55 protein-coding genes are annotated in these 55,487 nt (G+C 39.3%); 30 read left to right on the top strand and 25 right to left on the bottom strand.

Annotated features, from left to right (window positions below):
* Positions 1 to 300: 300 nt before the first annotated feature.
* Positions 301 to 882, bottom strand: a complete 582-nt coding sequence (locus BLQ05_RS13330; protein ID WP_023577544.1) for a MiaE family protein — start codon at positions 880 to 882, stop codon at positions 301 to 303.
* Between the two features lie 68 nt (positions 883 to 950).
* Here BLQ05_RS13330 and BLQ05_RS13325 point away from each other — a divergent pair, with 68 nt between their 5' ends.
* Positions 951 to 2,189 (top strand): glycosyltransferase family 4 protein, encoded by a 1,239-nt coding sequence (locus BLQ05_RS13325; RefSeq protein WP_035655027.1) that lies wholly within the window; start codon positions 951 to 953, stop codon positions 2,187 to 2,189.
* Between the two features lie 24 nt (positions 2,190 to 2,213).
* Here BLQ05_RS13325 and BLQ05_RS13320 read toward each other — a convergent pair whose 3' ends face one another.
* Entirely contained in the window at positions 2,214 to 2,657 is a 444-nt protein-coding gene (locus BLQ05_RS13320) for a DUF4268 domain-containing protein (RefSeq protein ID WP_023577546.1), read from the bottom strand.
* Between the two features lie 74 nt (positions 2,658 to 2,731).
* On the opposite strand from BLQ05_RS13320, the gene BLQ05_RS13315 reads away from it, so the two are divergent.
* Both BLQ05_RS13315 and BLQ05_RS13310 read left to right on the top strand, forming a co-directional pair.
* Positions 2,732 to 3,370, top strand: a complete 639-nt coding sequence (locus BLQ05_RS13315; RefSeq protein ID WP_023577547.1) for an NUDIX hydrolase — start codon at positions 2,732 to 2,734, stop codon at positions 3,368 to 3,370.
* Between the two features lie 57 nt (positions 3,371 to 3,427).
* Complete coding sequence (locus BLQ05_RS13310; RefSeq protein ID WP_023577548.1) at positions 3,428 to 4,243, top strand: lysophospholipid acyltransferase family protein; 816 nt, start codon at positions 3,428 to 3,430, stop codon at positions 4,241 to 4,243.
* Between the two features lie 59 nt (positions 4,244 to 4,302).
* Here BLQ05_RS13310 and BLQ05_RS13305 read toward each other — a convergent pair whose 3' ends face one another.
* The 7 genes from BLQ05_RS13305 to BLQ05_RS13275 form a co-directional block, all read right to left on the bottom strand.
* Positions 4,303 to 5,136 carry a GIN domain-containing protein gene (locus BLQ05_RS13305; RefSeq protein ID WP_023577549.1) on the bottom strand — a complete coding sequence of 278 codons (834 nt, stop codon included), beginning with the start codon at positions 5,134 to 5,136 and terminating at the stop codon, positions 4,303 to 4,305.
* A 71-nt stretch (positions 5,137 to 5,207) separates the two neighbouring features.
* Positions 5,208 to 5,948, bottom strand: a complete 741-nt coding sequence (locus BLQ05_RS13300) for a head GIN domain-containing protein (protein WP_023577550.1) — start codon at positions 5,946 to 5,948, stop codon at positions 5,208 to 5,210.
* A gap of 36 nt (positions 5,949 to 5,984) precedes the next feature.
* Positions 5,985 to 7,049, bottom strand: a complete 1,065-nt coding sequence (locus BLQ05_RS13295) for a M23 family metallopeptidase (protein WP_023577551.1) — start codon at positions 7,047 to 7,049, stop codon at positions 5,985 to 5,987.
* A 3-nt stretch (positions 7,050 to 7,052) separates the two neighbouring features.
* Positions 7,053 to 8,777, bottom strand: a complete 1,725-nt coding sequence (locus BLQ05_RS13290; protein WP_023577552.1) for a PspC domain-containing protein — start codon at positions 8,775 to 8,777, stop codon at positions 7,053 to 7,055.
* Between the two features lie 5 nt (positions 8,778 to 8,782).
* A complete protein-coding gene (locus BLQ05_RS13285) occupies positions 8,783 to 9,112 on the bottom strand; it encodes a PadR family transcriptional regulator (RefSeq protein WP_023577553.1) in 330 nt (109 codons plus the stop codon).
* Between the two features lie 70 nt (positions 9,113 to 9,182).
* The gene (locus BLQ05_RS13280) at positions 9,183 to 9,635 is read right to left on the bottom strand and encodes a DUF4870 domain-containing protein (protein ID WP_035655028.1); all 453 of its coding nucleotides are present in this window, start codon (positions 9,633 to 9,635) and stop codon (positions 9,183 to 9,185) included.
* Between the two features lie 228 nt (positions 9,636 to 9,863).
* Positions 9,864 to 10,322: a hypothetical protein gene (locus BLQ05_RS13275; protein WP_023577555.1), complete on the bottom strand. Its 459-nt coding sequence runs from the start codon at positions 10,320 to 10,322 to the stop codon at positions 9,864 to 9,866.
* 171 nt (positions 10,323 to 10,493) lie between these two features.
* On the opposite strand from BLQ05_RS13275, the gene BLQ05_RS13270 reads away from it, so the two are divergent.
* Together BLQ05_RS13270 and BLQ05_RS13265 are read left to right on the top strand one after the other, a co-directional pair.
* Positions 10,494 to 10,946 carry a DUF4442 domain-containing protein gene (locus BLQ05_RS13270; RefSeq protein WP_023577556.1) on the top strand — a complete coding sequence of 151 codons (453 nt, stop codon included), beginning with the start codon at positions 10,494 to 10,496 and terminating at the stop codon, positions 10,944 to 10,946.
* An 80-nt stretch (positions 10,947 to 11,026) separates the two neighbouring features.
* Complete coding sequence (locus tag BLQ05_RS13265; protein ID WP_074460145.1) at positions 11,027 to 11,932, top strand: TIGR01777 family oxidoreductase; 906 nt, start codon at positions 11,027 to 11,029, stop codon at positions 11,930 to 11,932.
* A 64-nt stretch (positions 11,933 to 11,996) separates the two neighbouring features.
* On the opposite strand, the gene BLQ05_RS13260 is transcribed toward BLQ05_RS13265, so the two are convergent.
* Positions 11,997 to 12,662 carry a YceI family protein gene (locus BLQ05_RS13260; protein ID WP_023577558.1) on the bottom strand — a complete coding sequence of 222 codons (666 nt, stop codon included), beginning with the start codon at positions 12,660 to 12,662 and terminating at the stop codon, positions 11,997 to 11,999.
* A gap of 207 nt (positions 12,663 to 12,869) precedes the next feature.
* Between BLQ05_RS13260 and BLQ05_RS13255 the strand changes: the two genes are divergently transcribed.
* From BLQ05_RS13255 to BLQ05_RS13230, 6 genes are all read left to right on the top strand, one after another.
* A complete protein-coding gene (locus tag BLQ05_RS13255) occupies positions 12,870 to 13,406 on the top strand; it encodes a nucleotide exchange factor GrpE (protein ID WP_394359137.1) in 537 nt (178 codons plus the stop codon).
* Positions 13,407 to 13,425: 19 nt separating this feature from the next.
* On the top strand, positions 13,426 to 14,553 hold the full coding sequence (dnaJ, locus tag BLQ05_RS13250; RefSeq protein WP_023577560.1) for a molecular chaperone DnaJ: 1,128 nt from the start codon (positions 13,426 to 13,428) through the stop codon (positions 14,551 to 14,553).
* Between the two features lie 129 nt (positions 14,554 to 14,682).
* Complete coding sequence (locus BLQ05_RS13245; protein WP_023577561.1) at positions 14,683 to 15,606, top strand: ABC transporter ATP-binding protein; 924 nt, start codon at positions 14,683 to 14,685, stop codon at positions 15,604 to 15,606.
* Positions 15,606 to 16,910, top strand: coding sequence for an ABC transporter permease (locus BLQ05_RS13240; RefSeq protein WP_035655029.1), 1,305 nt, complete (start codon positions 15,606 to 15,608; stop codon positions 16,908 to 16,910). The genes BLQ05_RS13245 and BLQ05_RS13240 overlap by 1 nt, the downstream gene beginning before the upstream one ends.
* Before the next feature lie 195 nt (positions 16,911 to 17,105).
* Positions 17,106 to 18,269, top strand: a complete 1,164-nt coding sequence (locus tag BLQ05_RS13235) for a sigma-54-dependent transcriptional regulator (RefSeq protein WP_023577563.1) — start codon at positions 17,106 to 17,108, stop codon at positions 18,267 to 18,269.
* 80 nt (positions 18,270 to 18,349) lie between these two features.
* Positions 18,350 to 18,982 carry a DEAD/DEAH box helicase gene (locus BLQ05_RS13230; RefSeq protein ID WP_023577564.1) on the top strand — a complete coding sequence of 211 codons (633 nt, stop codon included), beginning with the start codon at positions 18,350 to 18,352 and terminating at the stop codon, positions 18,980 to 18,982.
* A 55-nt stretch (positions 18,983 to 19,037) separates the two neighbouring features.
* Here BLQ05_RS13230 and BLQ05_RS13225 read toward each other — a convergent pair whose 3' ends face one another.
* The 3 genes from BLQ05_RS13225 to BLQ05_RS13810 all read right to left on the bottom strand — a co-directional run bounded on the left by BLQ05_RS13225 (position 19,038) and on the right by BLQ05_RS13810 (position 20,541).
* A complete protein-coding gene (locus tag BLQ05_RS13225) occupies positions 19,038 to 19,679 on the bottom strand; it encodes a hypothetical protein (protein ID WP_023577565.1) in 642 nt (213 codons plus the stop codon).
* Between the two features lie 13 nt (positions 19,680 to 19,692).
* The gene (locus BLQ05_RS13220; protein WP_023577566.1) at positions 19,693 to 20,187 is read right to left on the bottom strand and encodes an RNA polymerase sigma factor; all 495 of its coding nucleotides are present in this window, start codon (positions 20,185 to 20,187) and stop codon (positions 19,693 to 19,695) included.
* A 213-nt stretch (positions 20,188 to 20,400) separates the two neighbouring features.
* Entirely contained in the window at positions 20,401 to 20,541 is a 141-nt protein-coding gene (locus BLQ05_RS13810) for a hypothetical protein (RefSeq protein ID WP_023577567.1), read from the bottom strand.
* Positions 20,542 to 20,600: 59 nt separating this feature from the next.
* On the opposite strand from BLQ05_RS13810, the gene BLQ05_RS13215 reads away from it, so the two are divergent.
* Positions 20,601 to 21,905 carry an NAD(P)/FAD-dependent oxidoreductase gene (locus tag BLQ05_RS13215; protein ID WP_023577568.1) on the top strand — a complete coding sequence of 435 codons (1,305 nt, stop codon included), beginning with the start codon at positions 20,601 to 20,603 and terminating at the stop codon, positions 21,903 to 21,905.
* A gap of 125 nt (positions 21,906 to 22,030) precedes the next feature.
* On the opposite strand, the gene BLQ05_RS13210 is transcribed toward BLQ05_RS13215, so the two are convergent.
* Entirely contained in the window at positions 22,031 to 23,092 is a 1,062-nt protein-coding gene (locus BLQ05_RS13210; protein WP_023577569.1) for a DUF3810 domain-containing protein, read from the bottom strand.
* 199 nt (positions 23,093 to 23,291) lie between these two features.
* On the opposite strand from BLQ05_RS13210, the gene BLQ05_RS13205 reads away from it, so the two are divergent.
* Together BLQ05_RS13205 and BLQ05_RS13200 are read left to right on the top strand one after the other, a co-directional pair.
* Positions 23,292 to 23,576, top strand: coding sequence for a (2Fe-2S) ferredoxin domain-containing protein (locus BLQ05_RS13205; protein WP_035655030.1), 285 nt, complete (start codon positions 23,292 to 23,294; stop codon positions 23,574 to 23,576).
* 95 nt (positions 23,577 to 23,671) lie between these two features.
* Complete coding sequence (locus tag BLQ05_RS13200; protein WP_023577571.1) at positions 23,672 to 25,135, top strand: aminoacyl-histidine dipeptidase; 1,464 nt, start codon at positions 23,672 to 23,674, stop codon at positions 25,133 to 25,135.
* Positions 25,136 to 25,377: 242 nt separating this feature from the next.
* On the opposite strand, the gene BLQ05_RS13195 is transcribed toward BLQ05_RS13200, so the two are convergent.
* Complete coding sequence (locus tag BLQ05_RS13195; RefSeq protein ID WP_035655038.1) at positions 25,378 to 25,890, bottom strand: DUF6265 family protein; 513 nt, start codon at positions 25,888 to 25,890, stop codon at positions 25,378 to 25,380.
* Positions 25,891 to 26,024: 134 nt separating this feature from the next.
* Here BLQ05_RS13195 and prfA point away from each other — a divergent pair, with 134 nt between their 5' ends.
* Positions 26,025 to 27,098, top strand: coding sequence for a peptide chain release factor 1 (gene prfA / locus BLQ05_RS13190; protein ID WP_023577573.1), 1,074 nt, complete (start codon positions 26,025 to 26,027; stop codon positions 27,096 to 27,098).
* A 53-nt stretch (positions 27,099 to 27,151) separates the two neighbouring features.
* Here the strand turns inward: prfA and BLQ05_RS13185 are convergent, their stop codons facing one another.
* From BLQ05_RS13185 to BLQ05_RS13165, 6 genes are all read right to left on the bottom strand, one after another.
* Positions 27,152 to 27,811, bottom strand: a complete 660-nt coding sequence (locus BLQ05_RS13185; RefSeq protein ID WP_023577574.1) for a hypothetical protein — start codon at positions 27,809 to 27,811, stop codon at positions 27,152 to 27,154.
* Positions 27,812 to 27,829: 18 nt separating this feature from the next.
* Entirely contained in the window at positions 27,830 to 27,964 is a 135-nt protein-coding gene (locus BLQ05_RS13755) for a lmo0937 family membrane protein (RefSeq protein WP_023577575.1), read from the bottom strand.
* 320 nt (positions 27,965 to 28,284) lie between these two features.
* On the bottom strand, positions 28,285 to 30,066 hold the full coding sequence (locus BLQ05_RS13180; RefSeq protein WP_023577576.1) for a sensor histidine kinase: 1,782 nt from the start codon (positions 30,064 to 30,066) through the stop codon (positions 28,285 to 28,287).
* Positions 30,067 to 30,084: 18 nt separating this feature from the next.
* Positions 30,085 to 30,531 carry a response regulator gene (locus tag BLQ05_RS13175; RefSeq protein WP_023575100.1) on the bottom strand — a complete coding sequence of 149 codons (447 nt, stop codon included), beginning with the start codon at positions 30,529 to 30,531 and terminating at the stop codon, positions 30,085 to 30,087.
* A 15-nt stretch (positions 30,532 to 30,546) separates the two neighbouring features.
* Positions 30,547 to 31,104 (bottom strand): helix-turn-helix domain-containing protein, encoded by a 558-nt coding sequence (locus BLQ05_RS13170; protein WP_023577577.1) that lies wholly within the window; start codon positions 31,102 to 31,104, stop codon positions 30,547 to 30,549.
* A gap of 79 nt (positions 31,105 to 31,183) precedes the next feature.
* Positions 31,184 to 32,296 (bottom strand): AI-2E family transporter, encoded by a 1,113-nt coding sequence (locus tag BLQ05_RS13165; protein ID WP_023577578.1) that lies wholly within the window; start codon positions 32,294 to 32,296, stop codon positions 31,184 to 31,186.
* A 206-nt stretch (positions 32,297 to 32,502) separates the two neighbouring features.
* On the opposite strand from BLQ05_RS13165, the gene pyrF reads away from it, so the two are divergent.
* From pyrF to BLQ05_RS13150, 3 genes are read left to right on the top strand one after another with little or no spacing between them, the layout of a single operon-like run.
* Positions 32,503 to 33,315, top strand: a complete 813-nt coding sequence (gene pyrF / locus BLQ05_RS13160; protein ID WP_023577579.1) for an orotidine-5'-phosphate decarboxylase — start codon at positions 32,503 to 32,505, stop codon at positions 33,313 to 33,315.
* Between the two features lie 36 nt (positions 33,316 to 33,351).
* Positions 33,352 to 33,747: a DoxX family protein gene (locus BLQ05_RS13155; RefSeq protein WP_023577580.1), complete on the top strand. Its 396-nt coding sequence runs from the start codon at positions 33,352 to 33,354 to the stop codon at positions 33,745 to 33,747.
* 17 nt (positions 33,748 to 33,764) lie between these two features.
* Positions 33,765 to 34,580 (top strand): ABC transporter substrate-binding protein, encoded by an 816-nt coding sequence (locus BLQ05_RS13150; protein WP_023577581.1) that lies wholly within the window; start codon positions 33,765 to 33,767, stop codon positions 34,578 to 34,580.
* On the opposite strand, the gene BLQ05_RS13145 is transcribed toward BLQ05_RS13150, so the two are convergent.
* A complete protein-coding gene (locus tag BLQ05_RS13145; RefSeq protein ID WP_035655041.1) occupies positions 34,577 to 35,734 on the bottom strand; it encodes an MFS transporter in 1,158 nt (385 codons plus the stop codon). The genes BLQ05_RS13150 and BLQ05_RS13145 overlap by 4 nt on opposite strands.
* A gap of 316 nt (positions 35,735 to 36,050) precedes the next feature.
* The gene (locus BLQ05_RS13140; protein WP_023577583.1) at positions 36,051 to 36,761 is read right to left on the bottom strand and encodes a DUF4197 domain-containing protein; all 711 of its coding nucleotides are present in this window, start codon (positions 36,759 to 36,761) and stop codon (positions 36,051 to 36,053) included.
* 217 nt (positions 36,762 to 36,978) lie between these two features.
* Here BLQ05_RS13140 and katG point away from each other — a divergent pair, with 217 nt between their 5' ends.
* The 3 genes from katG to BLQ05_RS13125 all read left to right on the top strand — a co-directional run bounded on the left by katG (position 36,979) and on the right by BLQ05_RS13125 (position 41,103).
* Positions 36,979 to 39,189, top strand: a complete 2,211-nt coding sequence (gene katG, locus BLQ05_RS13135) for a catalase/peroxidase HPI (RefSeq protein ID WP_074460144.1) — start codon at positions 36,979 to 36,981, stop codon at positions 39,187 to 39,189.
* A 153-nt stretch (positions 39,190 to 39,342) separates the two neighbouring features.
* Entirely contained in the window at positions 39,343 to 39,999 is a 657-nt protein-coding gene (locus BLQ05_RS13130; RefSeq protein WP_023577586.1) for a VOC family protein, read from the top strand.
* Positions 40,000 to 40,044: 45 nt separating this feature from the next.
* Positions 40,045 to 41,103 carry an NAD(P)-dependent alcohol dehydrogenase gene (locus BLQ05_RS13125; protein ID WP_023577587.1) on the top strand — a complete coding sequence of 353 codons (1,059 nt, stop codon included), beginning with the start codon at positions 40,045 to 40,047 and terminating at the stop codon, positions 41,101 to 41,103.
* Between the two features lie 97 nt (positions 41,104 to 41,200).
* Here BLQ05_RS13125 and BLQ05_RS13120 read toward each other — a convergent pair whose 3' ends face one another.
* A complete protein-coding gene (locus BLQ05_RS13120) occupies positions 41,201 to 41,452 on the bottom strand; it encodes a 4a-hydroxytetrahydrobiopterin dehydratase (RefSeq protein WP_023577588.1) in 252 nt (83 codons plus the stop codon).
* A gap of 260 nt (positions 41,453 to 41,712) precedes the next feature.
* Between BLQ05_RS13120 and BLQ05_RS13115 the strand changes: the two genes are divergently transcribed.
* The 9 genes from BLQ05_RS13115 (at position 41,713) to BLQ05_RS13075 (ending at position 54,358) form a co-directional block, all read left to right on the top strand.
* On the top strand, positions 41,713 to 42,267 hold the full coding sequence (locus BLQ05_RS13115) for a DUF4494 domain-containing protein (RefSeq protein ID WP_023577589.1): 555 nt from the start codon (positions 41,713 to 41,715) through the stop codon (positions 42,265 to 42,267).
* Positions 42,268 to 42,383: 116 nt separating this feature from the next.
* A complete protein-coding gene (locus BLQ05_RS13110; protein WP_023577590.1) occupies positions 42,384 to 45,809 on the top strand; it encodes a methylmalonyl-CoA mutase family protein in 3,426 nt (1,141 codons plus the stop codon).
* Between the two features lie 61 nt (positions 45,810 to 45,870).
* Positions 45,871 to 46,464 (top strand): uracil-DNA glycosylase family protein, encoded by a 594-nt coding sequence (locus BLQ05_RS13105; protein ID WP_023577591.1) that lies wholly within the window; start codon positions 45,871 to 45,873, stop codon positions 46,462 to 46,464.
* Between the two features lie 123 nt (positions 46,465 to 46,587).
* Complete coding sequence (locus BLQ05_RS13100) at positions 46,588 to 47,103, top strand: hypothetical protein (RefSeq protein ID WP_035655044.1); 516 nt, start codon at positions 46,588 to 46,590, stop codon at positions 47,101 to 47,103.
* Between the two features lie 218 nt (positions 47,104 to 47,321).
* Positions 47,322 to 49,511 carry a glutamine synthetase III family protein gene (locus BLQ05_RS13095; RefSeq protein WP_023577593.1) on the top strand — a complete coding sequence of 730 codons (2,190 nt, stop codon included), beginning with the start codon at positions 47,322 to 47,324 and terminating at the stop codon, positions 49,509 to 49,511.
* 588 nt (positions 49,512 to 50,099) lie between these two features.
* Entirely contained in the window at positions 50,100 to 50,858 is a 759-nt protein-coding gene (locus BLQ05_RS13090) for an OmpA family protein (RefSeq protein WP_023577595.1), read from the top strand.
* 57 nt (positions 50,859 to 50,915) lie between these two features.
* On the top strand, positions 50,916 to 51,770 hold the full coding sequence (locus BLQ05_RS13085) for an OmpA family protein (RefSeq protein WP_023577596.1): 855 nt from the start codon (positions 50,916 to 50,918) through the stop codon (positions 51,768 to 51,770).
* A 140-nt stretch (positions 51,771 to 51,910) separates the two neighbouring features.
* Positions 51,911 to 53,089 carry an AIR synthase related protein gene (locus tag BLQ05_RS13080; protein ID WP_023577597.1) on the top strand — a complete coding sequence of 393 codons (1,179 nt, stop codon included), beginning with the start codon at positions 51,911 to 51,913 and terminating at the stop codon, positions 53,087 to 53,089.
* A gap of 309 nt (positions 53,090 to 53,398) precedes the next feature.
* On the top strand, positions 53,399 to 54,358 hold the full coding sequence (locus tag BLQ05_RS13075) for an IS110 family RNA-guided transposase (protein WP_023577598.1): 960 nt from the start codon (positions 53,399 to 53,401) through the stop codon (positions 54,356 to 54,358).
* A 520-nt stretch (positions 54,359 to 54,878) separates the two neighbouring features.
* Here BLQ05_RS13075 and BLQ05_RS13070 read toward each other — a convergent pair.
* A complete protein-coding gene (locus tag BLQ05_RS13070) occupies positions 54,879 to 55,436 on the bottom strand; it encodes a hypothetical protein (protein ID WP_023577599.1) in 558 nt (185 codons plus the stop codon).
* Between the last annotated feature and the right edge of the window lie 51 nt (positions 55,437 to 55,487).

Below are 55,487 nucleotides of genomic sequence, written 5' to 3'. Positions count from 1 at the left end.
TTGTATCGTTTTCATTTTGGAGAAAAGTAAAGTGAAGAACTTGCAACTTCTTAAAATAGAGCGTTTTGTAATCTTTAGTTTAAAACTCCAACCATTAATTTGAAAGGATTTTTGTTTTTTGGACTTTACAAATGCAAAATACAATTACAGTGCAGCCCTGATTGCAGTGGAAATCTCCCGACACTATTAAAAAGTGGCGGGAATTGTAACGTAAAGCAGGAAAACGGATGGCCAACATAAACCAAGCCAATCGCTCCAAATAAGAAAAAACCAATCCGTAATGAATTGGTTTTGTGTGTTTTATCCGTGAACGGTTTTCTGTTTTCCGTAATTGGTAATGATACGGCCTTCGTAGTCTAACCATTCTTTCCAACGCTTGTCTACATCGACTTTTTCGGAATATTTCTTCGCCAACTTTAAGAAAGTCGTGTAGTGCCCGGCCTCACTGACCATTAAATCATGATAGAATTTGGCTAATTCCTCATCCTTTATATTTTGGGAAAGTATCCGGAAACGCTCACAACTTCTGGCTTCAATCATCGCGGCGAAGAGCAAACGTTCAATTAATGAATCGTTTCGGCTGCCGTCTTTTTTCGAAAATTTAAAAAGTTCGCTCACGTAATTGTCCTTGCGCTCACGACCTAAAGTGAGTCCGCGTTGCTTAATAATATCGTGCACCATTTGAAAATGTTCCAATTCTTCACGGGCAATTTGAGTCATTTCGGTAACCAATTCTTCATTTTCGGGATTTTGTGCGATGATGTGAATCGCATTTGTTGCCGCTTTTTGTTCACACCAGGCGTGATCAGTGAGTATTTCTTCGATATTCGATTCTACGATATTCACCCAACGAGGATCGGTAGCTAATTTTAAACCTAACATTTCATATTATTTTACACAAAATTAAGTTCTTTTTTGGATTTGTAACCGGATGCGGAGTATTTTTGAGCATGCAGAATAAAAAACTCTTAATCATCAGTTCGGTTTGGGTCGAACCAAAGTCTTCCGCGGCAGGCAGTCGAATGTTGCAGCTTATCCTTTTCTTTCAGTCGCAAGGCTATGACATTACGTATGCAAGTACTTCTGTAAGTTCGGATTTTGCGGTTGATTTGGCTGGAATCGGTGTGGAGAGCCGCTTAGTAAAGATGAATAGTGTCAGTTTTGATGAATTTATCGTTGATTTACAGCCGGAAATAGTCCTTTTCGATCGTTTCATGGTGGAAGAACAATTCGGTTGGCGGGTGGCCAAATATTGTCCAAATGCGTTGCGAATTTTGGATACCGAAGATTTGCATTGTTTGCGGGATGCCAGACAATTGGCTTACAAAAAGCAATTGGAATTCAATACAACCCTGTTGTTTTCAGAGGTTGCAAAACGGGAAATCGCCAGTATTTTTCGTTGTGATTTGACATTGATGATTTCGGAATATGAGATGGAATTGCTGCAATCCATTTTTAAAGTTGATACAACGTTGTTGTTTTATCTTCCTATAGTTGTTGATGTTGCTGCAGTCAATGAGTTTGACAAGCTTTTGTCTTTTGATGACAGAAACGATTTTGTCTTTATCGGTAACTTTCTGCACGAGCCGAATTGGAATTGCGTGCAGGTTTTGAAAACCGAGATTTGGCCGTTTTTAAGTAAGCAACTTCCAAAGGCTAATCTTTTGATTTATGGCGCTTACCCGTCGCATAAGGTATTTCAGTTGGATAACCCCAAAGAGCGTTTCCATATCAAAGGACGTGCTGAAAATGCTGATGAAGTAATCGAAAAAGCAAAGGTGCTATTAGCGCCCCTACGTTTCGGAGCCGGTATCAAAGGGAAATTGTTGGAAGCGATGTTATACGGAACGCCTTCGGTGACAACGACTGTTGGTGCTGAAGCGATGCATGGTGATTTGCCTTGGAATGGTTTTATTGAAGACACCAATGAAGGTTTTATTGAAAAAGCAGTTGCCTTATATTCGGAGGAAGCGCTTTGGAATGCTGCGCAACAGTATGGATTTGAATTGGTTAGAAAACGTTTTTCAGGTAGCGAATTTTGGAAGGAATTGGTTTTTAAAATCAATTTTCTAACAGCAAATTTAGCGGAACACCGGCGCCATAATTTCATTGGAAGCATGTTGCAGCACCACACTTTGCAGAGTACGCATTATATGGCAAAATGGATAGAGGAAAAGAATAAAAAATAAACCGCTCTTTCGAACGGTTTTGTATTAGGTGTTGATTTCCAGATCACGGATATAATCTTCATATTCGTAGAAAAAGCGCTCAAAAGCATCCATTTTTTCATTAAAAAAGTCAAAAATGTCGTTCCAGGAAGCTTTGTTAAACAAACTGATTCCGGTTTTCTCCACCCAGATTTTGCTGATGCACTTTCCGTTTTCCAGATAAAAATTGCGTTCGAAAATGGCATCATCGAGATATTCTTCCAGTAAGATGGTTTTTAAGGATTCGATTTTTTCGTAATAGATTTTTCTCTTTTCTTCATCTTTGGGTTCAATATCAATCAAAACCTGAGCTTTCTTGTTATCCACATGAAATTTAAAGGTAAAATCTTTTATTTTGGTGTCATACAGCAACCATTTTCGGGGATAGGCTTCGGCAAAAGCGGTCCAGAACTCCTTTTTTATTTGCTGTGCTTCTTCTTTGCTAAACATCTTTCTGTGGATATAAGTTTGTTAAAACTATTTTTTGAGGTAACTTTATAGTTGGTGATTAAAAAACAGGTACAATGGATTTCTCGGAATTTTTGAAATACATTCCAAAAATAGAAAAAGAAAAGTTACTATCGGTGGAAGCGCACATGAAAATGGCACCTCTGGAGCGAGTTTCTTCACTTTCTACAAAGGATTATTTGGACAAAGACCCCAAAAAGGCTGCTGTCATGATGCTTTTGTACCCAAAAAATAACGAAACCCATCTGGCATTGATTGTTCGTAATTCCTATCCGGGAATTCATGCTTCTCAAATTGCTTTTCCGGGAGGTAAGGTGGAACCGGCGGACATTGATTTGCAATTTACCGCGCTTCGGGAAACTCATGAGGAGATTGGGGTTGCTCCTGAGGCTGTTCAGATCATAAAACCATTTAGCGAATTGTACATCCCACCCAGTAATTTTTTGGTATCGCCCTTTTTAGGAATTGTCGATGACGATGTTACTTTTGTTCCCAGTCCCTATGAGGTTAAAAGAGTTTTGGAATTGCCTTTGCGGGAGCTTTTGGACGACCGGATAATAACGAAAGTGGTGATGTCCACTTCGTATGCGGATAACATCAGCGTTCCGGTTTTTAATGTCGATAAATATGTGGTTTGGGGTGCTACTGCCATGATGATGAGCGAACTCAAAGAAACCATCAGAAAAGTGCTTTGAATAGATTGAAATGTTTAAATTTGCACCTCTTTTTTAGAACTAAATCTGTTGAGAATTATGGGATTATTTAAAAGAAATCCTTTTGGTCATATCCTTTTTATCAAAAAATGGCTGATCCGTATTTTCGGAGCATTGACGCACAGACGCTATCGTGGGTTTAATCAGCTTCATGTGGATGGTTCCGAAATCATAAGAGCCTTACCGGACAGAAATGTGCTTTTCATTTCCAATCACCAAACGTATTTTGCAGATGTTGTGGCCATGTTTCACGTTTTTAATGCCAGTTTAAAAGGACGCGAAGACAACATCAGGAACGTATTGTATCTTTGGAATCCGAAACTGAACATTTATTATGTGGCTGCCAAAGAGACAATGCAATCCGGATTATTACCACGAATTTTGGCTTATGTGGGCGCCATCACAGTGGAAAGAACCTGGAGGGCAGGCGGAAAGGATGTAGCCGAACATGAGAAAAAAGAAGTCAATCCCAATGATACCGAGAATATTAAAATTGCGTTGGCTGACGGTTGGGTAATCACGTTTCCGCAAGGGACCACCAAATCGTTTAAGCCGGTTCGTAAAGGAACGGCCCACATTATCAAACAACACAAGCCCATTGTGGTGCCCATCGTAATCGATGGTTTCCGACGTTCGTTTGACAAAAAGGGGTTGCGTTTGAAGAAAAAAGGAATTCTGCAGTCGTTTATCATTAAAGAACCGTTGCAGATTGATTATGAAAATGACACGATCGAAGAGATTGTTGAAAAAATCGAATATGCCATCGAACAACACCCGTCTTTTTTAAAGGTTATCCCTAAGGAAGAAATAGAAGTAATGGAAGAATTGGACAAACAGCGCCAATGGCATTATTAGCATAAAAAAAATCCCAATCAAAAACCGATTGGGATTTTTTTATTTTGAATTATCGATAATTATTGTTGTTTCTTATACAAAGTGGCGTTGTCCGCAAAATTAATCATGTTGATTTTTGGCGCTCCGAAAAGTTGAATTTCAGATTTTCCGGTTGCTGTAATGCTTATTTTGTTAGTTGCGTTTACACTTACATTACTGTAAGCCTCTGCAGTTAATTCCATTTCAGCGGCAATTAATTTTTTGGCTGTTAAATTGGAATTGTTATCCAGACGAATTTTGGCCATAGTGGCGTCTCCTTCAACATTTGCCGATGTTTTTTGGTATAAATCCAATTTCAGATTTTGCGTGGCAACCAAGGCTTTCAGTTCGGCATTTTTGCTTAATTCCAACGTAGCGGATTCGGATTTGATATTCAGTTCTGCTTTGGATTTATCGTTCATCAATAGAGTGAAATGAGTTGATTTCACATTGAGGTACGATTTGGAATAATCGTAATTCTTTATTGTGATTTCATCCAATTGCAAATCGGCTAATGAATTTAATTGTGCCTCCTGTTTTACGGTGATTAATTTTAAGATATCGGTATAAGTAACCCTTACGCTGAATTTTTTGGCACCGGTAACTTCTTTGGTGGAACTCAAACGAAGCGAGTTGCCCACCATTTCATATTTCAGCACATCGTGCAGATTATCATCGGCTTCAATCTCGATGGATTGTTTGTCTCCTTTTATGATGAAAATTTCCAGGTTGTCTTCAATTTCCAGATTTTCAAACGGTTCCACTTCTTTTTGGGTTACCGTTACTATTTTGGAACCTTTTATTTTTTCCTTTTTCTGCCCAAGAGCAACCGACGTAATCACTAATGCAATTAATAGAAAATAGACTTTTTTCATTTGGGGTTCATCTTTAGTTTACACAAATATAAAAAAAAACATCAGCTATTACTGATGTTTTTAAATTTTGATTATTCGACGCTGACACTTCCTCCGGAACTGACCTTTTTGTTAAGTGTTTTCGGTTCGTTTTCATAGGAAACCGAACTTCCGCTGCTGGCTTCTGCCGTCAATGTTTCGGATACGTTTAAATTGATTGAGCTTCCGCTAGAGGAATCGGCTACGGCGTTTTTTACGATTAAATCCTGTGCTTCAATTGTACTTCCGCTGGAAGATTCTGTTTCTAATTTATCGGCTTTACCGCTGATTCTGATTTCACTGCCGCTGCTGCTTTTACAACTCACAGTAGCCGCATTCACTTTCACATCAATTTCACTGCCGCTGCTTGAGGAAAAATCCATGGAGGTGTTTTCCAATACGTTTACGCTTGATACGGATGAACCGCTTGAGGTCTCTAATGAATTCAGCTTGGCCAATCTAACGAATACTTTTTTTGATTTCGCATTTCGGATATTTATATCAGCATAGATTTTTAATTCTCCGTCGGTGATTTCGGTTTTAATGTGTTCCTGTAAATTGTCATCGGCTTCCACTTTAACTTCCGTAGTGGAACCTTGCTCCAGAATGATTTCCAATCCGTTGCTGGCTTTAATCGAAGTGAAATCCGAAGAAATATTTCGATTTTTGGTTACTACGTTTCTGCTACCGTCCACTTTTTTAAGCGAACCGACATTCATAGTACATGAAGCGAATAGTAAGGCAACAACTGCTGCGATTACTACTTTTGTCAGGTGAATAACTACTTTTATCATAGTGTTGATTTTTTGTCCCGATAGTTATCGGGAGATTTATTTTGATTGAATGATGTCTCCGGTATTTACCGTTCCTTTTTTAATATTTTCTTGTGTCGAACCCAGAAAAATCGAATAATTGCTGAAATAGGAAGGTAAACCTTCGGCATCGTGACTGATGTTGTTTCTCATTTCAAAATGCAGGTGTGGAAAAAACGAACTTCCCGATGTTCCTATTTGTCCGATTTTCTGACCTTTCTTTACTTTCGCTCCGATTTTAAATGCTTTTGAACTTTCATTTTTTAAATGACCGTACATGCTGTAAACATCGGTGTCATGTTTGATTACAACATAGTTTCCGTAAAGCGCCATCGGATTGGCTTTTAAACTCGGAATATCAAAAGATTTGTCGTCTTTCTGATTGGTTTCCACAGCGATGATTTCTCCATCTGCCACTGCGGTTACGTCACTTCCGAATCCGAACCAGTCGGTGTTGTTTTCCCCTTTTCCGGTAAACTGTTTTCCTTCAGCATTCAGTACGACGAAATCATAAGCATAACGCATAAAATTCCCGTTGAACCCCAATTGTTTTATCGGCATGAATTCGTAATCGAACCGTCTGTGGTGCGAATAGAAATCGTGACCGTCATACACCAATACTTTTGATTGTAAAGGCAGATTAAAATCTACCAACTGATTGTATTCCATCGGAACCACCGTTTCTTTCACTTCAATGTTGTTGTTAAAAGTGAAGAGGTATTCCAGTTGGTGTGTTGCCGAATGCACCTCGTGAAAGGGGTTGAAAATCAGCCGCTGTGAAACACCATTCCATTGAATTTCAGGAATGGTGTTTATACTTGGTGCGGTACCGTTATTGTCTAAGAACTTTTGTTGAATTAATCTTTTGTTTTTGTCTAAAAGACGTACTTCCAGTCGGGTTAATCGCATGGTGTCTTTTGAACTGTTGCTGATGATGAAATCGAAATTAAGCGCTTTTTTGCTGTCTGTTTTTTCAATTATCGGATGCTCAGGTTGATGTTTGATTACGACATTCTGGGCATTTACAATACAACTTCCAAAACCAAAGGTTACTATTAAAAAATATTTGATTGATGATTTCATTTTTTAGTTTTTCGTAGTAATGATTACTTTGTCCTCTCTTACTTCGACACCTTCAACGGTTTTGTTGGTTACCTTTTCACGTTCTTTGATTTGCAAACCATTTTCGTTTATGGTAACGGTTGTTGTTTTACTTCCGGTACTGTCCACTTCTTCTTCGTAAAAATCTTCATCATCAGCCGGGCAGTTCAGACATTTTAATTCGTCTTTTTCAACTTTGTAATAATTCTGATCACTGTCCGTATAGAAATTGTAATTCGAATAATGATTGTTTAAATATTCCGATGTGTTTCCATCCGGGTGAATGATAGTCCCTTCCGGTAGGTAAAGGAAAATCTGTACTTCCTGATTACGGTATTTGTTTTCGATTTCAGTCAGTAAATAATTATCTAAAATTAATGTATTTCCTTGAATTTCAAAATTATATCTTATTTTTTCTGCACGTTTTCTTGCTTCGGATAACGATTTTCCTTCCGCTGTTCTTTCAATTTGAATATATGGCGCCTCAGTCGTTTTTAAGATGTGCAATTCAATATTGTTCGAATAGATTACCTCATTTTGAGTCGAATCCTGTGTGAAATGGAAATCGGTTTTTCCATCGGCCGTTTTTGAAAAATAGTCATTGAAACGGAATTTGATGTTTAACGTATCCGAAGGATTGATAAGCAATTGTTCTTTTTTAACCACTTTTCCGTCGTAACCGGTTTCTGTTGCCTGACGAACTCCGAAGTAGATAGAACTGATTACCGCGATGATCCAAAGCCCAAGTAAGGTAAGTTTTCCAAAACTTCCAATCGATTTCAAATTCGGCATTAGAATTTTCAATCCTAAAAGGAACAAAAAGAATAATGGAATTCCGATGGTGAAAAGCATTAGCGTTCCGATAAGCCATAAGGGTATTTCAGAGAAATTTCCGCCGTTAATTTCGTGAGCCCATGGCAGCGTTGGAAGTGCTGCCGAGAAAAGCATCATTAACGAAGCAACGATAATTCCGATCAAACTCATTGCTGAAAAAATCACGATAAACGCTCCGATTACTTTACCAATAGCTTTAAAAATAGTCATGAACACGTCTTCTATGGAAGAAGCTACTTTTTGGGCTCCGTCTTTGGCACCGTCAGCAATTTTTTTGTGATCGATGTTGTTGATGGTATCAGAGATTTCGCCAAAGCCTTCCTTTACTTTTTTCTCGATATTAGAAATGGTAATGGGTTGCCCGGTCATTTCCAGTTTTTCTGAAGTTGTTTTTGCTTCCGGTACTAAAATCCAAAGGATGATGTATGGAATGAATCCGATTCCCCAACTGAAAACCAAGATAACCATGATGATTCGTAACCAAAGCGGATCTACACCAAAATAATGTCCAAGACCTGCCAATACACCACCAAGCATTCCTTTTTCCTTATCACGGTACAATTTTTTTGAACCCGTCGGATTGTAGGTGGTATAGGTTGTTTGTGTTGTTTCGTCTTCAATACGGTAATCTTCCGGTTGTCCCATAACGGCAATAACCTGATCAATTTCGGATAGTGCGATTACCTGTTTTTCGTTTGAAAGTTTCTCCGATAAAAGTTCGGCAACTCTGCTTTCTATGTCGTTCATGATTTCGTCTCTTCCGTCTGGGGAAAGGGAACGTTTTATGGCATCAAAATAGCGACTTAATTTTTGATAGGCGTCTTCGTCAATATGAAAAGAAAAACCTCCTAAATTTATACTTACTGTTTTGTTCATGACTCTTAGTTTTGGCTGGTTATTATGTTTACGGCATCGGATAGTTCGGCCCAGGTGCCATTTAATTCTTTTAAAAATTCGTGTCCTTCATCGGTTAAACCATAATATTTTCTAGGCGGTCCCGATGTGGATTCTTCCCAACGATAGTTGAGTAATCCGTCGTTTTTTAATCGTGTTAGCAGCGGATACACGGTTCCTTCAACTACTAGCAGTTTGGCGTTTTTCAGTGTGTCTAAGATTTCGGAAGTATAGGCATCTTTTTCTTTTAATACAGATAGGATACAAAACTCTAAAACCCCTTTACGCATCTGAGCTTTTGTGTTCTCAATGTTCATAGATTCTCTTTTTTGTGGTTAAACTGATCATTTTTGATTGATTGTGATGATTGAAACTCTTTTTGTGATTTTATTTTAAAAAGGAAATACTCATTGGAAATCGGTAACGTTCTCCGTTGCTGGTTTTTACAGCAGCATATATGATTAGGAAGAACTCGGCGACTTTTAAAGCGGCAAACAGGAAAACGGCTGATAAAGCGATTGTTGCAATTCCGGTAATGTTTCCGGCCGTTAATTGCTCCAATTGAAAATCCCCTTGTTCAAACTGATGGATGCTTACATTGCTGAATATCGAATACAGTAATGTTGGAATGGCGATAGCAGCCAATACTAAGGAATACAACAACATACTCAATTGAAAATTCAACGCTTGTTTTCCGGTATAATCCACGAAGTCCGATTTGTCTTTTCGGAAGGCCCAGATTAAAATAGGGAAGAAATAATTTCCCAGCGGAATGAAATACTGTGTTAATGTACTCAAGTGTAAAACGGTTGCTGTGTTTTTTTCGGTTGACGTTGTCATGGTGTTTGATTTTGATGATTTTTTTCCGTTGCGCTCCAAACAGTTCGGCTGCGCCTCGGGTGATTTTTGATTGATGATTGAAACTCTTTAATTAATATTCTAACAATACTATATATAGGCTATTAATTTCTTATACAAAGATAAGTCTAAAAGAAGATACCTTGTAATACAAAGTACTTATGTTTAACAAATTTTTAACATTTAGATTGTGTACTTTAAGATCGTAAGTTATGATTTCTTGGACTTTGCTAAACTGATGGGTTGTACGGCATTTAAAATCGGGCTTTCGATTATCTGACTGTCTTGCTGTATTCTTTCCTCAATTGTTTTTTCACTTGTAAAAGGACTTGCATCTATTGAAATGTCAAGTTGATTGTCTTCAACATCTTGTTCTGTTAAAATTGTACTCTCGATTATCAGATTGTTTTCCGCTATAATTTCCTCCATGGTTTTTTGATAAGCGGTGACTGCGATGATTTCCATATTACCATTTGCGGCTTCTCTGTCCTCGTTGGTGTCTCTTCTTTCAGAGGAGCGATTGTCCAATGCGTTTTCAACTGAATTTGTTCTTGAAGTTACCGTTTGCGCCAAGCTCTCTTCTTTAATGAAGGATTGCTGTGCTAATGCTGAAATAACGTTTGTAATTGTTAATAAAGCGATTCCTAAATAAATAACTGATTTTTTCATGATGATTGATTTTTATAATACTATAGATAGACCATTAATTTCTTATACAAAGATAAGGCTAAAAGCAGATACCTTGCAATACAAAGTACTAATAATTAACATTTTTTTAACAATTGTAATTTTGTATGAATGCATAGTATTTTTTTGTACATTAGCCTAAAATATAGCGTTATGGAGTTTACACCGTCAAAACTGAATACTTTTTTATTTTTTAAATTGCCGTCTGCTTTTTGGAGCGGCGTACGCGTAAAACAGATTTCACCGTTAGAATGTGTGGTTTCAGTTAAGCACCGCTGGTTCAATCAAAATCCGTTTGATTCCATGTATTTTGCGGTACAGGCAATGGCTGCCGAACTTACCACGGGCGCATTAGTAATGTATCAGATCAAAAAAAGCGGAAAGAAAATTTCCATGCTGGTAGCTAACAACAAAGGCAACTTCACTAAAAAGGCAAGAGGTCGCATTACTTTTGTGTGTAAAGACGGGCACTTAATAGAGGAAGCCATTCAGCGCGCCATAACTTCCGGCGAAGGGCAAACCTTCTGGATGAAATCCATCGGAACCGATGAAAAAGGCGATCAGGTGTCGGAAATGGACTTTGAATGGAGTATTAAAGTAAAGTAATTCTGCATAAAAGTTAAACCTAACTTAATTAACATTTATTTTAGCCGTTTGCCTTTTAAATTTGTAATAAAAAGCTGAATATGAAAGTTTTAGTTACAGGAGCAACCGGGTTAATAGGGAAGGAGCTGGTTTCGTTGCTTTTGCAAAACGGAATAACAATTCATTATTTAACCACTTCTGCTAAGAAAATAGAAAGTGAGCCAAACTACCACGGCTTTTTATGGAATCCCCAAAAAGGTATAATTGATGAAAATTGCCTTCTTGGAGTCGATGCTATCATTCATCTTGCCGGTGCTACCATAGCCAAACGTTGGACCAATTCCTATAAACAGGAAATTATTGAAAGCCGTATTCTTACGACTAATCTTCTGTTTAATGCGCTCAAAAACAATCCCAATCAGGTCAAACAAATTGTTTCGGCTTCTGCTATCGGAATTTATCCCAGTAGTGTAACTGAAGTCTATTCGGAAGAAAACACCAGCATCAGTTCGACATTTTTAGGCACGGTTACCGAAAAATGGGAATATTCCCTGGAAAAGTTCAAACGTTTGAATATTACGGTCTGCAAGCTTCGTATCGGTTTGGTGCTGGCGAAGGAAGGCGGCGCATTGCCACAATTGGTAAAACCCATACAATCCGGAATGGGAGCGGCTTTCGGAACCGGAAAACAAATGCAGTCGTGGATTCACATTCACGATTTGGTCGCCATGTTTCTGTTTGCGGTTCAAAACAACTGGAGCGGAGTCTATAATGCGGTGGCGCCACATCCGGTGACCAATTCGGAATTGGTTAAAAGTATTGCCGAGGTGTTGGATAAAGACATTATATTTCCCAATGTTCCGCAATTCCTAATGAAGATGCTTTTAGGAGAAATGCATATTTTATTGTTTGAAAGTCAGAAGGTAAGTGCGCAAAAAGCTTTGAATAACGGTTTTCAGTTCAAATATAAAATCCTGGAAAAGGCACTCGATAATTTATTGGTATGAGCATAAAAAAAGCATTCGCCGTGGCGAATGCTTTTTAAAAATATAACGTAAGATGAATTAATAATTATTTCGTCGCTTTAACGCGGACTTGGATTTCGATTTCGTCGTTAATGAACTTATCTTTAAGGTTGTCAAAAAGAGATCTTGACGCATAGTTGATATTCCAATAGGTTCTGTTTAAGACCAAAGTGTCGCTGTCGATAGTAACTTCATTATCCGATACGGAAATGTTGGCGGGGAAATTAACAGATTTGGTTACATCTTTAAGGGTAAGATTTCCATAAACTATAGTTTTTCCTTCTTTTTCTTCAATACTGGTAATGGCAAAAAATCCGCTCGGGTATTTCTTGATGTTAAAAAAGTGATCTTGTCCTTCTTTGTCACCGGTTCCTTTTAAATGGGCTTCCAAATCTTCTTTTCCGTCGTCTGATTTTAAATCGGTAACGGTAATCGTGTTCATATTAATCGTGAATTTTCCCGATACCACTTTATTGTCCTTAACGAGGATTTCCCCATCTTTCAAATTAATGGTTCCGGAATGCTTTCCTGCCGGTTTGGACCCCGACCAGTTAATGACAGATTCTGTTGTGCTGGCCACATATTTTGCTCCTTCAGAAGAGATGGCTGCTTCCGTAGGTATTTTTGAATCCGACTCGTTTGCACCGTTTTTTTTGCACGAAACACTCATTAAAGCAGAAACTACAAGAAGGCTTAAAACAATTTTTTTCATGGAGATTATTTTTATGTGTTAGACAAATCTATTTATTCGTAAACAAAAACTTCTTAAAATTATATTAAAGTTAACCAAGATAATCTGTCTTTCCAATTTTTAAATAAAAAAACGAATGACAAATTGACATTTTTTACACCTTTGGCAATACATTTGCAATCCAAACAGCGATACAAGAAAATAATGTTCAAAAAAATATTTAAAAATATGAGCCAGGAAAGTACTGAAAACATCGAGAATGAACAGTTACAAAATGAAAATGTTTCAGAAAATCAGGAAATTGCCAATCCGGTACTGACTGCCGAAGAGCAGCTTGAGGAAGATTTAGCAAAAGAAAAAGACAAATTCCTGCGATTGTTCGCCGAGTTTGAAAATTATAAAAAACGTACTTCAAAAGAGCGTATGGATTTGTTTAAAACGGCCGGACAGGAAGTTTTACAATCCATGCTACCGGTAATGGACGACTTCGACAGAGCGCTTACGCAGATTTTAAAATCGGAAGATGAAGCCTTGGTTAAAGGGGTGGAATTGATTTACGAAAAATTAAAATCAACTCTGGTTTCAAAAGGATTGGAAGAAGTGGAAGTTAAAGCGGGAGATGCTTTTGATGCTGATTTTGCTGAGGCCATCACTCAAATTCCGGCAGGAGATGATATGAAAGGGAAAGTTGTGGATGTAGTGGAAAAAGGATACAAATTGGGCGACAAGATCATTCGTTTTCCAAAAGTAGTTATTGGGCAGTAAGCCAAAATAGATTTGACTGATGAAGAAAAGAGATTTATACGAAGTATTAGGAGTTGAAAGAAGCGCTACAGCTGAACAGATAAAAAAAGCCTACCGTAAAAAAGCGATTGAATTCCATCCCGATAAAAATCCGGGTGACAAAGCGGCGGAAGATAAATTCAAAGAAGCGGCCGAAGCCTATGAGGTTTTAGGGGATGCTGACAAAAAAGCACGTTACGATCAATACGGTCATGCCGCTTTTGACGGTGCCGGCGGATTTGGCGGAGGCGGTCATCACATGAACATGGATGATATTTTCAGCCAATTCGGGGACATCTTCGGAGGTGCCTTTGGTGGCGGTTTCGGAGGATTTGGCGGCGGTGGCGGCGGTCAACGCAGAATGAAAGGAAGCAATCTTCGTATCAAAGTAAAACTTACACTGGAAGAAATTGCCAACGGGGTAGAGAAAAAAGTAAAAGTAAAACGTAAAGTTCAGGCCCAAGGGGTAACCTACAGAACTTGTCCAACCTGTCATGGTTCGGGTCAGGTAATGAAAGTGACCAATACGATTTTAGGAAGAATGCAAACGTCTTCGCCATGTCATTCTTGTGGCGGAACAGGGCAGATGATAGACAGCAAACCCAATCAGGCCGATGCACACGGAATGGTAATGGAAGACGAAACCGTATCCATCAAAATTCCTGCAGGCGTTGTTGACGGTATGCAATTGAAAGTTTCCGGAAAAGGAAACGATGCTCCGGGTTCCAACAGTGTTCCGGGCGATTTAATCGTAGTGATTGAAGAAGTGGAACACGAGTTTTTAAAACGCGAAGGGGAAAACCTGCATTACGATTTGTACATCAGTTTTGCCGAGGCGGCTTTAGGGACTTCAAAAGATATCGAAGCAATAGGCGGAAAAGTGAGAATCAAACTGGAAGAAGGTATCCAATCCGGAAAGATTCTTCGTCTGAAAGGAAAAGGAATCCCAAGCATCAACAGTTACGGAAACGGCGATTTGCTGGTACACGTAAATGTCTGGACACCGAAATCATTATCCAAAGAACAAAAACAGTTTTTTGAAAAAGTGTTAACCGACGATAATTTTATTCCGAAACCTGAAAAAACAGACAAGTCTTTTTTTGAGAAAGTAAAAGACATGTTTTCATAATTTTTTTGTTGTTATGTTTTTAACATGACAATTTTTTCCCATCCTGGTGCAAATTAGGGTGGGTTTTTTTTGTAACAAATTCCGACATTTAGTATCTAATACGTACTTTTACCAAAACAAAATAAATTCATGAGTTCAATTCTTGAAGTTAGAAATGTTGTCAAACAGTATGGCGACTATACCGCACTGAACAGCGTTTCGTTACAAGTTCCCCAAGGCAGTATTTACGGACTTCTCGGTCCGAATGGTGCCGGAAAAACATCTCTAATCCGTATTATCAATCAAATTACCATGCCGGATGCCGGTGAGGTGTATCTCGACGGAGAAAAACTGGCCCCGCATCATGTGCAGCATATCGGGTATATGCCCGAAGAACGCGGTTTGTACAAAACCATGAAAGTAGGGGAACAGTGTCTGTATTTGGCACAATTAAAAGGATTGTCGCACGCCCATGCTAAAAAACAACTGAAATATTGGTTCGAAAAATTCGAAATCGAAACCTGGTGGGATAAAAAAATTCAGGAACTTTCTAAAGGAATGGCGCAAAAAGTACAGTTCATCGTTACGGTACTGCACGAACCGAAATTGTTGATTTTAGACGAACCGTTTTCTGGTTTCGATCCGGTGAACGCCAATCTGATAAAAGATGAAATCATCGAACTGAACAAAAAAGGGACTTCCGTAATTTTTTCGACACACCGTATGGAAAGCGTGGAGGAAATGTGTGACTACATTGCGTTAATCCACAAATCCAACAAACTGATCGAAGGAAAACTGATTGACGTAAAAAAATCACACCGAACCAATGCTTACGAAGTGGGCATCCTGTCTAATAATGTTGAACGTTTGATGTACGATCTGACGCAAAAATTCCAATTGAAGCAAACCGATTTCAAATCACTCAATGACGAACTGAAACTGGAAGTACAATTAAACGGTTCCGCGCCCAATGAGTTATTGAATGTCTTAACGCAAAACGGTCAGGTAACGCATTTCGTGGAAAAAATTCCAAGTATCAACGACATTTTCATTCAAACCGTAAGCCAGAAATAATGGGAGTATTAGCATTAATTATTAGAAGAGAATTTATTGCCAAAGTGCGTAATAAATCCTTCATCGTGATGACTTTTTTAAGTCCCTTATTAATTGTCGGAATGTCCTTTTTAATTGGCTATCTGACCAATATGAACGAAGGCGAAATCAAGCGGATTGCCATTCACGATGAAACGGGATTGTTTAAAAAAGATTTTAAAAATTCCGAGGAAACAGTCTATGTCGATTTATCCGCGATGCCGTTCCAAGTGGCAAAAGACACTGCAAGTAAAAGTTACGAAGGTTTGATTCACATCCCGAAAGTGACCAATCCGAAAGATTTGGCAACCAAGGTGGAATACATTTCCGATGACAGTCCGAGTATGGAATATATTATGGAAATGGAAAATGTAATTGACCATCAGCTCACGCAAAACAATCTGAAAGCGATGGGATTTGATTCGGCTAAAATCGATTCGGCTCAGGTAAAATCGGATATCCATTTGGCTAAATTTTCCGGAGAAAACAGTCTGAAAGGATTAAACGAAATAAAAATCGGAATCGGTTCGGCTTTCGGATATCTGATTATGATGTTCATTATCATCTATGGAAATTTTGTAATGCGAAGTGTAATCGAAGAGAAAACCAATCGTATCATCGAAATCATCATTTCTTCTGTTAAACCTTATCAGTTAATGATGGGGAAAATCATCGGAAATTCATTAGCCGGAATTCTTCAATTTGTGATTTGGGCCATTGTAGGCGGTGTGCTTTTAGTTGGCGTTTCTTCGTTCTTCGGAGTTCAGGCCGGAGCCGCTTCTTCGATTGACCCGGAGATGATGAATGCGGCACAACAGGAAATGGGCGGCACAATACAAGTATATCTGAAAGAAATCTGGAACCTGCCTATCGGAACATTGGTAACGTGTTTCATTATCTATTTCATCGGAGGTTATTTCTTATACAGCTCGCTTTACGCGGCCATTGGTGCTGCGGTCGATTCCGAAACCGATTCCCAACAGTTTTTGTTACCGATCATTATGCCGTTAATGTTAGGGGTTTACGTAGGGTTCTTTACAGTAATGAACGATCCGCACGGAACCGTCGCCACAATATTCTCGATGATTCCGTTTACCTCACCTATCGTAATGTTAATGCGAATCCCGTTCGGTGTGCCTTGGTGGCAGTTGGTGTTGTCCATCGTATTGTTATTCGGAACCTTTTTGGGAGTGGTTTGGTTTGCCTCTAAAATTTACCGAGTGGGAATTTTAATGTATGGTAAAAAACCAACCTGGAAAGAAATGTATAAGTGGCTTAAGTATTAAATTTGGTTATTTGTTTAACCGAAAAGAAGAAGCGAATGGCTTGGGATTTATCGGTAAACGTCATTCCCGTTTTCGCCTTTATCTCTCCACTACGTTGCGAGGATATCGGCTCTACCGGGGCTATTGGAAAATCAATTTTGAATTCTTGCGAACTTTGCGAAAAACTTTGCGAACTTTGCGGTTAAATATAGAGTAATGAGTAAGATTTTAATAATCGAAGACGAAGCGTCCATTCGCAGGGTTTTAATCAAAATCCTGTCGGAAGAAAGCGATACGTATAAAGTAGACGAAGCCGAAGATGGCCTTCAGGGCTTGGAAAAAATCAAGAACGAAGATTACGATTTGGTTTTGTGCGACATCAAAATGCCCAAAATGGACGGCGAGGAAGTACTCGAAGCCGTTAAAAAAATCAAACCCGAAATCCCGATGGTAATGATTTCCGGTCATGGCGATTTGGAAACGGCGGTGAACACGATGCGTCTCGGAGCTTTCGATTACATATCAAAACCTCCCGATTTAAACCGTTTGCTGAATACCGTTCGCAACGCTTTAGACCGAAAACAACTCGTAGTGGAAAACAAAATCCTGAAAAAGAAGGTTTCCAAAAATTACGAAATGATAGGGGTGAGCGAACCTATCAATCACATTAAAGAGATGATTGAAAAGGTAGCACCAACCGAAGCCCGTGTTTTGATCATCGGCCCTAACGGAACCGGAAAAGAATTGGTGGCCCATCAGTTACACGAAAAAAGCGAGCGTTGCAATGCGCCTTTAATTGAAGTGAACTGTGCCGCGATTCCAAGTGAACTGATAGAAAGCGAATTGTTCGGTCACGTTAAGGGGGCCTTTACCTCTGCCGTAAAAGACAGAGCCGGGAAATTTGAAGCAGCTGATCAGGGAACCCTGTTTTTGGATGAAATTGGCGATATGAGTCTTTCGGCACAAGCCAAAGTATTACGAGCCTTACAGGAAAATTTAATCCAGCGAGTGGGTGCCGACAAAGACATTAAAGTCAATGTTCGCGTAATAGCGGCAACCAACAAGGATCTGAAAAAAGAAATCGAAGAAGGGCGTTTCCGTGAGGATTTGTACCATCGTCTGGCTGTGATTTTAATCAAAGTACCGGCATTGAACGACCGACGTGATGATATCCCGTTGCTGATTAACCATTTCGCGGAAAAAATCGCTTCGGAACAAGGAACGGCAGTCAAAAAATTCGCTGCTCCGGCCATTAAACTATTACAGGAATACGATTGGACAGGCAACATCCGTGAATTGCGAAACGTTGTGGAACGCTTGATTATCTTGGGCGGAAACGAAATTTCAGAGAACGATGTGAAACTGTTTGCAAGTAAATAATATCAGGAAAGAGTAGTTAGGATTTAGTATTTAGTTTTTTCAATGCTAACCCCTAATCACTAACCCCTAATTACTAAAACATGAAACTAAAAAAAATAAACGAAAAGCTGGCTTTAGCTTTGTCAGAAAACGGAATTGAAACGCCAAACGAGATTCAGAAAGACTGTTTCAGCACTTTGAAAAGTGGTGCCGATGCGGTGGTGATTATGCCCAAAGGCGGCGGAAAATCGACTACGATTGTGTACACGGTGATTCAAAAACTGGAAAAAGCCGTCGGGGAATCCACTCGTGCTTTAATCATGGTAAAAGACAAAGAAGACGTACTGGAAATGGTCGAAATGTTCAAAAAATTTGCCCATTATACCGATTTGCGTGTCTTCGGTTCCCACGATAAAGGCGATATCGATTACGATAAAAACCAAATTTCCCTGGGAGTCGATGTTTTAATCGGAACACCTAACCGAATCAACGCGATGTTTTCATCTGCCGGATTTAATATGAACACGATAAAAATGTTCGTAATTGACGATGCCGATGAATTGTTTAAAATACGAATGGACGCCATCGTTTTGCGATTGTCCAACAGTGTCGAAAAAACGCAGCGTCTTTTCTTCTCGGAAAACCTAACGGAAAGAGTAGAAGTACTGGCCGATAAAATCATGCTCGAACCTTACCTTTTCGGAGTGGAGGGTTACGATGAAGACGAAGAGTAAAAAATAATGCACAAAAAAAGCTTCAACATTGTTGAAGCTTTTTTATTGTGTGAATTTATAAATCGATTTTTTTCAATTCTTCATAGTTCTTGTGTAGTCGTCGCAGCAGGTAACCGTAAATCAATCGGTAGAACAACCAAAACAACCCAAAAATGATGGCAAAAAAGAGTATGGTAAAGCCAAATAAAACAACCCAAAATAAAGTGTTGTTATCGCTTCCCGAAGCCTTAACGGCAATTTCGTTAATTCGGTTGTCGTATTTGAAAGTGGCAATCATAATGACAATAAACGTCAGCCCAATCATGCCGAGATTATACCAAATATAATACTGCACCGTTTTACGGGTTTTCAGAATACTTTTCATCAGTGATTTAACACTGTCGGTTGTGTTGATGCTTTTGAAATTCTTGTAAAACAGGAAAATGAATACCGCAATAACCGCATAATTCACAAAGGTGAACACTTTCATTAGTGTGTCAATATGGTAATTTTCCAGTGTTTTAAAATAATTATCATCGGCAGTGAAATAACTAATCACACTCCAAAGTACAATTTCCAATACACTGATAACAAAAATCCATTTCACAATAGAAGACGATTTCTTGTGCAGCATGCCATAGATTTGCTGTTCCGAAATTTCCGGAAACTTCGAATCGTTTTTCTTCCAGTCTTTTTTTAATAAATCTAACTCGTCCATATTTTCCTTTTCCTTACGGATTTACTATTCGTTTTAACTTTCCTTTAATCCGGTTCATTTTCACCCTGGCGTTGACTTCACTGATTCCCAGTGTTTCGGCAATCTCCGTGTAATCTTTGTCTTCCAGATACATGAAAACCAAGGCTTTCTCAATGTCATTCAACTGATGTACCGCTTTGTACAGCAACTTAATCTGTTCTTCTTCTTCGTAATTGTATTCGTCATGGGTAAACCGGTGCAGCTTACTGTCAAATTCGATGGTATTAATCGATTTGGTTTTCTTCCGGTAGAGGGTAATGGCTGTATTCAATGCCACACGATACGCCCAGGTAGTGAATTTGGCCTCACCGCGAAACTGCGGAAACGCTTTCCAGAGCTGAATGGTGATTTCCTGAAACAAATCCTTGTGCGCATCCTCATCAGAAGTATATAGCCTACAAATCTTGTGGATAATATTCTGATGTTCTTTTAATTGTGAAACAAACGACTGCTCTAAACTCGAATTCATAAAACATTAGTGTTAAATCATAACCGATTGTTACAAATTTCAACTTTTTTTATTTTTTAGGAGCAACACTTTTGGGCATTTTTTGAACCTTTTTCCCGCTGTCCGCTCCAATCTGTCATTGCGAGCTTGCGCGGCAATCTCACAAAGCCAGGATTTCCTCTCCCATCGGGGCTATGGGAAAACTTTAGGCATTTTTTAAACTTTTTTGTTTTTTTAGAAGTAGATTTTTTGGACCACCGATGACTCAGCTGTCGAAACACGAATTTTGCAGCTTTCTTTTTTTCCAGCCTTCTGCTTTCTGCCTTCTGCTTTCTGCTTTCTGCTTTCTGCTTCTTCCTTTTTCCCTTTTTTCATAACTTTTCTCACTACTTTCTTCGTAACTTAGCTATTCAGTAACTCAGCTACTTATAAATATGAATATTCCCCGCTCCAGTTTCCCGCGCATTGTCATCATCGGTGGTGGTTTTGCCGGAATTTCATTAGCTAAAAAACTAAAAAACAAAAACGCTCAGGTGGTCCTTCTCGATAAACACAATTACCACACCTTTCAGCCGTTGCTGTATCAGGTGGCGACCGGTGGTTTGGAGGCAGGTTCCATAGCGTATCCGATTCGGAAAGTAGTACAGGAGTACCCTGACTTTTATTTTCGTTTAGCCAACGTAAAAGAAATTGACACTGAAAATAAGAAAGTGCTGGCCGACATCGGAGACTTGTATTATGATTATCTTGTGATTGCCACCGGTTCCAAAACCAATTATTTCGGGAACAAGGAAATCGAAAGCTACAGTATGGCGATGAAAACCATACCGCAATCGCTCAACATCCGCAGTCTGATTCTGGAAAATTTCGAACAGGCGCTCCTGACCAACGACATCAACGAACGAAACGCACTCATGAATTTCGTTATCGTAGGCGGCGGACCCACCGGAGTGGAACTGGCAGGCGCTTTGGCCGAAATGAAAAAAGCCATCCTTCCAAAAGATTATCCGGATCTGGATATCCGAAAAATGGGCATTCATCTGATTCAGGGAAGTGACCGGTTATTGGATGCCATGTCGGTCCAATCGTCTCAAAAAGCGGAAGACTTCCTTCACGGTTTGGGCGTAAGCATCTGGAAAAACGTTCGCGTAACCAATTACGACGGAAGAACGGTAACCACCAGTTCTGATTTGTCTTTTGAAACAGCAACCGTAATTTGGGCCGCCGGAGTAAAAGGAGCCGTAATAAACGGGTTAAAAAAGGAAGCACTCATAGAACGCGCCGACCGAATCAAAGTTAACGAATTCAATCAGGTGTTGGGCTACGATAATATTTTTGCAATAGGCGACATCGCTTCAATGACTTCCGATAAAAATCCGCAAGGACACCCGATGATGGCACAACCTGCGATTCAGCAAGGAAATTTACTGGCAGAAAACCTGATCAGAAAACTTAAGAATAAGGAAATGAAACCTTTTGAATACAATGATAAGGGTTCCATGGCCACCATCGGAAGAAACAAAGCAGTAGTCGATTTACCCAAATGGCATTTTCATGGGGTTTTCGCTTGGTTTGTCTGGATGTTTGTACATCTGTTTTCGCTCATCGGATTCAAAAACAAAGCGGTGGTTTTAATGAATTGGGTGTACAATTACATCAAATTCGATCGCGAAGGCCGCTTGATTATCCGTCCGTATAAAAAGAAAAATATTCAGAGTTTCACCACGGATGAGATTTGAAATTAGAGATTAGAGACAAGAGACAAGAGACAAGAGACAAGAGACAAGAGACAAGAGACAAGAGACAAGAGACAAGAGACAAGAGAAGGGGCTATTACACTGTCTTGTTTCTTGGCTCTTGTTTCTCACAACTCTCTTAGCTTATAATAATTCACCATCAGCCCCACAAACTTGCTGTAGCCTTCCAGACCGTCTTTCTGTTGGTTTACTTTCAGGAAATTATCGTAAAACGTATGGAAAATCACATCGATAAACGTTTGGTGACTGTCCCAGAATTCTTCCGTTTCTTCAAAATTTTTCAAAATTCCGGGATGGATCAACGGGAGTAGTTTTGTTGCCGAACCTTCTTCAAAATTCTCCATATTTGACAGGCAATAACGCAAAGCGTAGGAGTAACCACAGTATTTGAAATACAAATCGTCATTGTAAATCGTCGCCATGTAGCCTATAAAATTGGCTTCACTTTCGGAACCGATACCAATCTGATGCGCCATTTCGTGTCCGGTGGTTGTAGCGAAATTATGAAGCGGAATCAGATTATTCACCTGCGCTTCATTGGTAAACGGATTTAAATACCCGCCAAATCCCATATAGGTCAGTGGCGTACTGATTAAGGAAGGTTTCACCGAATGATGCTCATATTTCAGATACGGAAACGCTTTTGCAAGATTGTCATATCCGTTTTGTGTTTTTTTAAAGATTTGTTCCCTGTTGAACGGAAGTACGACTTTTACAGTGTCATTTTTAGCTAATTGCGAATGAATCGCATTGGTTTTTACAATCAGTATTTTGGTGAAAGCCAGCAATTCTTCCTGAGTGTATTCGCGTTCAATTTTCAGTTTTTCATACATCGGAACCCGTAAATAATTCACAGCCCATAACAGGTTAAAGAAAAAGTAGAATACAGATACAAATCCCAATAGCGATAATAGATTCGACTTCCATTGTTGTTTCCAGGTTTTTCGTTGTTTCCAAAACCATCGCAGCAAGAAGAAAATGGCAATGAAATAAATAAGATCTCCTACAGAAAACGGAATACGCCCCAATGTGATTCTCGAAATTTTAGCCAAAGGCGGATAGAACCCATTACTGTAATAACGCTCCACAACTTCCGGAAAAAAGGAAAGTATTTTTAACCCGATAAGTTGCAAAACGAGAAAAAGCGGTAAAATCAGTTTTCGGTTCATGGAAAAAAATTTTGATAAAGATAGAAAATAGATGATAGAAAATAGAGAATTGAAGAGAATCAAGAATCAAGAGACAAGACACAACAGCAAATAATGATAAAACTGTATTGACTCTTTGTTCTTGGTTCTATTTTCTGTTCCCAAATCCAAACACTTATCGTAAATTTGTAATGAACAGGAATAAAATAAATACGGTAGCATGAAAAAGTTAGATATTCCCAAAAAAGTCATTCTCTTTTGTGACGGAAGCAAATGCGGTAAAGACAATAAACATAACCGCAAGATGTTTCGTGGTCTGATAAAACAGACCGAAATGAAAACTGAAGTCATGATGGTGAAAATCGAATGCACCGACAATTGCAAATGTGCTCCCGTGATTTGTTTTCAGCCGGATAATGTTTGGTATGGCGAAGTGTCCGAAAAAAAAATCCCTCAACTTTTTGAAGAACATGTGGCTCACGCCAAACTGCTCAATCACGAATGATTTCTTCTGAAAATTACCTTGCATTCTTGTCTTCAAAGCGCTAAAACTTCGTAACTTTGGAACTTTGTTAAAAAAAACAACATTAAATAAAAAATATGAGCCAGGAAGTAAGAAACCTTGAGCCTAAACAGCTTTGGAATAAATTCGCCGACCTGAATGCCGTGCCGCGTCCATCCAAAAAAGAAGAACGTGTCATCGCATTTATGATGGATTTCGGAAAAAAACTAGGTCTTGAAACCATCAACGATGAGGTTGGAAACGTAATCATCAAAAAACCGGCTTCGGCAGGAATGGAAAACCGTAAAACCATAGTGATGCAATCGCATTTGGATATGGTACACCAAAAAAATAACGATACCGTTTTCGATTTCGATACGCAAGGCATTGAAATGTATGTGGATGGGGACTGGGTTCGTGCCAAAGGAACTACGCTAGGTGCCGATAACGGTCTTGGAGTAGCCACCATCATGGCGATTTTAGAAAGCAAAGATATTAAGCATCCTGCAATTGAAGCGTTATTCACCATTGACGAAGAAACGGGAATGACAGGAGCGATGGGTTTAAAAGGCGGTTTACTTAGCGGTGACATCCTTTTGAACCTGGATACGGAAGAAGACGATGAAATCGATATCGGATGTGCCGGTGGGGTAGATGTTACGGCAACCCGTCAATATAATGAAGAAGATGTTCCGGAAGATTCCGTAGGCTATACCATTACCGTGAAAGGTTTGAACGGAGGGCACTCCGGAATGGATATTGATAAAGGATTAGGGAATGCCAACAAAATCATGAACCGTTTGTTATTCGACGGATTTGAAAACTTCGGTTTGCAGATTGCGGAAATCAACGGCGGAAGTTTGCGTAATGCCATTCCGCGTGAAAGTGTTGCCAAAGTGATTATCGCAGGGATTTACGATGAAGCTTTCGTATTCGATATGCAGGAAGTCATCAAAGATATCAAAGCCGAATTCAAAACTACCGAACCAAAATTAACCATTGAAATCGTAAAATCCGATTTACCTTCAAAAGTAATGGATTTAGGCGTGCAGGAAGGGTTATTGCGTGCGGTTTACGCTGCTCATAACGGAGTATACCGAATGAGTGCCGATATGGAAAATCTGGTGGAAACTTCAAACAACATCGCGAGAATCATTGTGAAAGATGGTGAAATTTCGATTCAGAACTTAACGCGTTCTTCGGTTGAATCATCTAAGTTTGATTTGGCAAATGCGTTGCGTTCGGCTTTTGAATTGTTCGGATGTGAAGTAACGTTTGCGGGTTCTTACCCGGGTTGGACGCCAAATGTAAAATCGGAGATATTGGATGTTTTGGTTCCGATTTACGAAAAACAAAACGGATCGAAACCGCACGTTGTGGCTTGTCACGCCGGATTGGAATGTGGTATCCTTGGAACGAATTATCCGGACATGGACATGATTTCTTTCGGACCAACTATCAAAGGAGCGCACAGCCCGGACGAAAGAGCATCGATTTCTTCGGCTCAGAAATACTGGAAATTCGTGATGGAGATTCTGGAGAATATTCCGATGAAGAACTAAATGTTTCAGTGAATACAATAAATAAAAAAAGGCTTTTCAATCTGAAAAGCCTTTTTTGTTGGTTTGGAAATAGTTGAAATTATGCACTAAGCCTTTCAAAATCTTACCGCAGATTCGCAGACTGTCTATACTGTTTAAGTTTTTTAAATCTGCGAATCAGCGGTTATTTGTAAGTTTTAAACTCGTGTCTTCAGTCTATAAATCGTTTGTGCGTTTTGACTACACTGCAATATGCAAATAAACTATCGCTTCTTCATCGCAAACAATTCCTTGCTTAGTTTTCCGTCTTTCATTCCGGAAATTTCGGCAACCAAACTGTCGTTAGAAATTTTGCTGTAGGTGATTTTGTTAGGAAAATCATGTTTCGGATTTTCAAAAACCAATTGCTTGTCATTAGCTGTGGTCAGATAGAAAGCAACTGCTTTGTTGTTGTTTTGACCTTCTACGGTTACTTTGTAGAACAAACTGTCGTTCTTCTGCTCCAGAACCACATTCTCGTGAAAAACGGTATCAATTTCAACGGTAACGAAACTGTCGCCAACAAAAGTGCTGTCGTTTTCCTGTTTCCAGGTCTCGGTTAAATTCCCTTCCGCAGACGAATTTCCCCATTCTCCCAAAAGCCAGTTCGCTTTTTCAAGCTGCTCATAGTCTTTGATTACAATCTCTTCCGGCTCACCGATTTGCAGTGAACTCTCCTTTTTTTGGTTACAAGCTACAAGCGCAATTGCAGCTAAAGTAACAGTGAATTTTTTCATTTTCATTCAAGATTTTTAACGGGTTAAAGGTATATAAATTGCATAATATTTTGCAAAAAAAGAGATGCTGTTTTTTAGCTGTTTTTTAAACATTTTTTTTTCGTAATTTTGCACTCCAAAACAGCGAGTAGAATATGTTAGACAGATTGCAATATGTGAAACAGCGTTTCGACGAAATTTCGGATTTGATTATTCAACCCGATGTTATCGCCGACCAAAAACGTTATGTTCAGCTTAATAAGGAATATAAAGACTTAAAAGGCTTGGTGGAAAAACGTGAGGAATACATCAACCTTGACGGGAATATCAAAGAAGCACAGGAAATCATTGCCGATGGTTCTGATGCCGAAATGGTGGAAATGGCCAAAATGCAGTTGGAAGAAGCCAAAGAGCGTTTGCCGCAACTGGAAGAGGAAATCAAGTTCATGTTGATTCCGAAAGATCCGGAAGACGCGAAAAACGTTATGGTGGAAATCCGTGCGGGTACTGGTGGTGATGAGGCTTCCATTTTTGCGGGCGATTTGTTTCGTATGTATACCAAATATTGTGAAAGCAGAGGCTGGAAAACGTCGGTGGTGGATATGAACGAAGGAACCTCGGGTGGATTCAAAGAGATAATTTTTGAAGTAACCGGAGAAGACGTTTACGGAACCCTGAAGTTTGAGGCAGGGGTACACCGTGTGCAACGTGTACCGCAAACGGAAACGCAAGGTCGTGTTCACACTTCCGCAGCGACGGTAATGGTACTTCCGGAAGCGGAAGAATTTGACGTACAGATTGATATGAACGATGTTCGTGTGGATTTCTTCTGTTCCTCAGGTCCTGGTGGTCAGTCGGTAAATACGACAAAATCAGCGGTACGTTTGACACACATCCCAACCGGATTGGTAGCACAATGTCAGGATCAGAAATCACAGCATAAAAATAAGGACAAGGCACTAGACGTATTACGTTCCCGTTTGTACGAACAGGAATTGGCCAAAAAACAAGCGGAAGATGCCGTTAAGCGTACTTCGCAGGTTAGTTCCGGGGATCGTTCCGCAAAGATTAGAACCTACAATTATTCGCAGGGTCGTGTAACCGATCACCGAATTGGTTTGGACGTTTTTGATATGGATGGTGTTATGAACGGTAAAATCCAAAAATTTGTTGACGAACTTCAGTTAGTAAACAATATGGAAAAACTAAAAGAGAACGAAGTTTTCTAAATAAAAAAACGAGATAGTCACCTATCTCGTTTTTTTATCGCTATCTGAAAATGTTACTCTTTAGCAGCTGCGTTTTCTTCCGATTTGGCTCCCGCTCTGTTTACTTTAAGCATCGGTCCGAATTTCATTTTTAAACCTGCAATTTTACGGTTATCTTCAGAAGATAAACCTTCTCTTTCAACGGTATTTTTGTGGGCATCAAGGGCTTCGTACAACATTTTAATCTCATCCCAGTCTTCTCTTGAATAAGAATCCTTATTGTTGGATACTGTGGTGATAAAATTGTCGTAAACTTTAAGGATGTTATCTTTATTTACCCAGTCAAAGTTCATGTCATCACCAATTTCCACTCCAAATAATGCTTTTCGGATAGTGGTTTTGTAATTAACCGCCTCTGTTTTTTGTTTTTCGGCTACCAAAGTCGCTTTGAAGGCATCATATTTTTCGGAAGATGATGCTATTTTAGTTTCATAAGCCGTTTTATCTTTGACTTCAACTAAAGAGCTTTCGGCTTCCATTTTTTTGCTGTTGGCTGAAGTTTCAATTTCTTCCCAGTTTCCGGCAGCATCTTTAGGGTCTACTTTACTGATGGAATCTACATAGGCCGCATAACTGTTTACCGTTTTTTCGGCCATTTCCTTTTTTTCATCTTTACAAGATGTCATTACAGCTGCGATTGATACTGCTGCAATATAGAATTTAACATTTTTCATAATTTCAATTTTTAACGTTTATAAATCTTTTCCTTTAATTAATCGTAACAGAATCGCTATAACGGCAATCACTAATAAAATGTGAATTATGTTTCCTGTACTATAGACAAAAAAACCTAAGGCCCATAATATTATCAATACTACTGCGACCATGTAGAGTAAGTTTTGCATGATATTTGGATTTTAATTAATTATTGTTTTTTGAAATAAAAAGTTTACTATCCTAATGATACTAAATCAGTGTTATTTGCTTTACAAAGTTGCAACCGACAGGGAAGTTTCATGTTACAACATATTTTGAAATTGTTACAGAATTTCCACAAATCCTTTGTTCATGGGTGACACGGAAGATTCAAAAAATAAAAGCATTGCTTTTGGAACGGGATCCCACAAAAAAAAGCGGTGCGGGCTTAATAGGATAAGGCTTAAGTAACGCACGCAGCTTGTTATGATTAACTGTTCGGAATGAATCTTTACGCTGTAGGAAGATAAATGGTAAAAGTGGCCCCGATATTCGGTTCGCCATCAGCGAAAATGTAGCCTTTGTGATTTTCCACAATTTTTCTGCAAATCGCCAATCCGATTCCGGTTCCGGCATATTCGTTTTTATTGTGAAGTCGGTTAAAGAGGATAAATATTTTTTCGGCGTATTCCTGTTCGAACCCGATACCGTTATCCCGGAAGGTTATTCGGGAGTACTTGTCTTTGGATGCTGATGGTATTCGCTCATCGTCGGAAGCGGTTACTTTTGCGGCTGTTATGGAAATTTCCGGAGCAACGTTTTCTTTGCTGTACTTTAAAGAATTGCTTATCAGATTGGTGAACAACTGTTGTATCTGGAAAGGAATAACCTCCAATTCGGGTAGTTTTTCACTGAGAATCACTGCTTTCTTTTCTTCAATCGTTGGCGATAATTCCAATTTGGCATTGTCTAACAATTGGTTTAAATCGATGGTTTCGAAATTCTTTTCAATTTTATTGGATCTTGAAAATTGAAGTAAGTCGTCAATTAAATTGCGCATTCTGTCTGCGGCAACGATAATTCTTTTGAGGTAATCTTTACCGGACTCGGATAAATTTTCAGCTTCGTTATCGTCTAATCGGGAAATAAAGGTTTGTATTTTTCTGAGTGGCTCCTGTAAATCATGACTGGCAGCATAGTTGAAAGCCGTCAATTCCTTATTGCTTCGTTCCAGTTCGCGGTTTCTTTCTTCGGTTTCAAGTATGGCATTGTATTCGTCCGTAATGTCGCTGGTGGTGCCTAATAACGTTTTGCTTCCGGATTTGTTTGTTATCAGTTTTCCAATCCCTCTGAAATATCGGATTTGGCCGTCTTCCTTGATAATCCGATAATTGAACGAAGGTAGTTTTTCGTTTTGTATCATTCGGTTCATCACATCTTGAACATGTTCCAGATCTTCGGGATGAATGTATTTCATTAAGTTATCGAAATTGGCTTCAAAAGACTGCGGTTCGCATCCCAATAATCGGTATTGGTTATCGGAAAAACTGTATTTGTCGTTATCAATCTCCCATTGCCAGGAACCAAAATTACCGACTATTTCCGCCATATTGCTGGATTCATTCGCAATGGACAGTTGGTTGTTTGCCTTTTTTAATTCATTTACATCCCTGTTGATTTTTACAAATGACAGCACACTCAGTATAAGACCGATTAAAATGATAATGTAAATCAGGATGGGTGTATTGGAAAAAGTGTTGTTGTATTTTTGCTGACGTATGGATAATATTTTGGTTTCCAATTCAGACATCGTGGCAATGCAATTCCGGATACTGTCCATGGTTTTTTTGCCTCTTAATAAATTCAGTTGCAATTCTTCGGTCTTATTGGCATTGGCAAAAGCTATGGAATTTTCCATAATCTGCAATCGGTTATAAACAAGGTTTTCAAGTAATGCCACATTTTCATTTTGTACCTCATTATTTTTTGTCAGATGGTTTAAAATACTGAAAGAAGCCTCAATTCGGATGCGTACATAGTTGTAAGGTTCCAAATGCGTAGAATCACGCGTAATGATATAGCCTCTGCTGCCGGTTTCGGCATCCCTTAATTGCGACATGAGCCGTTCCAGTTGCAGACTTACTTCGTGGGCTCGGGAAACATCTATAGAGGAATCGGAAAGCGTGGATAGGTGTTTGTAGGTTACACCGGAAATGAAGAAAATGACTGCTATGGAAATAACAAAGAGTACTTTCAGTAATAACGATTTTTGTAAAAATCCTGTAAATTTCATAAGGTGTTTTTTGAAGCGTTATAAACGTAGAAGAAAGTTGTCTTTGTTTAAACCCGAAGTGTGGTATTGCCAGTTAATGGAAACCACCTCGCTTAATATTTTCTTCAAAGATGCGAAATCACTGGGTTTTTTTATGTAGATGTTGGCGCCGATAACAAACGTTTCTTCAATATCCTCTTCAGAAGATGAGGTGGAATAAATGGCAATGGCGATATTATCGAAACGGGCATTGTTTTTAATTTCATGAAGACATTCGATACCGTTTTTTTTAGGCATGTTTAAGTCGAGGAAAAGTACGTTGGGCAAAACGGCTTCCGGGTCATTCAGGTAATGCATCAATTCCACCCCGTCATTGAAGGTGTTTACTTTCGTGCTGATTTTCAGTTCTTTGAAAGCATCGGTAAAAAACAGTCTGTCGTCTTCGTCGTCATCGGCTAAAATGATATGAATGTATTCTTTGTTCATTTTATTGGGATGTTTTTATTTTTCGTTAGCAATTTTTCTTCTTCGTTCGATAATCCGCTGAAATGCGGAAGGCGTAATGCCGGTAGTGTTCTTAAACTGCGAACTCAAATGGGCGACACTGGAATAATTCAGTTTGTACGCGATTTCGGTTAAACTCAATTTTTCGTTAACAATGAGGTGTTTGGCCAATTCGATTTTTTGTAAGATGATATAATTCTCTATGGAAGTATAGGTGACTTCCGAGAAAAGATTCGAGAGATAACCATAACTGTGGTTTAATTTATCCGCCAGATAGGCCGAACTTTTTACGTTCAGATTGTTCTCCTGCAGGACAATTTCAGCTATCAGATCTTTTATTTTCTGAACCAGGATGCTTTTCTGATTCTCTATTATTTCAATTCCGTAACCGTTCAGAAGTGTTGTAATTGCTTCCAGTTTTTCCGGAGTCAGTTCTTCGAGGAATTCGATTTCCCCGAAACCTACAATGCTGTACTTCACTCCAAATCCATCCAGCTTTTCTTCCAATAGTTTTTTGGTTACTATGTTAAAATCAAATTTCAGGAATGCTTTCATTTGTAGAATTTAAATGTAATTGATATAAAGGTAATTAATTTGGCAGTAATCCGGTAAACCAATCGGTTTGTAATTTGTGTTATTTGTTTTTCCGTATGGAACGCCATACCAGTAACCGTGCAAAAGATTTGCTTTTCAGGAATTCTTGTTCGGGTTCGCCTAATACGAAACCATAGGGTTTCAGAGACGGAATCTGATCAAATATAATTTTTAAAGTGGCCGTTGCGGGCAAAGCCAGAATCATTCCGGAAATCCCCCATAGCAACGAAAAAAGCACCAGTGCAAGTATGGAAACAAAAGCATTGAGGTTCACTTTTGAACCGGTAATTTTCGGGGTGATGAAATTCCCTTCCAATAGCTGAACAAAAGTAAACACGCCGATAACACCAACCGAATACCATGCGGAATCTTTGGTGGCAAGCGCTACAAAAGCAGGGATTAACGACCCGATTATTACCCCGATATAAGGAATAAGCAGCAATAAAGCGCCCAGAAAACCGTAAAAGACCGCGTTTTCAATTCCTAACAACAGCAATCCGGCACTGTTCAATAAACCAACAATTCCCATTACGGTCGTTAATCCAATAAGATAGTTTTGTTGGGTGGTATATATTTTATTTAAAATGATATTAAGGTACGCGTTGTCTTTTTTCGGAAAGGCCTTGTGTATGAATTCGACGAAAAATTTTCGGTAAAGCAACAGGAAAAAGACATAAATGGGAATCAGAAAAAGGTCGCCGAGCAAACTGCCCGATTCGGTTAGCAATTCACCGATTCTTGAAAAATTGTTTTTGACAACGTTTTCTATTTTCAGACTCCGATCCTGCAGCAGTTGTTTTTTATCGATTCCGAAACTCGTTTCGCAGTATTGAAGTATTTCTTGAAATAATTCGGACAGGCGAACAAAATACACATCGGTTTTGTCTATCACGTCTTTTATCTGAAAACCGATAAAAGTAAACAATCCGATTACTACAATCAATAACAAAACCAAGGCCGTAACAGTAGACATCACCCTGTTGTAATGCCATCTCTTTTCTAAGAATACGACAACCGGATACAATATTATACTCAGTATGACAGAAAAAATCAAAGGCACAAGTACCGGTTTCAGGATATATAAAATGAAAACGATTGCAATTGAACAGAATAGGTTATAAGCCAGCTTTGAATTATGATTTGTTGATTTCATAAGGTTTTGTATTTGGGAATGTTACTGCCTTTCAAAAAAATCATCATGCTTTTAAGAATTGTTTTTGCGCAATTTTTTTCATTTTGTATCCTGCGAAATTAGGCTCTTGTCCCTAAAAAGACGTTATATAATTTCAATGTAATTTTATATAATTTTGATATTTAGCAATGAACCTTCGTAACTTTGCCGTTCAGCAACTAAAAAAAATGACAACACAACAATTACAAGAACAAATTCAAACCAAAAAATCATTTTTGTGTATCGGCCTGGATGTCGACTTAAACAAGATTCCCGAACATCTGTTAGCTACCGAAGATCCGATCTTCGAATTCAACAAAGCGATAATCGATGCCACACACGATTTGTGTGTTTCCTATAAACCCAACACCGCTTTTTATGAGGCTTACGGAATTACAGGCTGGAAATCTTTAGAGAAAACCATCAATTACATCAATGAAAAGTATCCGGAAATCTTTACCATTGCCGATGCAAAGCGCGGCGATATCGGAAACACGTCTTCCATGTATGCGAGAGCGTTTTTTAAAGATCTGAACTTCGATTCGGTTACCGTGGCACCTTATATGGGGAAAGATTCGGTGGAACCGTTTTTGGCTTTTGAAGACAAACATACCATTATGCTGGCGTTAACCTCAAACGAAGGGGCTTTCGATTTTCAGACCCAAAATGTGGACGGAAAGGAATTGTACAAAGTCGTTCTGGAAACATCGAAAACCTGGAAAAATTCCCAAAACCTGATGTATGTGGTGGGAGCGACCAAAGCGGAATACTTTACCGAAATCCGTAAAATTGTGCCGGACAGTTTCTTGTTGGTGCCCGGAGTAGGCGCACAAGGCGGAAGTCTGGCGGAGGTTTGCAAATATGGAATGAACGAAAACGTAGGCTTGTTAATCAATTCGTCCCGCGGTATCATTTATGCTTCCAACGGAACTGATTTCGCCGAAAAAGCAAGAACCGAAGCCATGAAACTGCAACAGGAAATGGCGGAAATCATTAAATAGGTTATATTTGTTTCAGCTCATTTCTAAATGTTTAAAATGAAAAGTACCTTTCTGCTTCGTTTTGCGGTTGCCGTGATTTTAATTATGCACAGCGTTCCGGGGATGTTCAACAATGGGGTTAATGATTTCGGAAATCTGTACCTGAATACGATTGGTTTTGCGCCGTTCGGGTTGGCCATAGCCTGGAGCATTAAATTATCGCATGTGGCCGCTGCACTACTGTTACTTCTGAACAAATATGTGAAACCGGCAGCCATCATTACCATACTGATATTGGTTGTAGGGATTTTTATGGTGCATTTACCCGATGGTTGGTACGTAGTGGGCGGCGGACGAAACGGAGTGGAATTTAATTTTCTGCTCATCTTTGTTTTGTTGGTAATAATGTATCCGAACGGAATTACTAAAAAGACGGTGGCTTCTCATTCATAATTAAATTTTATCTGGCAATGCCAAATTCAAAAACGTTTACCGATCAACTCGGAACCCAACATATTTTCGAAAAGACACCAAAACGCATCGTTTCCTTAGTGCCTTCCCAAACCGAATTGCTTTTCGATATGGGCTTGGAAGACAGTATTGTGGGAATCACCAAATTCTGCGTGCATCCGTTTCATTTCAAATCGACCAAAACGATTATTGGCGGAACCAAACAGGTAAAAATCGATAAGATAAAAGCCTTACAGCCGGATATTATCATCGCCAATAAAGAAGAGAACACGTTGGAAATTGTCGAATCGTTAAAAGACATTTGTCCGGTTTGGGTAACGAATATCATTACGATAGAAGATAATCTGCAGATGATTTCGGATTTCGGACAACTGTTCAATAAACGCATCGAAGCCCAAAAATGGATTGACAAAACCAATTTCGCCTTAGCCGATTTCCAAAATTTCATCAAAGACAAAGAAGTTAAGAAAGTCGCTTATTTTATTTGGGCGAATCCGTATATGGTTGCCGGCGGGGATAATTTCATCAATGAATTATTAAAGCTGAATAAGTTCGAAAACATCTACGATAATCATCCGAAATACGAAGGTCGTTATCCTGAAATCGTGATTCAGAAAATGCGCATTCAGGGTGATCCCGATTTGGTTTTACTGTCTTCCGAACCGTTTCCGTTTAAAGACGAACACGCTTTCGAATTGGGCCGACACACGCATCATGCCACCACTATTTTTGTAGACGGGGAAATGTTTTCCTGGTACGGCAGCCGATTGGTAAAAGCGTTTGAGTATTTCAAAAGTCTGCATCAACGAATTTAAACGCCTTTTTTGATCACAATCATTCTAAGGAACACAAAAGAAAATAAAGCACCGATGCTTGCCATGCCCACACCAATTAATACGGGTGTGTTATAGGCAAATCCCAAAGCAATCGGAATACCGCCAAAGAAAGCGCCTAATGTATTCCCGATATTGAAACTGGCCTGACCTGCAGCAGCGGCTAGAGTTTCAGCCCCTTTTGCACTGGTAATCAACATCATTTGCAGGGGAGAACCAATGGTAAAAGCAATCAATCCGGTTATAAACGACATTACATACGCCATCCATTCAATGTGAGCGGTCAAAAAAACAACTACCAAACAAACCGCCATTGTCGAAAAACAAGCCATTGCTGCTTTTGTGGGTGAAATGGCATCGGCTATTTTTCCGCCTAAAAGATTTCCGAAGAACATTCCCAAACCAACCAAAATCATAATGAACGGAACGCGATCCGGATTAATATGGGAGACGTTGGTAACCATGGGAGCAATATAGCTGATCCAGGCAAACAGGCCTCCGGTACCTATGGAAATGATGGCGATTAACAACCAGGCTTCCCAACGTTTGAAGAAGCCCAACTGCCCAAATAAATTCCCACCCTGATTTGCTTCAATTTTAGGTAGCCAGTAATAAATAGCAATGAAAGTAACCAAACCTAACAGGCTGATGAAACCATAAGTGTAGCGCCAGGAATAGTGGTGCCCGATATAAGTCCCTAAAGGAACCCCGGCTAAATTGGCAATGGTCATTCCGGTAAACATAATTGAAATCGCCTGTGCTTCTTTTCCTTTGCTGGCAAGTTGTGTTGCTACGACAGATCCCACTCCGAAATAAGCACCATGCGGTAAACCCGACATGAATCGGGACAGTAATAAAGTGTTGTACTCCGGGGCAATGGCAAACAATCCGTTGAAAACCACAAACAACAGCATCAGGAACAGTAATACGTTTTTAGGAGGATATTTTCCGGTGAATAAAACCAGAATTGGAGCGCCAACCACCACGCCCATGGCATAAAGTGCAATCAGATGTCCCGCCGTAGGAATGTCGATACTTAAATCTTTTGCGATATCGGGTAGGATTCCCATCATTGTAAATTCGGTCATTCCAATGGCAAGTCCGCCAAAGGCAAGAGCAATAAGGCTTTTATTTATCATAAGTGCAGTGACTGTATATCAGCAAGCAATTTTGTGAGTAGGAAAAAGAATTGGTTTGCCGGTAGATTTCGAGTGCAAAAGTACGGTGCACAACTCAAAATTCCGTGAAAAATAAGTTAAATAGGGAGGAGAAAATAGTCAATACCAATGCTTTGAAACAAAAAAATCCACGCCCGAAAGCGTGGAATTCTTTTTTTAACTAACCCTAACCAAATGAGAAACTATTTATTATGGTACAAAGTTCCGATAATTTTTCGTTTGTTAATGTTAACAATTTGTTATATGTATGTTATTGAAAGCTAATTTTTTAACTTTATTGACCGTCTTGCAATGCGAATACTTTTCTTAATAAATCGGAAGTACGCGCCGCCAGATTGTTACGAATGTCTTTTTCTTCCACGGCCACCATTTTAAAAACACCTTCCATCGCTTTGGTGGTGGTGTAATCCGTTAAATCAGGATTTACTTTTTTTACTAACGGAATGCTGTTGTATTTGGTAATAATGTTGGCCCAAACTTTATCGGCACCTACTTTTGCAAACGAATTCTTGATTACAGGATTAAATTTGGTGTACAATGCGGATGAGGTTGTGGTTTGTAAATACGTCGTTGCAGAACGGTCATCGCCTAACAAAATGTTCTTGGCATCATTAAAACTCATTCCTTTTACGGCATCAACGAATATCGGCGTGGCTTCTTTTACGGCATCTTCCGCAGCGCGGTTCATTACTTTTAAACCTTCATCGGCCAATTTGCTCATTCCGATATCGCGAAGGGTCTTGTCTACTTTTTTCAATTCTTCCGGCAAAAGGATTTTCACCATTTCATTTTTATAGAAACCATCCACGTTGGTGAGTTTTACCACTTGTTTGTCGATTCCTTTATTCAACGCCTCTTTAAGACCGGAAGCAATTTCGGCTTGTCCTAAAACGCCTTGTGTTTGCGGTAACTGATTCATTACCTGTTGCATTTCTGCACATCCTACGAAAGGAATAAAAGCTAAAAGGAGTACTATCTTTCTCATAAGTTTTAATTTGTTTTCCAAAGATAAGCAAACTTGATGCCAATTTTTATTTCATAGTTTTTGATGATGTGAAAATAAAAACAATCAATTTGATTTATAAGTATTTCCTTTCTCAATTGCATAATTTTAACTAAATTTAAAGGTTGTAATTTTTTGATTTACAGCTTTTTGATTGTAAAAAAAAAAAAAACTTCATCTATCACTAATTTTATAAAATATGGAAAACAACGCGAACAACAACGGTAAATGCCCATTTTCCGGCAGCACTCAAATTCAAAGCATAGCTGGTAATGGCCCCAAAAATCGGGACTGGTGGCCCAATCATTTAAAATTGAACATCCTGCGTCAGAATTCGTCCTTATCGGATCCTATGGGGCCAGAGTTTAATTACGCTGCAGCATTCAAAAGTCTGGACATGGATGCTTTAAAAAGTGACTTACATGCACTCATGACCGATTCACAGGATTGGTGGCCGGCTGATTTTGGGCATTATGGCCCTTTTTTCATCCGTATGGCATGGCACAGTGCCGGAACCTATCGTATTGGTGATGGTCGTGGTGGAGCCGGAGCCGGACAACAACGTTTTGCGCCCCTTAACAGTTGGCCGGATAATGCGAATCTTGATAAAGCACGCCGATTACTTTGGCCTATCAAACAAAAATACGGACGTAAAATTTCCTGGGCCGACCTGATGATTCTTGCCGGAAATGTGGCATTGGAATCGATGGGATTCAAAACTTTTGGTTTTGGAGGTGGTCGCGAAGATGTTTGGGAACCGGATGAAAATGTGTACTGGGGTTCTGAAACCAAATGGTTAGACGATAAACGGTACTCGGGAGAACGCGAACTTGAAAATACGTTGGCAGCTGTACAAATGGGGTTAATCTATGTAAATCCGGAAGGGCCAAACGGAAACCCGGATCCGATTGCTGCCGCCAAAGATATTCGTGAAACCTTTGCCCGTATGGCCATGGATGATGAAGAAACCGTTGCGCTTATTGCCGGCGGACACACTTTCGGGAAGACCCATGGCGCCGGAGATACGGCACTGGTCGGACCCGAACCCGAAGCGGCAGACATAGAATTGCAAGGTTTGGGCTGGATAAGCAAATTCGGATCGGGAAAAGGCGCCGATTGTATTACCGGAGGACCGGAAGTTACCTGGACCAGTACCCCAACAAAATGGAGCACTAACTTTTTCTGGAACTTGTTCGGTTACGAATGGGAACTGACCGAAAGTCCTGCGGGAGCAAAACAATGGGTGGCAAAAAATGGTGCCGGCGCTGGTACGATTCCGGATGCGTATAATCCTTCAAAAAAACATGCGCCTACCATGTTAACTACCGACCTTTCACTGCGATTCGATCCTGTTTACGAGAAGATATCCCGACGTTTTTTCGAAAATCCGGATGAGTTTGCCGACGCTTTTGCCCGCGCGTGGTTCAAGCTGACACATCGTGACATGGGGCCCCTTACTCGTTATCTGGGTAATGAAGTCCCTAAAGAAGAACTGATTTGGCAAGACCCGATCCCGGCCGTAAATCATGAATTAATCAATGAAAACGATATCGCCGTTCTGAAAGCGAAAGTCTTGGATTCCGGTCTTTCCGTTTCGCAGTTGGTGGCTACAGCCTGGGGTTCGGCATCGACTTTTCGAGGTTCCGACAAACGTGGTGGTGCTAATGGCGCCCGTATTCGTCTGGCTCCCCAAAAGTATTGGGCCGTGAACAATCAGGGACAATTATCAAAAGTCCTAGATACGCTGGAAGGCATTCAACGAGAATTTAATGGAGCCCAATCTAACGGTAAAAAAGTTTCGCTTGCCGATCTTATCGTATTGGCGGGTTGTGCGGGAGTCGAGAAAGCGGCCAAAGATGCCGGATATACCATAACAGTTCCTTTTACTCCAGGTCGTATGGATGCTTCACAGGAACAAACCGATGTGGAATCCTTCGCAGTCTTGGAACCGATAGCAGACGGTTTTCGTAATTACCTGAAAACAAAATACACGGTACCTACAGAAGCATTGCTGGTCGATAAAGCACAATTGCTAACGCTGACAGCTCCCGAACTGACAGTACTTGTGGGTGGTATGCGTGTTTTGAATACGAATTTCGATAATTCGAAACACGGGGTATTCACCATCCGTCCGGAGACGCTTACCAATGATTTCTTCGTTAATCTGTTAAATATGGGTAATACATGGAAAGCGGTTGACGAGCAAAAGGAATTGTTCGAAGGACATGACCGTGTTACCGGAGAACTGAAATGGACAGGAACCCGCGCAGATCTTATCTTTGGTTCCAATTCAGAACTGAGAGCCCTTGCCGAAGTTTACGCAAGCGCCGATGCTCAGGAAAAATTTGTGAAAGATTTCGTAGCGGCATGGAACAAAGTCATGAATCTTGATCGTTTTGATTTGGCTTGATTTTTTTATTAATTCAAACCAATACTAATGCCGCAGATTAACAGATTAGATTTAAATAGAATTCTTCATGCTGGAGAAATCTGTGAAAATCCTTTAAATCTGCGGCAAAAATAACTCAATCTGTTTTATAAACAGTTGTAAAATTTAATATCCATGCAAATTTCAGAAGTTCATCTGGTAACCAACTCCCTTTCGGAAACCGAATTTTTTTACGAGAAAAAACTGGGTTTGGAAGTTACAGGGAAATCGGATGGACTTCTTTCTTTTCAGATTGGAACTTCAGAATTGTGTTTTCATCTGTCGGATACAATTCCAAAGCCGATATATCATTTTGCTTTCGACATTCCTGAAAACCGATTGTATGAAGCATTGGAGTGGATTCGGAAAAGAGCCGAAGTGATTTCGTTTGAAGCCCATGAAATTATAGATTTCACGAATTGGCATGCAAAATCTTTTTATTTCTACGATACTAACGGAAATGTTCTGGAATGCATTGTACGCTATGATTTGAAAAATACTTCGGATGAACCATTCGATGGTACTTCCTTTCTGAAAGTAAGTGAAATCGGTTTTGTTGTGGATGATGTCCTCGGATTTTGTGATGCCGTCAATCAAAAATATGAAACGGATTATTTTGTAATGCAACCCAAACGCGAAAACTTCGCTGTTTTGGGCGATAACCACGGTTTGTTCATTGTTTCCGGTACTAACAGAAATTGGTTTCCAACAACACAGAATGCACAACCGTTCTCGACGAAAGTGATTTTTCAGCACAACGAAAAACAACATGAGATTATCTTCATTCCGTGAGAGTGTTTAAGTGAAATAACAACCAATTAAATTAATCAATAAATTATGGAAACAACCAATGTAAAAGCATTCGGGACACATGCGGCCGATGCACCTTTAATACAAATGAGTATCGAACGCAGAGACGTTACCGCAAAAGATATTGAAATTGAAATTTTGTATTGCGGGGTTTGTCACTCCGACTTGCATACGGCAAGAAACGATTGGGGCTTCACGGTTTATCCGACTGTTCCCGGTCACGAGATTGTGGGCAAAGTAACCAAAGTAGGCAGCGAAGTGACCAAACTGAAAGTGGGCGATTTTGCCGCCGTAGGGTGTTTGGTGGATTCTTGCCGTACCTGCAGTAGCTGTGCGCAAGATCTGGAACAATACTGTTTAAACGGATGGGTTGGCACTTACAATAGTGAAGACAAACATTTGGGAGGGATGACGTTAGGCGGCTATTCCGAAAAAGTGGTGGTAGAGGAACATTTCGTACTGAAAGTGCCATCTAATCTGGATTTGGCAGCTACAGCACCATTGCTTTGCGCAGGAATTACCACGTGGTCGCCGCTTCGTCACTGGAACGTTGGTAAAGGCAGCAAAGTGGCTGTAATAGGTTTAGGCGGATTGGGGCATATGGCGATTAAACTCGCCAAAGGTTTGGGAGCAGAAGTAACCCTTTTTTCAAGAACACCCAATAAAGAGAAAGATGCTTTGTCATTGGGCGCCGATGCCGTAATTATCTCCACAGACGAAGCTCAGATGAATTCAGTAAGTGGAAAATTTGATGTGATTATAGATACCGTGCCTTATGTTCACGACGTGAATCCTTATATCGGAACTTTAACGATTAGTGGCACCTTGGTTGTGGTGGGGTATTTGGGCGGATTGGCCCCCCTTTTACATACCGTTCCGATGATTATGGGCAGAAGAGCAGTAGCTGGTTCTTTAATTGGCGGAATAGCGGAAACACAGGAAATGCTTGATTTTTGTGGCAAGCACAACATCGTATCGGAAATTGAGGTGATCAAGATGCAGGATATCAACCAAGCCTATGAAAGAATGCTTAAAAGCGATGTTCGTTACCGTTTTGTAATTGATATGGCTTCTTTGAAAAGATAGCCACTAAAAATAGGTAGTGATATAAGGGGTGAACAATTCAAAATTTTGATTGTTTGCCCTTTGTTTGTTTATGGTTTGTAATCTGTAACATTCCGACTCAGATCAAACCGTCAATTCTAGCCGCCAATTCCCGGTCCTTATCAGTAACCACATCTCCGGCAGAGTGCGTCGACAGCCAAATTTCCACTTTATTCCAGGTATTGGTCCACATAGGGTGATGGTCCAGTTGTTGTGCCACTAACGCCACTCTGGTCATAAAGCCGAAAGCTTCTGAAAAATCACTGAAAAGAAAACTTTTGAATAGCTTGCCGTTTGCCTCTTTCCACTCGGATTGATTATGTGATGTCATAGGGTTTTCTTTTAAGTTGTTCGTTAGCTTAAAGATACGCAAAATTTAGCAGTACTTCCTATGTGAAATTTTATAACTCGATTCCGTTTAATTTGTTTTCTTTTTTTACTTTTTTGTAAATTAACAGAAAATAGTTGTCAAAGAAAATAAAATATAAACCAATACTAATACCCATCGCAAATTGTGAATATCTATTTCAGAAATTATGCGTCCAATGCCGTTTAAAATCTAACTTTGCCATCCTTAAAAAAAAAACAGTTATGGGAGCAATTTGGTATGAATGTAAAGTAAAATACAGAAAAACAGATGATAATGGAGTTCAAAAGGTTACCACAGAGCCTTATTTGGTAGATGCTTTATCCTATACGGAAGCCGAAACCAGAATCAATGCAGAAATGGCAGCTTATGTTAGTGAAGAATTTAAAATCACGAATATAAAAGTGGCCAATTATGCCGAAATTCATCCCTTCGAAAATACAGACCGATGGTTCAAATCAAAAGTTTCGTTATTGGCGTATGACGAAGAAAGCGGTAAAGAACGAAAAACGAGTTTTTATCTGCTGGTACAGGCCAACGATGTCAAAGAGGCGTTTGATAACACCGTTTTCGCCATGAAAAATACGATGGGTGAATACACCATACCGGCCATTTCGGAATCCCCTATTATGGATGTTTTTCCGTATTTCAGTGGGGAAGAAGACGGATTGGAACAATTGGAAAAATTCAATGCCCTTAAAGCTTCCAAACCGGAAAAAGAGGAAGAAATAGCGGATCATATGGAATTTGACCCGGAAATTGTTGGGGAAATAGTATAGTTATAAATATAGGCGGGATTTCAAACCCGCCTTTTTTTGTTCAGAAGAATTTAAGTTTTAAATAGTTAATTTTTAATAAATGCGTAAATTGCGTCCTCAAATCTATAGCATACAAAATGGAACCAGTACAACCTTACCAACCCATAAATAAAGTACGAATTGTGACCGCTGCTTCACTTTTTGACGGACACGATGCAGCCATCAATATTATGCGCCGAATCATTCAGGCCACCGGTGTTGAGGTGATTCATTTAGGTCACGACAGAAGTGTGGAAGAAGTGGTGAATACCGCTATTCAGGAAGATGCCAATGCGATTGCGATGACGTCATATCAGGGCGGCCACAACGAATATTTCAAATACATGTATGATTTGCTGAAAGAAAAAGGAGCAGGTCATATCAAAATTTTTGGTGGCGGTGGCGGTGTAATCCTTCCTTCGGAAATCTCCGAATTGCACGAGTACGGTATCGAAAGAATTTATTCTCCGGACGACGGTCGTGAATTGGGATTGCAGGGAATGATTAACGATTTGGTAAAACGTTCCGATTTTCCGGTAGGACAAGTTTTGAACGGAGAACTGGATCATCTCGAAGATAAGAATCCCACAGCAATTGCCCGACTGATATCTTCGGCGGAAAATTTCCCCGAAGTGGCAAAACCTGCTTTGGAAGCGATTTACGAAAAAAATAAAGACAGTAAGACTCCGGTTTTAGGTATTACAGGAACAGGTGGTGCCGGAAAATCCTCTTTAGTGGATGAGTTGGTACGTCGTTTCTTAATCGATTTCCCTGAAAAAACCATCGGATTAATCTCGGTGGATCCGTCCAAACGTAAAACGGGTGGAGCACTTTTAGGAGACCGAATCCGAATGAACGCAATCAACAATCCTAGAGTATACATGCGTTCGTTAGCAACCCGTCAATCAAATCTGGCATTATCGAAATACGTTCAGGAAGCCATTGAAGTGTTGAAAGCTGCTAAATACGATTTAATCGTTCTGGAAACTTCAGGAATTGGTCAGTCGGATACGGAAATCATGGATCACTCCGATGTTTCGTTATACGTAATGACGCCTGAATTCGGGGCAGCAACCCAATTGGAGAAAATCGACATGTTGGATTTCGCCGATTTGGTAGCTTTGAATAAATTCGACAAGCGTGGTGCTTTAGATGCCATCCGCGATGTGAAAAAACAATACCAGCGTAACCATAATTTATGGGACGTTGACCCAGATAAAATGCCGGTTTTCGGAACAATTGCTTCGCAGTTTAACGATCCGGGAATGAATACGCTTTACAAATCCATCATGGATAAAATTGTGGAGAAAACGGGAATCGATTTGCATTCGACGTTCCAGATTACGCGTGAAATGAGTGAGAAAATCTTCGTGATTCCACCGCACAGAACGCGTTATTTGTCTGAAATTGCCGAAAACAACCGTAAGTACGATGAAACCGCGCTTTCTCAGGTAGATGTGGCTCAGAAATTATATGGTATTTTCAAAACAGTGGAAACCGTTTCCGGAAGAATTCCAAAACTTGACAAAGCCGGAATTGTGGAAGATTCATTGAATCATTCACCGGACAAACAAGAGTTCTTATCCTTGCTTACCAAAGAATTCGACCGCGTAAAAATGAATTTGGACCCGTATAACTGGGAAATCATTTTAACATGGGATGAAAAAGTAAACAAATATAAAAATCCGGTGTACTCGTTTAAAGTACGCGATAAGGAAATTAAAATAGCTACACATACAGAATCACTTTCACATAGTCAGATTCCAAAAGTAGCCTTACCGAAATACCAGGCTTGGGGTGATATCCTGAAATGGAATTTACAGGAAAACGTACCGGGAGAATTCCCGTTCGCTTCGGGATTGTATCCGTTCAAACGTGAAGGCGAAGATCCTTCGCGTATGTTTGCCGGTGAAGGAGGTCCGGAAAGAACCAACAAACGTTTCCATTATGTGAGCGCCGGTTTGCCAGCAAAACGTTTGTCGACCGCTTTTGACAGTGTAACGTTATACGGAAATGATCCGCACGTGCGTCCTGATATTTACGGGAAAATCGGTAATGCCGGAGTTTCCATCTGTTGCTTGGACGATGCTAAAAAATTATACTCCGGTTTCGATTTGAGCCACCCGATGACTTCGGTTTCGATGACCATCAACGGTCCGGCTCCGATGTTGTTAGGCTTCTTCATGAATGCGGCTATCGATCAGAACTGTGAGAAATACATCAAAGAAAACGGTTTAGAAAAAGAAGTTGAAGCAAAAATCAACGCTATTTATAAGCAAAAAGGAGTAGAGCGTCCGCATTACCAAGGCGAATTGCCTGCCGGGAATGACGGTTTAGGCTTGATGCTTTTGGGTGTTACCGGAGATGAGGTTTTACCATTGGATGTTTATAACGATATCAAAATAAAAACACTCGCGCAAGTTCGTGGAACGGTTCAGGCGGATATCCTAAAAGAAGATCAGGCACAAAATACCTGTATTTTCTCTACGGAATTTGCCCTTCGTTTGATGGGTGACGTTCAGGAATACTTTATTAAGGAGAATGTTCGTAACTTCTATTCGGTTTCGATTTCGGGCTACCACATTGCGGAAGCGGGAGCGAATCCTATTACGCAGTTGGCATTCACCTTGGCAAACGGTTTCACTTACGTGGAATACTATTTAAGCCGTGGCATGAACATCAACGATTTCGGTCCGAATTTATCGTTCTTCTTCTCGAACGGTATCGATCCGGAATATGCGGTAATCGGTCGTGTGGCACGTAAAATCTGGGCCAAAGCCTTGAAAAACAAATACGGAGCCAACGAAAGAGCACAAATGTTGAAATACCATATTCAAACATCCGGTCGTTCGTTACACGCTCAGGAAATTGACTTTAATGATATTCGTACTACGTTACAGGCGTTGTATGCGATTTATGATAACTGTAATTCATTGCACACCAATGCATATGATGAGGCGATTACAACACCAACCGAAGAATCCGTACGTAGAGCAATGGCCATCCAGTTAATCATCAATAAAGAATTAGGATTAGCTAAAAACGAAAACCCGATTCAAGGATCATTCATTATTGAAGAATTAACCGATTTAGTGGAAGATGCCGTTTTAGCCGAATTCGACAGAATTACCGAAAGAGGTGGTGTATTAGGTGCTATGGAAACGATGTACCAACGTTCGAAAATCCAGGAAGAATCGTTGTATTACGAAACCTTGAAACATACCGGAGAATTCCCGATTATCGGTGTAAATACATTTCTGAGTTCTAAAGGTTCGCCAACGGTTATACCGGCTGAGGTTATCCGTGCCACGGAAGAAGAGAAACAATATCAGATTGTAATGTTAGACCATTTGCACAAAGCGAATGCGGATAAAGTGGAAGAGCAATTGAACATCATTCAGGAGGCGGCCATCAACAATCAGAATATTTTTGAGAAACTGATGGATGCGACCAAAGTATGTTCGTTAGGTCAGATTACTTCCGCTTTGTTTGAGGTAGGAGGACAGTACCGAAGAAATATGTAATTATTGTATTTAAATAAATTGAAAACCTTTCGGAAACGGAAGGTTTTTTTATAAAGTAGCTATGATAGAGCAACATCCCAATTGGTTTCATGATTTTCATCCGATGCACAGTCTGATCTTGGGAAGTTTTCCACCACATCAGAGTAAGCATGCGTTTCCGTTCTATTATCCGAACAAACAAAACCGTTTTTGGAAAGTAGCTTCTCTTATCTCAGAAATGCCTTTAGAAGTTCCGTTAACGGATAAGGAACAGGCGGTGGAGGAACGGAAAAGGATAATGGAGAAACTGAAAGTCGGCATTCATGATGTCGGATTGGAAATCAAACGCAGCAATAACAGTTCGCTGGATTCCAATATTACAATCCTCAAATACCAGGACATACGGAAAATAGTCGCGAATCACCCGGAGTTGAGACAGATTGTACTTTTGGGGTTTTCGGCAAAGAACAGTGCGGCACATGCGTTTATGCGGTATCTGAAAGAGGAAAACATTCCGGCTTCTTTTCCGGCTGACTTTAAAATCAAATCGGAGCAGCAGTTTACGGTTCGTTTTGATGAAAGAATTGTGGATTGTGTGATTCTGAATTCGACGTCTTCGGCCAGCACGGTATCGGTGGAAACGTTGGTAAATCAATTTTCCAATTATTTGAAATAATCCGATTTTTCACCAAAACAATTTTTGGCACGACTATTGGATATAAAATAGTACAAATAAACAGTAAAACATTTTGTCATGAAAAACCTGATTTATAAAACCAAAATAATAAAAGATACACCTATGAAAAAAATTACTTTAGTATTAGCTTTTATCGGGATGATTGGGCTTACAAGTTGCGTTAGAGAAGAAGTGGTTGTACAAGATACGTACGATCAGGATACCATAAGTGAGGTTTGGGAATATACCAATGTCGATTTCTATCCGAACAATTACAGTCTTTTTCTGGACTTTCCTCATACTATTTATTCTTCCGATATGGTTTTGGTGTATCGTTTGGCGGGCGGAAGTTCGGCAGGTGATATCTGGAAATTACTTCCGGAAACTTATTATTTTGATGACGGAACGTTGGATTTTGGATACAATAACGATTTTACGCAATATGATGTCAAGATTAATTTGTACGGTTACGATTTGGCGGGATTGTCAAATGCATATAAATTAGATCAGATTTTCAGAGTGGTGGTTATTCCGGCTGCTTTTGGGAAATCAGCTAACAAAGTAGATGTGAACGATTATCAGGCGGTAATTCAAGCATATGGTATAGATGAATCCAAGATTCAGAAAATAAAAATGTAATGACATATTAGCTATATTGAAAAGCTGTCTTCGGACGGCTTTTTTTATGGTTTTATTTTTTCAGAATAGAAATCAACTGAATTATAAGGGTGTTTATTTATTTTTTAAAGCTGTTTTTAAGATGCACCCCTATTTTTTTAGGGGTAATGTGTTTTGTAATGTAAAAATTTATATTTTTGCTCTATAATTAGAGGGTATAATTTTAAAAACACAACTTTATGGCAACATTTCGTTTCAAGGCTTTAGAAAAAGCAACAGACAGAAAACCGGTAGTGGTAGAAGAATTGGACAGAAAATCAGTGATTTTCGGCAGCAACGTTTTTGGAGATAAGGCTATGCGACAGTTTTTAACTCCTGAAGCGTACAAAGCGGTAAAAAACGCGAATGAATTCGGAACCAAAATCGACAGAAAACTGGCGGAGTACATTGCCATGGGAATGAAAGAATGGGCCTTATCGAAAAACGTAACACATTATACCCACTGGTTCCAACCGTTAACAGGAACAACCGCTGAAAAACACGACGCGTTCTTCGAAACGTCAATGGACGGCAGTGATCCGGTAGAAAAATTCGGAGGAAGTCAATTGGTACAACAAGAGCCGGATGCGTCGTCTTTCCCTAACGGAGGAATCCGTAATACTTTCGAGGCACGTGGGTATACGGCTTGGGATCCGACATCACCCGCATTTATCTTCGGAACCACTTTGTGTATTCCAACTGTTTTCATCTCTTATACCGGAGAAGCATTGGATAACAAAACCCCTTTATTAAGAGCATTACATGCCATCGATACGGCTGCAACTGATGTGGCTAAATATTTTGATAAAAACGTTAAAAAAATCACCCCGACGTTAGGTTGGGAGCAGGAATATTTCTTGGTTGACAGTGCATTAGCCTATTCCCGTCCGGATATTTTAGCGACAGGAAGAACGTTATTAGGACACACGTCTTCTAAAGGACAACAATTGGATGACCATTATTTCGGTTCGATTCCAACACGTGTATTGCAATACATGAGAGATTTGGAAAACGAGTGTATGTTATTGGGTATTCCGGTAAAAACGCGTCACAATGAGGTAGCTCCGAATCAGTTTGAGTTGGCTCCGATTTTCGAAGAAACGAACTTAGCGGTAGACCACAACTCTTTGTTGATGGATGTAATGCAAAAAGTGGCCGAACGTCATGATTTCAAAGTGTTGTTCCATGAAAAACCGTTCAAAGGAGTCAACGGATCGGGTAAACACAACAACTGGTCGTTAGCAACCGATACGGGAATTAACTTGTTAAGTCCGGGTAAAACGCCAATGAGCAACTTACAGTTCCTAACGTTCTTCATCAATACCATCAAAGCGGTACACGATTATGAAGAATTGTTGAGAGCCTCAATTGCTTCGGCAAGTAACGATCACCGTTTGGGAGCGAACGAAGCACCACCGGCCATCATTTCGGTTTTCATCGGACAACAATTGACAAAAGTATTAGCGGAACTGGAAGGGGTTTCCACAGGGAAATTATCTCCGGAAGAAAAAACCGATTTAAAACTAAACGTAGTTGGAAAATTACCGGACGTTTTATTGGATAACACCGACAGAAACAGAACGTCTCCATTCGCTTTCACAGGAAACAAGTTCGAGTTCAGAGCGGTAGGTTCTTCGGCTAACTGTGCGGTTTCCATGACGACTTTAAATACGATTGTGGCAAAACAATTGAAAGATTTTAAAGTTGAGGTGGATGCCTTAATCGAGAAAAAAGACATGAAGAAAGACGATGCGATCTTCAACGTGTTAAGAGAATACATCAAACAAACCAAAGCGATTTTATTTGAAGGCGACGGATATAGCGAAGCTTGGGAAAAAGAAGCGAAAAAACGCGGATTGAGCAATCACAAAACCACACCAAAAGCTTTAAAAGCGAAAGTGTCTGAAAAAGCGGTGGCACTTTTCGGAGAAATGAACGTAATGAACCATGTTGAGGTAGAATCGCGTTACGAAATCGAATTGGAAGAGTACACAAAAAAAATCCAGATTGAAGGACGTGTGTTAGGGGATATTGCCCGCAATCACGTGATTCCGACTGCGATTAAATACCAAAATACGTTAATTGAAAACGTAAGAGGATTAAAAGAAATTTTCGGGAAAGATTTCGAGAAAATTGCCAAAGAGCAAATCGGATTGATCAAAGAAATTTCTGAGCATATCGAAGGCATTAATACGAATGTGGAATTAATGACGGAAGAACGTAAGAAAGCCAACAATCTTACCAGCACTGAAAAAATGGCCGATGCCTACTGTGATAAAGTGAAACCGTATTTTGATATCATCAGAAACCATTGTGATAAACTGGAATTGTTGGTTGACGATGAAGTTTGGACATTAACAAAATACAGAGAATTGTTATTTACAAAATAATCTGTTTGTTTTTATTTTTTAAGACCTCCTTCGGGAGGTTTTTTTATGATTTTAGGGTAGTTAATCTGCTTTTTTAATCGCTTCGTAGAAAAAATGTAATCCTCTGAAAAATAAATCATTAAAGCTTTTTGTGTGAAAAATAATTGTACTAAATTTGAACTATAAATCAACCACAGATTTATTTCCAACAACGTAATCGCAAGATTAGATTTCCCTCAACGTTTTATTTTCCCTGCATTAATGCGAGTTTTTTTATTGTTTATAACTGTATGGGTTCACATTTAAAGTACACGATTTTCTGCAATGAATTTCGTTAACCGAGCAGGAGCAAACATCAATTTTAACCTCGAAGAATTTATTCAACTTGGTAAAGCACATCGTTTGTGTTTTAAAAAATCGATAATTTGTTAGTTGCTCCTGTACTCAGAAACAAACCAAACCCATAGAGAAAAAGTGAGACGGGCACTGTCTGTCTCACTTTTTTAATCCGAAATCAGTACACTTGTTTTTTAATTGTGAAAAGCATTTTCTTTTTTTAAAAAGAGAGTGCTTTTCTTTTTTGTAACTTAGTCAGATACAAATCGCATCATGAAAAAACACCTATTACTTCTTTTACTGATTTCGTTCAGTGCTGTTTCTGCACAGGAAAAATTTACCGTTTATTTCGATTTTGATATTCATCAGACCAATTCCGATTCGAATCAGAAATTAGCCGATTGGATTGCAACAAACAAAGATGTGGAAGTAGCGCGTATTTACGGATTTTGCGATAGCGTGGGTTCGCACGAATATAATGACAAACTTGCGGTGCGCAGGGTGAATTCGGTTCTGAAAACATTGCGGGATAATAAAATCCGTTTGGCGAAACAATTGGAAACCAAAGGTTTTGGAAAACGTTTCGAACAATCCAAAATTCAGGACGAAAACCGGAAAGTGGAAATTTATTTCAAAAAGAAAGAAGAAAAGTTAGCCGATAAAATCGCACAATTGAAAGTAGGCGACAAACTCCGACTCCGAAATCTGAATTTCTACAACCGCTCCGGAATAGTGGTGCCGAAATCACGTCCGGTTTTAGCGGAGTTACTCGAAATCATGCAGCAAAACCCGAAACTCAAAATCGAAATTCAGGGGCATATCTGCTGTCAGGAAAAATTTGATGTCGAGGATATTTCCACCTTGCGTTGTAAAACAGTATACAATTATCTTATTGAAAACGGAATTGCTGTAAATCGACTTTCGTATAAAGGTTTCGGCAGTTCACAGCCTCTTTATAACATACCGGAGCAAAACGAATTCGAACGCGACGAAAACCGAAGAGTCGAAATTCTCATTCTTGAAAATCAATAAAATAGTTTTATTTATCATAATATTTTCGTTTATTCGTTATAGATAAAAAGCATTTTTATGAAACGTTTCCTCCTGTTTTTTGTTCTTGTTTTTCCTTTCTTTGTTTCGGCGCAGGAACAGTTTTCGGTTTATTTCGAAAGCAATAAGCACGAGACGACAAAAAAGCAATCCGAGATTTTAAACAATTGGATTGCTGCCAACAAAGAATCGAAAGTAGTTGCCATTAGCGGATTTACAGACGAAGACGGTACCAATGCCCATAACGATTCGCTTTCCCAACGCCGTGTGAATTTCATTCATAATATCATTCTTAAGAGTAATGTGAAAATACGCGAGGATTTTAAAACACGCAGCTTTGGGGAAACGCACAAACAATCCAAAAATAAAGCCGAAAATCGAAAAGTGGTGATTTATTACATCCTTCCGAAAGATTTGGCCCGTGAGAATGAAATTTTAGGGATTAAACCAATTGCAGTTCCCATTGCAGAAATTGTTCCGATTGAAGAAGAAGACATGCATTTTCCAGTGAATGCGACTTTGGAAGAAAAGGTAGCTTTGGCCAAACCCGGAACCAGAATCGTAATCAAGAACATTTTTTTCTATCAGAATTCTTTCGGAATGATGCCGACTTCCAAACCGGCTATGGATGAATTAATTGATGTGATGACTAAAAATCCAAACATGGTTATCGAAATACAAGGTCATATTTGCTGTATTGATGCAGACAGAAGACATCTTTCTTTAGACAGAGCCAAACAGATACGAAGAGTTTTGGAAGGTAACGGGGTTGCTCAGAAAAGGGTAAAAGTGAAAGGCTTCGGCGTATCCCATCCAAAATATCCAATACCGGAAGCCAATGAAGAACAGGCTTTGGCTAACCGTCGGGTGGAAATTATGATTTTGAGTAAATAGAAAAGGAGAATCAAGAATCAAGAGTCGATTGATATTTGGTATTTCGAATTGAATTTCTTCTTGACTCTTGGCTCTTGTTTCTATTTTCAATTCTCTATTTTTCTCCTTACCTTTGCACCACAACAACACAAACCAATAGAATGAGTTCTGATAACAGTCAACGTTACAACCTGCGCGGAGTTTCGGCTTCCAAAGAAGATGTGCACAACGCCATCAAAAACATCGATAAAGGGTTATTTCCCAAAGCTTTCTGTAAAATTGTTCCCGATTATTTAACCGGTGATGAGGATTATTGTTTAATCATGCACGCCGATGGTGCCGGAACTAAATCGTCTTTGGCCTACATGTATTGGAAAGAAACAGGCGATATTTCGGTTTGGAAAGGAATCGCACAAGATGCGTTGATTATGAATATTGACGATTTGTTGTGTGTGGGCGCTACCGATAATATCATGTTGTCATCCACTATCGGAAGAAACAAAAACCTGATTCCGGGCGAAGTGCTTTCGGCGATTATCAACGGAACCGAAGAACTTATTGCGGAGCTGAAAGATTATGGGGTAACCATCAATTCTACCGGAGGCGAAACAGCCGATGTAGGTGATTTAGTACGAACCATCATAGTTGATTCGACAGTAACGGCCCGTATGAAACGCGAAGATGTGGTGGACAATGCCAATATCGAGGCGGGAGATGTGATTGTAGGACTGGCTTCTTTCGGACAGGCGAATTATGAAAAAGGATACAACGGCGGCATGGGCAGTAACGGATTGACATCGGCACGTCATGATGTGTTTGCCAATTATTTAGCCGAAAGATATCCGGAAAGTTATGATGCTTCGGTACCGAAAGAATTGGTGTATTCCGGAAACGTGAAATTAACCGACAAAGTGGAAGGCTCTCCGATTGATGCCGGAAAATTAGTGCTTTCGCCAACACGAACGTATGCACCGATTATCAAAGCGATTTTGGATAAATATACTGCAGGATTGATTCACGGGATGGTGCATTGTAGTGGTGGTGCGCAAACCAAAATACTTCATTTTGTAGATAATCTGCATATTGTTAAAGACAATTTATTCCCGGTTCCGCCATTATTCAAGCTTATTCAGGAACAATCCAATACCGATTGGAAAGAAATGTATCAGGTGTTTAACTGCGGTCACCGAATGGAGTTGTACATTCCTGCGGATATCGCCGAAGACATCATTGAAATTTCAAAATCATTTGGAGTTGAGGCACAAATCATAGGAAGGGTAGAAGCTTCCGAAAACAAAAAATTAACCATTGCTTCTGAATATGGAGTATTTGAATACTAATAGGAAATCCCTCGGAAGAGGGATTTTTTATTTTTAAAGCATTTTGATTTCAGATTCACGTTTGAGTCTGATGTTTTATAGCTGAGAAACGATTACTTCCATTATAATCCTTTTGGACAAGATTCTGAATAGAGAAGGCTTTTTAAAGTAAAATAAGTATGGAAGAGAGGAAAGAGGTTGTGAAAACTGCAGGAACTTATGATTCCGTCAACAGTGATAATCGCCTCTCTTTTGTACTTACGTGTGTTGGGAACTATAACATTGTATCCTTTGATTTTAACTGAACGGGTTTATTTAAATTTCTTTTTCATGTTCGAGGCTAAGATCATTTTTGGCATAGATATCAGTAAAGATACTTTTGATGTGATGGATTCTTTAGGGAATCATTACCAGTTTTTCAACAAAACAAGTGACTTTTCTAAGTTCTTGAAATTATTGAACAAGCAGTCGCATTGTGTCATGGAAGCCACAGGATATTATCATTACCGATTGGCTTATTTTCTTAAGAATCACAATATTGCAGTTTCTGTGGAAAACCCCTTGTCGATTAAGCGTTTTATCCAAATGAAGTTGAGCAGAATCAAAACCGATAAATCTGATGCCAAAATGATTTGTCTTTATGGTCAGGAGCGCGATTTGAAACTTTGGACCGACTACAGTCATAATCAGTTACAATGTCTCCAATGCATCCGGTTGCTTGACTTCTTCACCAAGCAGTGTACGGCTTTGAAAAATAAAATTCAGGCTGAAGAGACCTTAGGAGTTCCCTGTAAAGTGGTTTTACGGTCACTTAAGCGGTGTCTGAAAAACATTCAGAAAGAGAAACTCAGAGTTGAGACTTCATTATCAGCAATGATTGGGGATGAGTATTTGGGACTAATTAGGAAGCTACAGACTATTCCGGGTATCGGACCAAGAACAGCCTTTATGCTTGTGGTTCAAACGAACGGATTTAAACCATTTGAAACCAGCGGTCAATTGTGTTCCTATTGCGGAATTACACCCGTAATTCGGCAGTCGGGAAGCAGTTTTAAAGGAAGAACACGAATCAGTAAAATGGGTAGTGCAAAACTTCGAAACCTTCTTTTTTTGTGCAGTTTTACAGCTTGTAAATCCAATAAAGCCTGTAAAAATCTTTATGAACGTTTGGTTAATAAAGGTAAAAGCAAAAAATTGGCGCTGATTGCGGTTTGTAACAAATTGTTAAGACAAGCTTTTGCAATTGCCAAATCAGGAATGGTCTACAATGAAGATTATGATGATGGATAAGGTCTTCACTAATTACCTCTTGACCGTAAATGTTATACCAAACTACCGAATCAGTTTTACAAGCGTGAATTCTATTTGAGTGAATTATACTTTGAGAGCTTTTTCTTTAAGAAACAAGGAAGATTTCTATGTGGATTATGGTTTTTGAACATAACATTTTTTTGCTTTAGCTTTTCAATTGCTTTTTTGTCATCAGAAAATTTCATTGCTGTTTTTCAAAGATATTCTTTCCCAAAATAAAATCTGGTTTCAATAGTTTTTTTAATTTATAAATGTTGAGAACGTTATTAAAATCCAAACTCTCCATTTAGTTATTTAATGGCTTCAAAATATCCTTGATAGTGTCGAGTGGGTCAGCAGTGACAAAAAGAAATGACATTTAGGAGTATTTCAGTTCTTTTAAAAGCCAAATCATTGTAGGAAAACAATCGTAAAAATTGGGAAGTTTATAAGAATCAAATCTATGATAATTACTTTATTTAAAGATGTTTTTTGTTAAACCGCTGTTAGCTGTAGTTGATTATGTTATCCATACAAGATTGTTGTCAGTAATTTTCCAAATCCCATTGATTCTTTGGAGAATATAGTAATCACAGCCACCGGAGCCAGTATCAAACCCTGGTGGTTTCATATAATGCGTGACTTCAACATATGCAAAATCTCTATTAACATTAAAGATTGGGATTGATATTGTATTTATATTAAAAGGATTGTCAGGTGTTACATTGATTTTTGATAAATTTTCATCAGAAATTTTAAAGACTCTTTTATCATTATTTTGAAAAACCATGTAATTTTTTAATTCAGTATTGTTTAAATTATTTGGAAACACTTTTGAAAGTTTAATAAATAGGACTTCTTCTTTTGTTGGCCAATAATCTTTTTTAAATATAACATTTAATTTTTTAAGTTCACTGTCTGGTTTTACTCCATTTGGGATAAAATCTTGTTCAATAATAATTTTTGTGATATCAACAATATCCTTTTCTAAAGGAGCAGTAAATTTTTCAGTGGTAGATTTTTCATCTGCACAAGTAACGAATATTAACGATAGAAAAATTAAAATTATTTGTTTCATTTCTTTTAAAGATTTCGTTTTTCTTCAATTACAGCTAACGTCCCGGGGCTT

This window comes from Flavobacterium saliperosum (assembly GCF_900100625.1).
Taxonomy (GTDB): domain Bacteria; phylum Bacteroidota; class Bacteroidia; order Flavobacteriales; family Flavobacteriaceae; genus Flavobacterium; species Flavobacterium saliperosum.
This window is presented reverse-complemented; position numbering and strand designations above follow the sequence as displayed.

Excerpts from the sequence above, each read along its gene's own strand:
- BLQ05_RS13330 (WP_023577544.1), bottom strand. The coding sequence starts at position 882 with ATGTTAGGTTTAAAATTAGCTACCGATCCTCGTTGGGTGAATATCGTA.
- BLQ05_RS13325 (WP_035655027.1), top strand. The coding sequence starts at position 951 with ATGCAGAATAAAAAACTCTTAATCATCAGTTCGGTTTGGGTCGAACCA.
- BLQ05_RS13320 (WP_023577546.1), bottom strand. The coding sequence starts at position 2,657 with ATGTTTAGCAAAGAAGAAGCACAGCAAATAAAAAAGGAGTTCTGGACC.
- BLQ05_RS13315 (WP_023577547.1), top strand. The coding sequence starts at position 2,732 with ATGGATTTCTCGGAATTTTTGAAATACATTCCAAAAATAGAAAAAGAA.
- BLQ05_RS13310 (WP_023577548.1), top strand. The coding sequence starts at position 3,428 with ATGGGATTATTTAAAAGAAATCCTTTTGGTCATATCCTTTTTATCAAA.
- BLQ05_RS13305 (WP_023577549.1), bottom strand. The coding sequence starts at position 5,136 with ATGAAAAAAGTCTATTTTCTATTAATTGCATTAGTGATTACGTCGGTT.
- BLQ05_RS13300 (WP_023577550.1), bottom strand. The coding sequence starts at position 5,948 with ATGATAAAAGTAGTTATTCACCTGACAAAAGTAGTAATCGCAGCAGTT.
- BLQ05_RS13295 (WP_023577551.1), bottom strand. The coding sequence starts at position 7,049 with ATGAAATCATCAATCAAATATTTTTTAATAGTAACCTTTGGTTTTGGA.
- BLQ05_RS13290 (WP_023577552.1), bottom strand. The coding sequence starts at position 8,777 with ATGAACAAAACAGTAAGTATAAATTTAGGAGGTTTTTCTTTTCATATT.
- BLQ05_RS13285 (WP_023577553.1), bottom strand. The coding sequence starts at position 9,112 with ATGAACATTGAGAACACAAAAGCTCAGATGCGTAAAGGGGTTTTAGAG.
- BLQ05_RS13280 (WP_035655028.1), bottom strand. The coding sequence starts at position 9,635 with ATGACAACGTCAACCGAAAAAAACACAGCAACCGTTTTACACTTGAGT.
- BLQ05_RS13275 (WP_023577555.1), bottom strand. The coding sequence starts at position 10,322 with ATGAAAAAATCAGTTATTTATTTAGGAATCGCTTTATTAACAATTACA.
- BLQ05_RS13270 (WP_023577556.1), top strand. The coding sequence starts at position 10,494 with ATGGAGTTTACACCGTCAAAACTGAATACTTTTTTATTTTTTAAATTG.
- BLQ05_RS13265 (WP_074460145.1), top strand. The coding sequence starts at position 11,027 with ATGAAAGTTTTAGTTACAGGAGCAACCGGGTTAATAGGGAAGGAGCTG.
- BLQ05_RS13260 (WP_023577558.1), bottom strand. The coding sequence starts at position 12,662 with ATGAAAAAAATTGTTTTAAGCCTTCTTGTAGTTTCTGCTTTAATGAGT.
- BLQ05_RS13255 (WP_394359137.1), top strand. The coding sequence starts at position 12,870 with ATGAGCCAGGAAAGTACTGAAAACATCGAGAATGAACAGTTACAAAAT.
- dnaJ (WP_023577560.1), top strand. The coding sequence starts at position 13,426 with ATGAAGAAAAGAGATTTATACGAAGTATTAGGAGTTGAAAGAAGCGCT.
- BLQ05_RS13245 (WP_023577561.1), top strand. The coding sequence starts at position 14,683 with ATGAGTTCAATTCTTGAAGTTAGAAATGTTGTCAAACAGTATGGCGAC.
- BLQ05_RS13240 (WP_035655029.1), top strand. The coding sequence starts at position 15,606 with ATGGGAGTATTAGCATTAATTATTAGAAGAGAATTTATTGCCAAAGTG.
- BLQ05_RS13235 (WP_023577563.1), top strand. The coding sequence starts at position 17,106 with ATGAGTAAGATTTTAATAATCGAAGACGAAGCGTCCATTCGCAGGGTT.
- BLQ05_RS13230 (WP_023577564.1), top strand. The coding sequence starts at position 18,350 with ATGAAACTAAAAAAAATAAACGAAAAGCTGGCTTTAGCTTTGTCAGAA.
- BLQ05_RS13225 (WP_023577565.1), bottom strand. The coding sequence starts at position 19,679 with ATGGACGAGTTAGATTTATTAAAAAAAGACTGGAAGAAAAACGATTCG.
- BLQ05_RS13220 (WP_023577566.1), bottom strand. The coding sequence starts at position 20,187 with ATGAATTCGAGTTTAGAGCAGTCGTTTGTTTCACAATTAAAAGAACAT.
- BLQ05_RS13810 (WP_023577567.1), bottom strand. The coding sequence starts at position 20,541 with ATGAAAAAAGGGAAAAAGGAAGAAGCAGAAAGCAGAAAGCAGAAAGCA.
- BLQ05_RS13215 (WP_023577568.1), top strand. The coding sequence starts at position 20,601 with ATGAATATTCCCCGCTCCAGTTTCCCGCGCATTGTCATCATCGGTGGT.
- BLQ05_RS13210 (WP_023577569.1), bottom strand. The coding sequence starts at position 23,092 with ATGAACCGAAAACTGATTTTACCGCTTTTTCTCGTTTTGCAACTTATC.
- BLQ05_RS13205 (WP_035655030.1), top strand. The coding sequence starts at position 23,292 with ATGAAAAAGTTAGATATTCCCAAAAAAGTCATTCTCTTTTGTGACGGA.
- BLQ05_RS13200 (WP_023577571.1), top strand. The coding sequence starts at position 23,672 with ATGAGCCAGGAAGTAAGAAACCTTGAGCCTAAACAGCTTTGGAATAAA.
- BLQ05_RS13195 (WP_035655038.1), bottom strand. The coding sequence starts at position 25,890 with ATGAAAAAATTCACTGTTACTTTAGCTGCAATTGCGCTTGTAGCTTGT.
- prfA (WP_023577573.1), top strand. The coding sequence starts at position 26,025 with ATGTTAGACAGATTGCAATATGTGAAACAGCGTTTCGACGAAATTTCG.
- BLQ05_RS13185 (WP_023577574.1), bottom strand. The coding sequence starts at position 27,811 with ATGAAAAATGTTAAATTCTATATTGCAGCAGTATCAATCGCAGCTGTA.
- BLQ05_RS13755 (WP_023577575.1), bottom strand. The coding sequence starts at position 27,964 with ATGGTCGCAGTAGTATTGATAATATTATGGGCCTTAGGTTTTTTTGTC.
- BLQ05_RS13180 (WP_023577576.1), bottom strand. The coding sequence starts at position 30,066 with ATGAAATTTACAGGATTTTTACAAAAATCGTTATTACTGAAAGTACTC.
- BLQ05_RS13175 (WP_023575100.1), bottom strand. The coding sequence starts at position 30,531 with ATGAACAAAGAATACATTCATATCATTTTAGCCGATGACGACGAAGAC.
- BLQ05_RS13170 (WP_023577577.1), bottom strand. The coding sequence starts at position 31,104 with ATGAAAGCATTCCTGAAATTTGATTTTAACATAGTAACCAAAAAACTA.
- BLQ05_RS13165 (WP_023577578.1), bottom strand. The coding sequence starts at position 32,296 with ATGAAATCAACAAATCATAATTCAAAGCTGGCTTATAACCTATTCTGT.
- pyrF (WP_023577579.1), top strand. The coding sequence starts at position 32,503 with ATGACAACACAACAATTACAAGAACAAATTCAAACCAAAAAATCATTT.
- BLQ05_RS13155 (WP_023577580.1), top strand. The coding sequence starts at position 33,352 with ATGAAAAGTACCTTTCTGCTTCGTTTTGCGGTTGCCGTGATTTTAATT.
- BLQ05_RS13150 (WP_023577581.1), top strand. The coding sequence starts at position 33,765 with ATGCCAAATTCAAAAACGTTTACCGATCAACTCGGAACCCAACATATT.
- BLQ05_RS13140 (WP_023577583.1), bottom strand. The coding sequence starts at position 36,761 with ATGAGAAAGATAGTACTCCTTTTAGCTTTTATTCCTTTCGTAGGATGT.
- katG (WP_074460144.1), top strand. The coding sequence starts at position 36,979 with ATGGAAAACAACGCGAACAACAACGGTAAATGCCCATTTTCCGGCAGC.
- BLQ05_RS13130 (WP_023577586.1), top strand. The coding sequence starts at position 39,343 with ATGCAAATTTCAGAAGTTCATCTGGTAACCAACTCCCTTTCGGAAACC.
- BLQ05_RS13125 (WP_023577587.1), top strand. The coding sequence starts at position 40,045 with ATGGAAACAACCAATGTAAAAGCATTCGGGACACATGCGGCCGATGCA.
- BLQ05_RS13120 (WP_023577588.1), bottom strand. The coding sequence starts at position 41,452 with ATGACATCACATAATCAATCCGAGTGGAAAGAGGCAAACGGCAAGCTA.
- BLQ05_RS13115 (WP_023577589.1), top strand. The coding sequence starts at position 41,713 with ATGGGAGCAATTTGGTATGAATGTAAAGTAAAATACAGAAAAACAGAT.
- BLQ05_RS13110 (WP_023577590.1), top strand. The coding sequence starts at position 42,384 with ATGGAACCAGTACAACCTTACCAACCCATAAATAAAGTACGAATTGTG.
- BLQ05_RS13105 (WP_023577591.1), top strand. The coding sequence starts at position 45,871 with ATGATAGAGCAACATCCCAATTGGTTTCATGATTTTCATCCGATGCAC.
- BLQ05_RS13100 (WP_035655044.1), top strand. The coding sequence starts at position 46,588 with ATGAAAAAAATTACTTTAGTATTAGCTTTTATCGGGATGATTGGGCTT.
- BLQ05_RS13095 (WP_023577593.1), top strand. The coding sequence starts at position 47,322 with ATGGCAACATTTCGTTTCAAGGCTTTAGAAAAAGCAACAGACAGAAAA.
- BLQ05_RS13090 (WP_023577595.1), top strand. The coding sequence starts at position 50,100 with ATGAAAAAACACCTATTACTTCTTTTACTGATTTCGTTCAGTGCTGTT.
- BLQ05_RS13085 (WP_023577596.1), top strand. The coding sequence starts at position 50,916 with ATGAAACGTTTCCTCCTGTTTTTTGTTCTTGTTTTTCCTTTCTTTGTT.
- BLQ05_RS13080 (WP_023577597.1), top strand. The coding sequence starts at position 51,911 with ATGAGTTCTGATAACAGTCAACGTTACAACCTGCGCGGAGTTTCGGCT.
- BLQ05_RS13075 (WP_023577598.1), top strand. The coding sequence starts at position 53,399 with ATGTTCGAGGCTAAGATCATTTTTGGCATAGATATCAGTAAAGATACT.
- BLQ05_RS13070 (WP_023577599.1), bottom strand. The coding sequence starts at position 55,436 with ATGAAACAAATAATTTTAATTTTTCTATCGTTAATATTCGTTACTTGT.